The organism is Pseudomonas sp. ICMP 10191 (assembly GCF_001467335.1).
GTDB lineage: Bacteria > Pseudomonadota > Gammaproteobacteria > Pseudomonadales > Pseudomonadaceae > Aquipseudomonas > Aquipseudomonas cerasi.
In genome coordinates, this window is sequence record NZ_LKGW01000121.1 from 1 (window position 1) to 43,456 (window position 43,456).

The following is a 43,456-nucleotide window of genomic DNA, read 5'->3' on the forward strand; positions in this document are numbered from 1 at the left end:
CGCTGTGTCAAACTTTAATAGATTGTGTCAAACTTTAATAGGTTGTGTCAATCTTTATTCTGAACAGCCAGCCGGCCAGCAGCGCCAGACCGCCTGCGCCGGTGACCATCAGCGCCATGTACGCGCCGCGTCGGGCATCGGCCCGATGGTGCCAGTAGCCGATCAGCAGGAACGAGAACAGGCTGGTCAGCTCCCAGAAAAACACGATCTGAATCAGATTGCCGGACATCACCAGTCCGAGCATGGCGCCCATGAAAGCCAGGAAAAACGCGAAGAAACGCGGCACCGGATCGTCCGGCGACATGTAATAGCGGGCGTACAGCGAGACCAGCGCACCGATGCCCAGCACCAGCATCGAGAACAGCCAGGCGAAGCCGTCGATGCGCAGCACGAAGTTCATGCCCAGGCTTGGCAGCCAGAAATACTCTTCACGAATCACGCCGCCGTCGGCGATCTGCGGGAACCACAAGGCCATCTGCACAGCGCCGATGAGGGCGATCAGACCGGCCAGAAACGATTCCGCGTTACGCGCGTTGTGCGGCAAAAAGGCCGCCAGACAGCTGCCGATGAAAGGCAGAAGCAGTAGAACTATCAGGGACATAGGCTTCTAATCTGCAGGGGAATGTCAAGCATCATACGTGCCAGACACTCCGATACCAAAGAGACGGTTTCCGAAATTTCCTACAAAAAGTGTCTGCTTTTTTAATTCGGTAAATAATTGCTTCTGATGCGGTGATATGTCGTTGGAACAGTTTCGAAGAAACAAGGTGGTTGACGGCCTGCAATTAAGCACGGTTCATTCAGCTTCGCGCACGCCTCGCTGCTGTTGCTCTTCGTCGACTACGTTCTGTTCGGCGCGCGGAGAACGCCGCTTCATTTCGCTGACGATCACCCCGGCCACAATCAATGCCGCGCCCAGCAGGGCTATGCCCGGCAAACGTTCGCCGGCGAGTCTTCCGACAATCCCGGCCCAGACCGGTTCACCGGCATAAATCACGGTGGCGCGGGTAGGCGAAACACTTTTCTGTGCCCAGTTCATGGCAATCTGGATCGCCGCACTCATGGTCCCAAGTCCCACGGCACTGAGCACCAGCAACCAGGAAAAATCCGGCAAGTGTTCCTCGGTTGGAACGATCATCAGAAATGCCAGCGCTGAAGCGGTGGCCAGTTGCACCACCGTGACTCGACGCACATCGACCTCACCGGCATAGGCGCTGATCATGATGATCTCGGCGGCAATGGCCACCGTGCTGATCAGCGTCACGATTTCGCCGGAACTGAGTTGCAGGGATGCGCCTTGCGGCCCCGCTACCAGCATCAGCCCGGTGAAAGCCAGGATGATGCCCAGTGTCGGCATCAATCCTGGTCGTCGACCGAGTACCAGCCATTGCAACAAAGGCACGCAGGGCACGTAGAGTGCCGTGATGAACGCGGACTGGCTGCTGGGGATAGTCTGCAGTCCGATCGTCTGCAAACCGTAACCGAGCATGATCGCGGTGCCGATGAAGACGCCCGCCTTGAGTTCGAGGAAGGTAAGACCGCGCAGCACCTTTATTGAAAACAGCGCTACGATAAGCGCTGCGGCGGCAAAGCGCAGGCCGACGAAGAACATCGGCCCGCTAACGGTCATCGCATGCTGGACCAGCAGAAAGGTGCCTCCCCAGAGCATGGTGATCAGAATCAGTACGGCTTCTGCCTTGCTGATGCGGGGTATGCGGCTGATAGACTTCATGTCAGCTCCTGGTTCCTGTTAATTGCCATGCGCGCGGTGAGAGGCGGAACAACCTGACAGTGTCCCTGGGTTGGGCAGTATAATGCGCAACGGTTTGATGTGAGCACCTGCATGCACAAAGAAAATTCCCAGCGCCCTCCGGTGCTGCAGCACGTCAGCCAGAACGTCCGGCGTCTGCGTAACAGTGCGGACCTCAGCCAGACGGCTCTGGCGGAAAAGTCCGGAGTCAGCCGACGCATGCTGGTCGCTATCGAGGCCGGCGAAAAAAACGTCAGCCTGGCGACACTGGACCGCGTGGCCGAAGCCTTGGAAGTGGCGTTCAGCGACCTGATCCAGGCACCTGAAAATCGTGATTACAGCCGCATCAACGAGCTGGCATGGGCCGGTACGATCGTCGGCAGCAAGGCGGTACTGCTGGCCAGGGCCGTTGCCCGGCGCGAGGTGGAGCTGTGGGAATTCTGTCTGCAGCCTGGGGACGCCTATGTCTCGGAGGCCGATCCCGATGGCTGGAGTGAACAGGTCTACGTCGTCGAAGGGCATCTGACGTTGCGCTTTGCCGACCCTGCGGCCGTGCAGCAGGTCGGGGCGGGCGAGTTCTTCATGTTTCCCAGCAACCAGCCGCACCGCTACTGCAATGACGCCGATGTGCCCCTGCGCTTCGTGCGTAATGTCGTGCTCTGACCTTTCCGATTCTTTATCGCAACTCGACCGAGGCGCTGTTCGATGACCGAAGATTCCCACCAGACGGCTGACATTCTGATCATCGGCGGCGGTCTGAGCGGCACCATGCTGGCGGCGCAACTGCTGCGCAGACCGGGCCAGCGCCGAATCCTGATTATCGAAACCCGCAGCGAACTCGGCAGGGGCGAGGCCTACAGTGCGACGGAGCCGGGCCATACACTCAATGGCAACGCTGCGCGGATGAGCGTCGATCCGGATAATCCGGATGACCTCACCCAGTGGCTGACTGACTATCTGGCCGCCGGGGGCTGGCCTGAAGCTTATGAGCAGAGGGTCCCGGTCGCCGAACTGTTTCCGCCACGCGGTGTGTTCGGGCTTTATGTTCAGCAGCGACTGCGTGAAGCCCGAAGCGCTGCTGAAGCCTTTGGCTCGACCGCCGTGCATGTGCCCGGCGAGGCAGTCGACCTGCAGGTCCATGAAGGTGGGGTCAGTGTCTCGCTGGCTGACGGCCGTAAGTTGCGCGGTAGCCGTGCCGTGCTGGCGACCGGCATGTACGCGGCTTCACGCACCCCGCGACGCGATTCGAACGAGCTGAACACGGCAGCGCTGGACCCTTGGGATGTGGCGGTGATGAAAAAGCTTGATCCGCAGTCAAAGGTGCTGATCATCGGTTCGGGGCTGACCATGGTCGATGCGCTGGTCTCGCTGGAAACGGCGGGGCACCGCGGGCCCATTCAGATTTTTTCCCGGCACGGCCTGCTGCCGCACGTTCGGCGTCAGCCGCCGGAATGGTCTGATTTTCTTGCTCAGGACCCGAGTATCCGCAGCACTCGGCAACTGGTGCGCAAAGTGCGTGAACAGTGCGAACTGGCCATCGAGAGCGGCATTGACTGGCAGGCCCCGCTGGACACCGTGCGGGCCAACGTCGGCAGGCTGTGGAATCAGGCCAGCGACCAGCAGCGCCGCCAGTTCGTCCGTCATGTAAGGCCTTGGTGGGAGAGTCACCACCATCGCTCCCCGCCGCCGAGCGCTGCGCTACTGGCGCGGCTGATCAGGCAAGGGCGGTTGAGTATTGATGCGGCCTCGCTGCAGGGCGTGGCCAGCCTGCCGTCAGGTCAGGTACAGATCAGCGTTCGTCGACGCGGGGAGAGTCAGCCGACGCAGATCACCGGCGATGCGTTGATCAACTCCACCGGTATCGAATACGACTGGCGGCGCGTGGACCGCCCGTTGCCCCGGCAGCTGCTGGCACGCGGGCTGATCCAGCCCGGTCCGCTGGCACTCGGCATCGCCGCCGACGCCACTGGCGCAGTGCTCGACGCACACGGTCAGTATTCGGCACGTCTGTTCGCCATGGGCCCGCCATTGCGCGGCATGTGGTGGGAAAGCACTGCGGTGACCGACGTGGCAATTCAGGCCAAGGCGCTGGCGATGCGCTTGTCGTAAAGCGCCGCCTGCTCAGAAGAGGACGCAGAGCGTCCGGAACGGGCATGCCCACGCGGAGCATGGGCACGATAGTGTTTTGCCAGTGATCGTTCCTCACGCTCCAGCGTGGGAATGCCGTTCGTGACGCTCCGCGTCAGCTCTTGGCGCCGCACCGCCTAGCATGGACACGATGGTGTTCTGCCGGACAGTGATCGTTCCTCACGCTCCAGCGTGGGAATGCCTTTCATGACGCTCTGCGTCATCGGTCTTGACCTTCACACCGACAGGTGCAGCATCCGGTCGCCCTGGACATTTTCACCCGGTCTGCGTTTGTTGACCGCCAGCTCGCCAATCTTGATCAAACGCGTACGCGTGACGTTGCGGGTCAGGCCCAGCAGGCTGGCTGTGTGCACCTGGTTGTGGTGGCAGAAGCGATAGGCCGTTCTGAGCAGCGTATCTTCGACCTTCTCGTGCAAGGCTCCGGCCTGTTCTTCAAACAGCTTTTGAAACGCCCGGTTGAGCAGTTGCTCGGCTGATTCGTCAGACGGGTTCTGGTCATCCTGACGCTCGATTCTAAGGTTCGACAGGCGCAGGTCATCACGCTGAATAACGCCTTCACGGCAGACCAGCAGGGTGTGATGGATGACGTTTTCCAGCTCGCGAATGTTCCCCGGCCAGCTGTAAGTCTTGAGCTTGTGCTCGGCTTCGGGGCTGATCCGCACCGGACCATGCCGCAGCCGCTGGCCGTAGACCTCTATGAAGTGCCGGGCCAGGGGCAGGATGTCGCCCGGCCGGTCGCGCAGCGGGCTCAATTCCAGATTGACCACATCGAGCCGGTAATAAAGGTCTTCGCGAAAATGCCCGGCGTTGATGGCCTTTTCCAGCTGCACGTTGGTCGCCGCCAGGACGCGCACGTCAATCGGCACACTCTTGCGCGAGCCCAGACGCACCACTTCACGTTCCTGAAGCACGCGCAGCAATTTGACCTGCAGCGACATGGGCAGGTCGCCGATCTCATCGAGAAACAGCGTGCCGCCGTTGGCCTCTTCGAACCAGCCAGCCTTGGCGCTGATCGCTCCGGTGAACGCCCCTTTTTCGTGGCCGAACAGTTCGGCCTCGATCAGGTTTTCGGAGAAAGCGCCGCAGTTGACCGCCACGAACGGCTTGTCGCGGCGGGCGCTCAGTTCGTGGACGTGGCGAGCAACCAGTTCCTTGCCGGTGCCGGTCTCGCCGATGATCAGCACGCTGGCATCGCTGGGCGCAACCTGCCGCACGTGAGCGAGCAGGGCCCGGGATCTGGGGTCTTCGAACACCTGCGCGGTGGCCCTGATCGAGGTGGCCAGCGCAGGCGAGTGGGGTAGGGTCAGCAGTTGTCCGGACATCACTTGGCCTGCGGGGGCAGATCGTTGGCGATCATTTCGCCGAACGGGCCCGTCAGGTTGGTGATGCCACGCCCGGCGAGGCTGGCGTAAGGCTCGGGCAGCAGCGGGAAGACCAGTTCGGCGAAGCGGTAGGCTTCTTCAAGATGCGGGTAACCCGAGAAAATGAAGCTCTCGATGCCCAGGTCGGCGTATTCCTTGATGCGTGCCGCGACTTCTTCGGGATTGCCGACCAGCGCCGTGCCTGCACCACCACGCACCAGGCCGACACCGGCCCACAGGTTGGGCGCGATCTCCAGGTTGTCGCGGCGCCCGTCATGCAGTGCTGCCATGCGCCGCTGACCTTCGGAATCAAAGCGTGAAAAGGACTTCTGCGCTGCAGCAATGGTGTCATCGCTGATGTGTTCGATCAGCGTGCTGGCCGCTTTCCAGGCTTCTTCGCTGGTCTCGCGCACGATGACGTGCAGGCGAATGCCGAACTTCACGGTACGTCCCTTGCGCGCTGCCCGTTCACGTACATCGGCGAGTTTCTGCGCCACGGCTGCCGGAGGCTCGCCCCAGGTCAGGTACACGTCCACCTGATCGGCCGCAAGGTCATGCGCCGCGTCGGAGGAACCACCGAAGTACAGCGGCGGGTAGGGTTTTTGAATCGGCGGGTAAAGCGCCTTGGCATTCTGTACGCGCAAGTGCTTGCCTTCGAAGTCGACCGCCTCACCTTGCAGGACGCGACGCCAGATTTTCAGAAATTCGTCAGTGACTTCATAACGCTCACTGTGGTCGAGGAAGCTGCCATCGCCACGGTTTTCGTCCGGGTCGCCGCCGGTCACCACGTTGATCAGCAACCGGCCGCCGGAAAGACGATCCAGCGTGGCTGCCATGCGTGCCGAGACGGTCGGCGAGATGATGCCCGGGCGGATCGCCACCAGGTACTTCAAACGCTCGGTCAACGGCACCAGCGCCGAGGCGATGACCCACGAGTCCTCGCAGGAGCGACCGGTAGGGATCAATACGCCGTAATAGCCCAGGTCATCGGCGGCCTGCGCCACCTGTTTCAAATAGTTGAGGGTGACGGGACGTGCGCCCTTTGTCGTGCCCAGATAATGGCCATCGCCGTGAGTCGGAAGAAACCAGAAAACGTTCATGACAAATCCTTGGAAGTAATCAGCCAGGTGAGAGCTGACGGGACCCGCTGTCGGTTGGCAGACACCTCACCAACAGCGTTCGGGGGTGGGGCCATTTATAGAACGTCTTTTTTATTCCGCAAAAGAACGTTAAACCATATTTTTAGATCCTAAGTGCATATGCGGAGTAAGCAACTCCGCAGAGTCCTGCGCAAACCCTTGCCATACGAGGCTTCGACGGTAATGCGACCCCGATCCCCATCCCGGCTATCAGAAGCCAAAACGTTGATAGTTGGTTCTTCACGATAAAAAACTCGCCCGGCTCAGCAGGTTTCCCGGCGCTCGTCAGCCTGTCGAAACTTTTCTCCGGCCGGCCCTGTCACTTTTCCAGGATCAACAGGAGTCAGACCATGGCAAGGGCAATCTGGAAGGGTGCAATCAGCTTCGGGCTGGTGCATATACCCGTCGCGCTGGTCTCGGCGACAACGTCGACCAGTGTCGACTTCGACTGGCTCGATAAACGCAGCATGGACCCGGTCGGCTACAAGCGGATCAACAAGGTCACCGGCAAGGAAGTCACCAGCGAAAACATCGTCAAGGGCGTGGCGTACGAGAAGGATCGCTATGTGGTGCTCAGCGAGGAGGAAATTCGTTCCGCGCACCCCAAATCGACGCAGACCATCGACATATTCGCTTTCGTCGACAGTCAGCAGATCCCCCTGCAGAACATCGACACGCCTTATTTTCTGACCCCCGACAAGCGCGGCGAGAAAGTCTATGCGTTGTTGCGCGAAACCCTGGTCGATACCAAAAAGGTCGCCTTGGCCAATGTGGTGCTGCATACCCGCGAACACTTGGCGGCGGTCATGCCGCTGGAATCGGCGCTGGTCATGGTAATCCTGCGCTGGCCTGCCGACGTGCGTGAGCTGGACGCACTGGAACTGAGCGATGCGGTGACCGACGCCAAGTTGAACAAGAGCGAACGTGACATGGCCAAGCGTCTGGTCAAGGACATGAGCGCCGACTGGCAGCCTGAGCTGTATCGCGACACCTTTCAGGACAAGATCATGCACTTGGTCAAGACCAAGGCAGACGAAGGCGAGATCGAAGATGTCGAGTCCGATCCGGCCGAAGAAGAACGCAAGAGTGCCGATGTCATCGACCTCACCGACTTGCTGCGGCGCAGTCTGGCGGGCAAGGGTGGTGCCAGTAAAGGCAAGGCGAGCAAGCCTGCGACGAAGGAAAAACCGGCCGACAAGGACGGTGCCAGACCCAAGCGGCCCGCCGCGCGCAAGAAAACCAGCAAAGCCTCTTGAGCCCTACGGAGTGACCGGTGATGGCCAAGCCCGCCAGTGAATACACCCGCAAGCGCAACTTCGCCATCACCTCCGAGCCTGCCGAAAGCAAGCGCAAGGGCAAAGGCAAATCGCAGCCCGGTGCGCTCGGTTTCGTGATCCAGAAGCATGACGCACGGAACCTGCACTATGACTTTCGACTGGAGCTCGAGGGCACGCTCAAGAGCTGGGCCGTGCCCAAAGGCCCGAGCCTGGACCCCACGCAAAAACGCCTGGCAGTGCATGTCGAAGACCATCCGCTGGACTATGCCGGCTTCGAGGGCAGTATCCCGCAGGGTCAATACGGTGGCGGTGATGTGATCGTCTGGGACCGGGGTGTCTGGCAACCGCACGGCGATCCGCAAAAGACCTATGCGGAGGGCAAACTCAAGTTCACCCTGGTCGGCGAGAAGCTCAGCGGTGACTGGGCGCTGGTGCGTACCCGGCTCAAGGGCAGCGGCAGCAAGGAACAGTGGCTGCTGATCAAGGAAAAGGATGACATCGCGCGACCTGCTGCCGAGTACGACATTACCCAGGAGCAGCCGCAAAGCGTGATCAGTGGTGCTCATGTGGGCGAAGAGCGCAGTACTCCGAAAAAGTCCGCGGCCAGTGCTGCAAACGGAAAAGCCAAGGCCTCCACATCAAAATCAAAAGCGCCAAAGCCAGCGGCAAAACCGACGCGCAGGAAAGCGAAATCGGCTTTCCCGGACACGCTTTCGCCGCAACTGGCGACGCTGGTGGAGGCGCCGCCAGCCGGTGACTGGCTGTACGAAATCAAATTCGACGGTTACCGCATGCTGACCCGCATTGAGGGCGCTGACGTGCGTCTGTTCACGCGCAACGGGCATGACTGGACCGAGCGGCTGCCGGAGCTGGTCAAGGCGCTCAAGGGCATGAAGCTGCGCGACAGTTGGTTCGACGGCGAAGTGGTGGTTCTCGACGAGCAAGGGCTGCCTGATTTCCAGGGCCTGCAGAATGCTTTTGACGCGGGGAACAGCAAGGACATTCTGTATTACCTGTTCGACATGCCGTTTTTGAGCGCGGAGGACCTGCGCGAAGTGCCGCTTGAGCAGCGTCGTGACGCCTTGAAACACGTTGTCGACGCACAGAAAAGTCGCTTGTTGCGTTATTCGGATGCCTTTCAGGCGGGTCATCAGGATATTGTCGCGAGTGCTGCGGCAATGGGCCTGGAAGGGGTGATCGGCAAGCGTGCCGGCAGTGCGTACGTCAGCAAACGCAATGCCGACTGGATCAAGCTCAAATGTCGCTTGCGGCAGGAATTCGTGGTCGTCGGCTACACGGCACCGCAGGGTAGCCGATCGGCGTTCGGTGCCTTGTTGCTGGCGGTCAATGCCGGTGAGGACGGGCTGGTCTACGCCGGGCGGGTCGGCACCGGGTTCACTGAAGTGAGCCTTGAGCAACTGCATAAACAACTGAAGAAGTTGCAGCGCAAGGATTCACCGCTGGCCAAAAAACTCTCCGCGTCCCAGGCACGTGGCGTGCAGTGGGTGGAGCCGAAACTGGTCTGCGAAACCGAGTTCGCCCAGTGGACCCGCGAAGGCATTGTCCGCCAGGCTGCCTTTGTCGGGCTGCGTAACGACAAGCCGGCCAAGGACGTGGTGCGTGAAGATGCTCAGCCTGCCAAAGTAGCCAGCCAGACCCCAACCAAAACGGCAGCGCCACAGGCGCGCAAAAAGGCCGCGCAGGGAAAAGTTGATGTGGCGGGCACCGGGGTCAGTCATCCGGACCGCATCATCGATAGCAAGACCGGCACCAGCAAGATCGAACTTGCACAGTTTTACGAGTCCATCGCCGACTGGATTCTGCCGTACCTGAACAAGCGTCCCGTGGCACTGCTGCGTTGTCCGGAGGGTATCGACGGTGAGCAGTTTTTCCAGAAGCATGCCGAGCATCTGGCGATCCCGCACATCAGACAACTGGATCGTGCGCTGGACCCCGGGCATGCCGCGCTGATGGAAATAGATTCGTTGCCGGCACTGATCGGTGCTGCGCAAATGGGCGCCATCGAGCTGCATACCTGGGGGGCGACGCGTGACAGGATCGAAACGCCGGACCATTTCGTGCTGGACCTTGATCCCGATCCGGCCCTGCCCTGGCGCAGCATGATCGAAGCCACGCAAATGGTGCTCGCCGTACTGGAGGAGCTGGGCCTGGAGGCTTTCCTCAAGACCAGCGGCGGCAAGGGTATGCACATCATCGTGCCGCTGGCGCGCCAAGCCGACTGGGACACCGTGAAGGCGTTCGCCAAGGCCATCGCCGAGTTTGCCAGCCGTCAGTTGCCGGAGCGCTTCACCGCCACCATGGGGCCGAAAAACCGCGTCGGAAAAATCTTCATCGATTACCTGCGCAACAGCCGCGGCGGCAGTACCGTGACTGCCTATTCAGTCCGCGCCCGTCCAGGGTTGCCGGTCTCGGTGCCGATCGCGCTGGATGAGCTGGCGGGTCTGAAGTCCTCGGCGCAGTGGGACATCACCAACCTTGAGCAGCGTTTGAAGCGCCTCAAGGACGACCCGTGGGCCGGTTACAGTAACCGGCGCAAGATCACGCAGAAGATGTGGAAACAACTGGGTGCCAAACGGCCTTGAGGCAAGGCCACTGTTCGGCGTTTGCCAAGGGATACGTGGCGCCGGCACGCCTGACCATGGCTGGCATGCCGGCCGCACGTTGAAGGCTCAGAGAATACGGTACAACAGTCGCTCGACCCGCACGCGGCTGACACGCTTGAGAAACTTGCGTACGCCTTCGGGGTAGTTGGCGAGGGTGTCGAGTTCGTCATACTGGTTGACGCGCTGCGTGTTGCGCATCAAATGGGCGATTTCCGCTTCCCGTGGTTCGCTCCATCGGCCCTTTGGATCGTCGATCAGCAAGGCGTTTTCCAGGTCCAGGTTGAAGGCGCGAGGGTTCAGGTTGTTGCCGGTCAGCAGGGTATAGCGCTGGTCGACCCAGATGCCTTTGAGGTGGAAGGTGTTATCGCCGTGTTTCCACAGGTGCACATTGAGGCGGTGCTGGGCGATTGCCTTCTGATGCTTGTGGGCAAAGCGCCGCAGGCTGATTTCATACAGATAGGGCAGGGCCGAGATCACCTTGAACGGCTCATCCGGATCGATGAAGAAGTCGTTGGCGGTCTTGTCGCCAATGATGATGTCGACCTGCACGCCGCGCTTGAGCGCCCGGTTGATCTCGCGGGTGACGGCCACCGGCAGGTTGAAGTATGGCGTGCAGATGGTCAGCTGGATCTTGCTCGATGCGATCAGATCGCAGATGGCGCGGTTGAGATTGTTGCGCGGGCCGACGCCGAGCAGCGGAATCACCCGCATGTCGCCGTTTTCCTTTTCGCCCGCCGAGGTGTCGTAGGCGGCGCGTTTCAGGTCGCCACGAAACGCTCGGATCTCGCTGCGCAAACTGCGTGAGCTGGGTGGCGATTGCAGATCGAGGCGGTGCACGGCCGGCGAAGAGAGTATTTCCCGCTGCACCAGATTCTGGAAAGCGTCGGCCAGTGCCGCGTTTTCGATCAGGTGATAACGGTCCAGACGGTATTTGTCGAGCTTGTGCAGGTAGACGTTGTTGATGCTCGCGCCGCTGTAGATCACGCAGTCGTCGATCACACTGCCCTTGAGGTGCAGCACCCCGAACAGTTCGCGGGTCTGCACCGGCACGCCGTAGATCGGCACTTCTTCATCGTATTCGAGGTTCTGCGCCTGATACCAGGTCGAGTTGCCGGGCTGGCGTCCGGCGCCGATCAGGCCGCGTTGTGCACGGAACCAGTCGACCAGCACCACCACATCCAGCTCCGGCCTCGCGGTTTTGGCGGCGTACAGCGCGTCGAGAATCTCCTGGCCGGCTTCATCCTGTTGCAGGTACAGCGCGATGATATAGATGCGTCGGGTGGCCGAAGCGATCCTTTCCAGCAGGCAGCGTCGATAGTCGGCGGCAGAAGGAACAATGGAGATTGCATCGCTCTGCAAGGCAAAACCACGAAGTGCTGCCAGGGTCGAGCGTCGGAAAGTGGACTGCATAGGCCTCTCGATGGGAAAACCAATAGCCTGTGAGCTTACACGACAGTCGCCCTCCTGTGGCTGTCGCCAACCTGTTTCAAAGCATTGCGCAACGCCACGGAAGCTCATGCGTGCCGGGGGCCTGACACTCCGGCGCAGTAACGCTTGTGTGGCGCCGCTCGATTATCACTTTTCACGTTTAAACAAATGATAAGCATTACCAGTAACATCTGATATCATTTCGCATCCACCCGATCGGCGATGTCCAGGACGGTTGCTTCCGATCTCATTCAACCTGTCTTCAGGACCTATTGATGAACTCACCATCGTTGCCGATGCGCCTTACGTTGCTCGCGTTTTGCTGTTCCATTGGATCTCCGGCCTGGGCCGCTGCAGAGGCTGCCACTCGGCAGGACGGCCCTGTGGTGCTGGGGGAGACCGATATCAGTGCCGACAAGTCCGACCCTCACGCGCTTGCGCCGGTTTATGCCGGCGGGCAGGTGGCGCGCGGCGGGCAACTGGGTGTTCTGGGCAATGCCGACATCATGGACGTGCCGTTCACCATGAGCAGCTACACCGAACAGTTGATCGAGGATCAGCAGGCCGAAACCGTAGGCGACGTACTGCTCAATGATGCATCGGTGCGTCAGTCGAGTGGCTATGCCAACGCTTCGAGTATCTTCGTCATTCGCGGCTTCAAGCTGACCACCGATGATATTTCCTATAACGGCCTTTACGGCGTACTGCCGCGCCAGATCATATCGGCCGATGCGCTGGAACGCGTTGAAGTGTTCAAGGGCCCCAATGCCTTCATCAACGGCGTGACCCCCACCGGTTCCGGGATTGGCGGCGGCGTGAACCTGCAGCCCAAGCGCGCGCAGGATACGCCGACGCGTCGTTTCACCACCGACATCAGCAACGACGGCCGGATCGGCGAGCATCTCGATCTGGGGCAGCGCTTCGGCGAAGGCAATCGCTTCGGCGCGCGTCTCAACCTGTCGCAGCGCGAAGGCGAGACCGGTGTCGAGGACGAAGAGCATCGCAGCAAGCTGTTCGCGCTGGGGCTTGATTACCGAGGTGACAACTTCCGTCTTTCCGGTGATTTTGCCTACCAGAAGCAGCGCATCAACCAGAGCCGCAACACGGTGTTTGTCGACAGCGCTCTGACCAGCGTGCCGCATGCTCCGGACTCGGATACCAATTACGCGCCGAACTGGACCTGGACCGAAACCGAAGACACCTTCGGCATGAGCCGTGCCGAGTACGATCTCAACGAGGACTGGACGCTGTACGCCGCAGCGGGCGCGAAGCACACCCGCGAGGTCGGCGTATATGGCTCGCCAACTGTCCACGATGCCGCGGGCAACACCACGGCCGCACCGTCTTTCATCCCGCACGACGAAGACAACAAGACCGCCATGGCCGGCATCAACGGCAAGCTGCAGACCGGTGCGGTCAGCCACAAGGTCAACTTCGGGCTCTCCGGCATCTGGACCGAGCAGCGCAGTGCGTATCTGTTCGGCGGCACCTCCAGCAACAACCTTTACGACCCTGTCTCCCAGGAGCGCCCGGCACTCGACAGTTTCACCGCAGGCGATCTGAATGATCCCGGCATTGTCGGCAAGAGCCGCATGCGCAGCGTCGCGCTCTCCGACACATTGGGTTTCTTCGATGATCGACTGCTGCTGACCGCAGGCCTGCGCCGCCAGCAATTGCGTGTCCAGGGGTATGAATACGGCAGCGGCCCGCGCAATGCGCTGTACGACGAAGCGATCACCACGCCGGTCTACGGGGTGGTATTCAAGCCCTGGCAATATGTGTCGTTCTACGCCAACCGCATCGAAGGTCTGGCGCAAGGTCCGACGGCTCCGAATACAGTCACCATCAACCCTGGCGAAGTTTTTGCGCCGTCGCGTTCGAAACAGGTGGAAGCGGGCGTCAAGCTGGACATGGGTACATTCGGCGCGAGCCTGGGCGTGTACCGCATCGAGCAACCGGCTGACGGCTACCAGGTTCTGGAAGGCACCGGGTCGCGTTATGTCCGTGACGGTCAGCAGCGCAACCGCGGCGTGGAGATGAACGTGTTTGGCCAGCCTGTCAGCGGCTTGCGTCTGCTGGCCGGTCTGACCCTGATGGACACCGAGGTGAGCGGTACGGACGGTGGCAGCAACGACGGCAATCGGGCCGTAGGTGTGCCGACCTTCCAGTTCAACGCGGGTGCCGATTGGGATATTCCGGGAATCGAAGGCGCGGCCATCAATGCGCGCATGCTGCGCACCGGTGGGCAATATGTCGATGCTGCCAACAACCTGAGCATCCCGACCTGGAACCGCTTCGACCTGGGCGCACGCTATACCTTCAACGTTGCACAAAAGGACGTGACCCTGCGCGCCAATGTCGAAAACCTGATGAACAAGGATTACTGGGAGTCCGCCTATGGCGGTTATCTGACTCAGGGCGAGCCTCGTACCCTCAAGCTGTCGGGCACTATCGACTTCTGATTGACTGGCCGCATCGCCGGATGCGGCCAGCCGCTGGATCAGTAGCCGTTACGCTTCAGAATCGTTTCAATGCTTTCTTTCGCTGGCCGTCCGTAGAACTTCAACAGTTCGGCGGTGCGGTTGGTGAAGAAGCCGTCCGCGCCATCATGGCTGATCCGCTTGAAGTCCTCTGCGTCGTCCACCGTGTACGGGTGGATCACCATGCCTTTCTCGTGGGTCAGGTTGTTCATCCAGGGTTTGACCAGGTCCATATAGCTCTGGTCGCCACCCTTGGCCAGTTGCGACGAAGGGCCGGTGCCGATGGCGCCGTGGGCCTTGGCCCAGTCAATCCACTGCTCGAACTCCTGCGGTGATTTGACTTCCTGGGTCGCGTAATAGCTGGCCTTGTCCTTGGCCCCGGAGTCCTTGAACGCGACGCTGGATTTGGGCTCTATCGAGCCTTCGCCAATCCACAGCAGCATGACCTTGGGCACTTTCGGCATTTCTTTCTGCAGCAGTTCCAGGCTTTGCTTCTCGAACGTCTGCAGGACCACGCGTCCTGGCATGTGCGCGACATTGACATGGCCGGGCGCTGCCGCAGGGCGCTGTTCGAGCCAGCCGCGTTTGGCCAGCAGTTTCTTCAGGTCGGCTTCGACACCGGGAAACTTGTTCGGCACCTTGGTCTCGATGTACAGCCCCGGCTTGTTGGCGCCGCCCTCGGCGATGTCGATGACCTCATCCAGCGTCAGGATCTGCAACCCGTTGTAACTGTCGCGAGCCCTTTCCGGGTAGGCCTTGTTGAACCACGAGCCGGCATCCAGTTGCTTGAGCTCCGCCAGAGTGAACGTGCTGACCGGGTCTTTTACCCGGGTCGGGAACACGTCAGCGATGTTGGTGGTGCGTTCCAGCACGTCATCGTGCAGCGCTATCAGCACGCCGTCCTTTGTTCGCTGGATGTCCATTTCCAGGTAGTCCGCGCCCAGATCGCGCGCCAGGGTGTAGGCCGGGATGGTTTCTTCCGGTGCGTCGAACGAAGCACCGCGATGGGCGATCACCGCTGGCCAGGGCAGGCCGTATTTCTCGCTCAGCACCTTGCCTGGGGCGTCCGCCGCCGCTGCCATGCCTGACGACAGCATCAGGCCCGACATGACAGCCGCAGCCAAAAGGGTCTTTTTCAACAGGGTGGTGGGAAATCCTTGCATGGGCGGGTGTTTCCTTGTTTTTGAGAAAGCCTGTTTTTATGAGCAGCCTGCGCGCCAGACCGTAGAGCCACTGGTCGCGTCACTGCACGCAACCATAACGCACTCTGCTGATTGCCAAGTCTGCTTGCGCATTAGTCTGTCCGGCAAATGCGTCCACTTTATGAATGCTCGGCGTGTTCGGGAAGGCTTTTTTCAGTTCCGGCGTCAGCGGCTCTGCACAAGCGCGTCGAGTCGCGTTAAGGTCAACGTTTTGCTGATCGAGCGGGAGCGCGCATGACAACGGTATTGGTGCTGGTCGAAAACCTGGACACGTATTTGCCGATTCTTGAAAGCAGCGGCTTTCAGTTGATTCGCGCCCCGACGGCCGAACTGCGCGCCGAGGCGATTGCCATGCACGGGCCGAGCATCAGCGCAGTGGTGACACGCGGGCCGCTGGGATTTTTCGCCGAGGAAATGGATGCACTGCCGCAGCTGCGCATCATTTGCGTAAGCGGCGCCGGTTACGAGAAGGTCGATCTGCCTGCCGCGCAGGCGCGGGGCATCGTCGTGACCAATGGTGCAGGCGTCAACGCCGCCACGGTGGCCGATCATACGCTGGCGTTGCTGCTGTCTTTGGTACGCGACATTCCGCAGGCCGATGCCTCGGTGCGCCGCAGTGAATGGCGCAAGGTGGTGCGCCCGTCGCTGGCAGGCAAGCGCCTGGGTATCGTCGGACTGGGGGCGGTAGGGCTGGCGATTGCCAAGCGGGCAGCCGCCTTCGATATCGCCATCGGTTACCACAATCGCAAGCCGCGCACTGACTGCGATTACACCTGGCATGCGACAGCGCAGGCGCTGGCGGCCGCATCGGATTTTCTGGTCATCGCCACGCCCGGTGGCAGTGGTACGCAGCACCTGATCGACGCCCGAGTGCTTGAGGCGCTGGGCACTGACGGGTTTCTGGTCAACATTGCCCGCGCCAGCGTGGTGGATACCCAGGCGTTGGTCAGTGCACTGCAGAATGAGCAGATTGCCGGGGCTGCGCTGGACGTGTTCGACGATGAGCCGACAGTGCCGGACGTGCTCAAGACGCTGGATAATGTTGTGCTGACACCGCACGTGGCAGGCCTGTCTCCCGAGGCGTCGAGAGACAGTGTGCAGATGGTCAACGATAACCTGCTGGCGTTTTTCGCCGGGCAACCGGTGCTGACGCCTGTGACTGAATGAGCAACCGTGCACGCTTGCACGCGAGGCATTGCTGTAACGCCCATTCTGCTGGTTTTGCTGCCTGTTTATAGTCCGCCCGGGCTGTACGACATCAAACAGGGAGCAGGGCATGGGCAAAGCAGACAACACAGGCGACGGGATACGGATCGGTCTGATAGGCGACTTCAGTGCGGATGTCCCTGCGCATCAGGCCATTCCATTGGCCTTGCAGAGAGCTGCGGATGCCGCGCAGGTGCCGGTCGGTTTCGAATGGTTGCCGACGCCGCGGATCGGCAGCGGTGCGCAACTCGCCGAATTCGATGGGCTGTGGTGCGTTCCGGCCAGCCCGTATCGGGACATGCAGGGCGCGTTGACGGCCATTCGTTTCGCTCGCGAGCATCGGGTGCCGTTTCTGGGTACGTGCGGAGGCTTTCAGCACGCGTTGCTCGAGTATGCCCGCCACCAGCTGGGCTGGGCAGACGCCGAACATGGCGAAACGGCGCCGGACGCGGCAAACGTGATCATCGAGCCACTCAGTTGCTCGCTGGTTGAATCGGTGGCAGCGATCCAGTTGCAACCCGACACGCTGATTGCCCAAGCCTATGGCAGGCTCGACATCGAAGAGCGCTATCACTGCCGCTACGGCCTGCGCCGCGAGCTGGAGTCGGCGCTGTTTGGCGAGCACCTGAAAGTCAGTGGGCGCGGTCTTGAGGGCGAAGTGCGCTGCATGGAGTTGCAGGGGCACCCGTTTTATGTCGCCACACTGTTCCAGCCCGAGCGAGCTGCGTTGCAGGGTCAGACGCCTCCTGTGGTGGCCGCGTTCGTCCGCGCCTGCCTGAGCAACCCGGCATGATGGCCACGCGGGTTGCCACGCCTTACTTCGCCGTGGTGTTCACCTCGTTGCGTACGCCTGACGATGATCAGGCGTACGCCGAGGCGGCGCAGCGCATGGTCAGCCTGGCCCGACAACAGCCCGGCTTTCTGGGCGTGGAGTCGGCGCGCGGTGATGACGGCCTGGGCATCACCGTGTCCTACTGGCGCGATGAAGCCGCGATTCTGGCCTGGAAACAGCAGGCCGATCATGCCCAGGTCCGCGAGCAGGGACGTTCGCGCTGGTATCAGGCGTTTACCACGCGAATCTGCCGGGTCGAACGTGACTACGCGTTCGACGCTTAACCATTCAGGGCATTACCGGTGGCACATAAGCCAGCGTGGTGCCCAGTGCCCAGAGCAGAAACAGCACCAGCGGCGTGTGGACCAGCAGCTGTACGAACGAGAAGCCGATCAGGTCACGCGCCTTCAAACCCAGTACGCCCAGCAGTGGCAGCATGTAGAACGGGTTTATCAGGTTGGGCAGGGCTTCGGCTGCGTTATAGATCTGTACTGCCCAGCCGAGGTGATACTGCAGGTCGTTGGCGACTTGCATCACGTAGGGCGCTTCGATGATCCACTTGCCGCCGCCTGACGGAATGAAAAAGCCCAATATGGCCGAGTAGACCCCCATCAGAATTGCGTAAGTGTCGTGCGAGGCAATGCTGGTGAAGAACGTCGAGATGTAATGCGCCAGGGTTTGCGCATCGCCGCCTTTGACCGTGGTCAGCAGCGCTGCGATCGAACCGTACAGAGGGAATTGAATCAGCACACCGGTGGTGGTGGGCACCGCCCGCGCGACGGCGTCGAGAAAACTGCGCGGCCGCCAGTGCAGCAGAGCACCGAGCATGATGAACAGAAAGTTGTAGGTGTTGAGTCCGGAAATCGCCGTGATCGCCGGTTTGCTCGAAAACTCGTTGAACAGCCAGCCAACGCCCAGCACCACCATCAGGATGATCAGCAGCGGGCTGTATTCCAGCCATTCCCCAGGCCGTGTACGAGGCGGCAGTGGCGGCAGGTTGAAGGCCGGGTCGACACCGCAGGCCTTGGCGTCGCGGGCGCTGTTCGGGCCGGGCGCGGTGGCGTAGGCAACGATCAGTGAGATGACCACCAGCGCGGCGAGCATGACCCCGGATTGCCAGAGAAAGATGGTTTGTGTGAACGGGATCACGCCGGTAATCGCCAGGATCGACGGCGGCAGACTGGCCGGGTTGGCCTGCAATTGCGCGGCCGAAGACGATAACCCCAATGCCCAGACCGCACCCAGGCCCAGATAGGCGGCGGCGCCGGCTGCGCGGTAATCCATGCGCAGGTCAGTGCGGCGGGCGAGGGCACGTACCAGCAGGCCGCCGAACACCAGTGAAAGGCCCCAGTTGAGCAGCGAAGCGAGCATGGAAATCAGCGCCACCCAGGCCACGGCCGAACGACCGTTGCGTGGCACCCGGGCCAGGCGGTCGATCAGGCGTACCGCAGGCGGTGAGCTGGCGACCACGTAACCGCCGATGACCACGAAGGCCATCTGCATGGTGAATGGGATCAGGCTCCAGAACCCGTCACCGAACGCCTTGGCAGCCTCGGCCGGGCGTGCGCCGATGGCCAGCGTCGCCAGCGTGACGATGACCACCGCCAATGCGGCAAATACCCATGAATCAGGAAACCAGCGTTCAGCCCACGCGGCGCAGCGCAAGGCAAATCGGGCGGAGCGGCTTTCTTCTATGTTGGCGGCCATCTGGGGCACCTCTTTTTGTAATTATTATCGGGGAGTGACTTAAGCAGCCGACTATTGCGGACGCAGAGCGTCCAGAACGGCGTTCCCAGGCCGGAGCTTGGGAACGAGTATCGTGCCAATTCTCCGCGTTGGCATGCATTTCGTGACGCTCTGCGTCATACCTTTGCGCAGGCCACACGGGCGTGTGGCAACGAGAGGCGCATCAAAGACGCCTGACTCAGAAACTCATCTCGATCACGTCATCCGGCACGATCAGCTTGCCTGCGGTTTTGGCCACGATTTCTTCCACGCTGACCCCCGGTGCGCGTTCGCGGAGGATGAAAGCGCCGTTTTCGATTTCGAGGTAGGCCAGATCAGTCAGCACCTTGCGGATGCAGCCTGCGCCGGTCAATGGCAGGCTGCAACGGGTGAGCAGTTTGGATTCGCCGTCCTTCGACGCGTGGGTCATGGTGACGATGATGTTGTCGGCACCCGCCACCAGGTCCATCGCGCCACCCATGCCCTTGACCAACTTGCCGGGGATCATCCACGAAGCAATGTTGCCCTCGATATCCACCTCGAAAGCGCCGAGCACCGTCAGGTCGACATGGCCGCCACGGATCATGGCAAAGGATTCGGCCGACGAGAAAATGGAAGCGCCGATGCGCGCGGTGACCGTCTGCTTGCCGGCATTGATCATGTCCGCGTCGATGGTGTCTTCGGTGGGGAAGGCGCCCATGCCCAGCAGGCCGTTTTCCGACTGGAGCATGACGTCGATGTCATCGGGCACGTAGTTGGCCACCAGGGTCGGAATACCGATGCCAAGGTTCACGTAATAGCCGTCCTTGAGTTCACGGGCGACACGTTGAGCCATTTGTTCGCGGGAAAGTGCCATCGTCTGAAGCCTCTTTATTGTTGTACGGCCAAGGCTGCGCTATCAGGATTTTCTGACGGTGCGCTGTTCGATGCGTTTTTCGAAAGTGCCCTGAATGACCCGGTCGACGTAGATGCCGGGGGTGTGGATCTGGGTCGGCAGCAGCACGCCGGGCTCGACGATTTCCTCGACCTCGACCACGGTGATCCGTCCGGCGGTGGCCACCACCGGGTTGAAGTTCTGTGCGGTATGACGATAGATAACGTTGCCGAAGTGGTCGGCTTTCCAGCCCTTGATCAGGGCGAAGTCACCGGTAATGGCCTCTTCCAGAATCACGTTGCGGCCGTTGAACTGGCGGGTTTCCTTGCCTTCGGCGACCGGCGTTCCGTAACCGGTTGCGGTATAGAACGCCGGAATGCCCGCGCCACCGGCACGCAGTTTTTCCGCCAGGGTGCCTTGTGGCGTGAGTTCGACTTCCAGCTCGCCGCTGAGCAGCTGTTTTTCGAACAAGGCATTCTCGCCGACGTAGGACGAAATCATTTTGCGGATCTGCCGGTCTTCCAGCAGGATGCCGAGTCCGAAGCCGTCAACGCCGCAGTTGTTGGAAACCACGGTCAGGCCCTTGATGCCCATGCGCTTGATCTGCGCGATCAGGTTTTCCGGAATGCCGCACAGGCCGAAGCCGCCGCAGAGTACCGTCATGTCGTCGGTCAGCCCGGCAAGAGCTTCTTCGTAGGTCGCTACTCGTTTATCGAGTCCAGCCATGATGATCCGCCTTTTGTAGTTGTTGACCGACAGTCGCACTGCCGGAGGATCGGGTGATCTGCATCTTCTCTCGGCAGGACTGATTTGTTAATTTTGTTTTTCTGATCAATTCATAAGAAAAGCAAATATATGAACGTCAAGCAGCTTCGCGCTTTTCTGGCCGTCGCGCAGTACCTGAGCTTCGCTCAGGCCGGCGAGCGACTCAACGTGTCGCAGCCGGCCTTGAGCCTGACGATCAAGAGCCTCGAGGAGGACCTTGGCGGGCAGCTGTTGACGCGCACCACGCGCAACGTCGGTCTGACGCCCGAAGGCGAAACCCTGTTGCCGCTGGCGCGCCAGTTGCTGGCCGACTGGGACAACACCGAAGAACTGCTGCGTCAGCGTTTTACCCTGCAAACGGGCCGGGTATCGGTGGCCGCCATGCCGTCGTTTGCCGGCAACCTGCTGCCAGCGGCCTTGAAGGTGTTTCGCGGGCGCTACCCGCGCGTCAATGTGGCGGTGCATGACGTGATCAATGAGCAAGTGCTGGAAATGGTCCGCCATCGCCGTGTCGAACTGGGTATCGGCTTTGAGCCCGAGTCGAACAGTGCCCTGTCGTTCACCCCGTTCTATATGGATCGCTTCGTCGCCGTGGTGCCACGGGAGTCGTCGCTGTCCGAGCGGTGTGAGGTCACCTGGGAAGAACTGCTGCGTGAAGACTTCATCGCCCTGCAACGCCCGTCGGCGGTGCGTTTGCTGCTGGAGCAGGCTATCGAGCCGCGCCACGGCAAGCTGGCGGTCGCGTTCGAGAGTCATCAGTTGTCGACCATCGGGCGCATGGTTGCCAATGGTCTGGGCGTCAGCGCGGTGCCGTCACTGTGCATCGGGCAGATGCAGGAACTGGGGGCCTGCTGCGTAGCGCTGGTGGAGCCGCTGATCGAGCGGCGCATCGGGCTGATGATGCTCGCCGATCACAAGCTTTCAGCGGCGGCTCAGGCGTTGCGCGAGGTGTTGATCGAGAATGCTCGCAACAGTCGATAGCGACTATCACGGCGGATGATTTTTGCTGCGTCAGGGGCAGGCGTAACCTTGCTTCATTCCTGAAATGAAGCCGACCGGAGGCCCCTGATGAACCGTATGCTTGCCCTTGCGCTTGTCCTGACATTCACTGTTGCGCTGGTTTCCGGCTGCTCCACTCACCACGCTGTCGAGCAGCGCGCGTTCAGTGCTGAAGAAAGCCATCAACTGGCCCTTGAAGATCTCAACCGTCGCGGCCTGTCATTTGATGAGTATCAGGCACGCAAGGCGCAATTGATGGCGGATCCGCAGCTCCAGCAGGCGCGGGACTTCGATGAAAAAGGCGAAACCAGCGTTGACCTGGGGGTCATGGGGCAGCAGCCACAAGGTTAACAGTCTGCCTGAAAAGGGTTTTACGTAAAAACTGTACTGCTGCAATTGGCCTTTAACTGTCCGTGTGTTTCCTGCAACGCCTTCGATAGGGTGAGTACCTGACTCACTGATCCGGACAGGCAGCATGTTTCTCTCTTTCGATTTGCTTCTGGCGTTCACGCTCTTCGCGTTCGTCACCTCCATTACTCCCGGCCCCAACAACATGATGCTGCTGGCCTCGGGCGTGAATTTCGGTTTCAGTCGCACCCTGCCGCACATGCTGGGTATCAGTGTCGGTTTTTTCGTTCTGGTGCTGGCCGTCGGCTTCGGTCTGGGCAGTGTGTTCAAGGCCTGGCCGGTTCTCTACACCATCCTGCGCTACGTGGGCGCTGCCTACCTTCTGTACCTGGCCTGGAAAATCGCCACGTCGGGGCCCGCGTCCGATAAGGTCGACAGCCAGGGCAAGCCGCTGAGTTTCATGAGCGCCGCGCTCTTTCAATGGGTCAATCCCAAGGCCTGGATCATGGCGATCGGCGCGATCAGCACCTACACCCCCATGCAGGGCTACTTCTACAATGTGCTGGTGATTTCGGCAGTGTTTGCGCTGATCAACCTGCCCAGCGTGGGCGTCTGGGCAGGCTTTGGCAGTTTGCTGCGCAACGTTCTGCGTGATCCGCTCGGGTTACGTATTTTCAACGGCGTGATGGCAGCGCTGTTGGTGGCCTCGTTGTATCCGCTGTTTATCGAGCATTGATGCCGAGGCTATTCCGCGGATCTACAACGCCAGTTGCAAATGCCCGCCAGCCTGCTTGTGACGCGCCTGCAAGCGGCGTTGCAGGCCGTGGTGGAAATGTTCCAGCCCTTCATGCAGGCGCTCGGTGAGAACTTCGTCCAGCGTACCGCCTTGTTCGTTGTCGTCGTAGCTGACCTGGGTATCGATGGCGAAGATGCCGTGCAGCACTTCCTGCGACTTGAGCGCCGACAGCACCGGTTTGAGCGCGTAATCCACGGCCAGCATGTGCGCGATACTGCCGCCGGTGGCCAGCGGCAAGACCACTTTGCCATGCAGCGCGCGCTCGGGCAGCAAGTCGAGCAGGGTTTTCAGTGCGCCGGAAAATGACGCCTTGTACACCGGCGTACCGATCAGCAGGCCATCGGCCTGGCTGACCGCTTCGATCAATTCCAGCACCTGCGGGCTGTCGAAACGGGCGAAAAGCAGGTCCTCTGCATTGACGTCGCGTATGCGCAATGTGGTGACTTCAACGCCGTGGCTCTGCAGCCAGCGGCTGGCGTGGGCCAGCACAACGCCGGAACGGGATTTTGGGGAGGGGCTGCCTGAAAGTGAAACGACGCGCATGTGGGATGTCCTTGCGATAAGCGTAAACCTGCAAAGCAGCTTATGTGCCAGCCTCTTTGTGTGGCTGGCTATGGCCCGCAGCTATTGGGTCTGCGTGTATTGCATGCAGGGGGAGAGAGTTCGCCGCGCTGATGCAAAAGCCGTCAACTGTCGAACAGCTGTTGCTCTGGCAACAGTCTGACGCGGTGTGACAGGCAAAAAAATCCCTGCACAACCGCGTGCAGGGAGATGGGTGAACGGCCGTCCGGGTCAGTTGCGAAAGGCCGCACCGGTCTGTATCACACTGGCCGAGCCGAGCAACTGGCTGATGAAGCGGCTCCAGCGGGTGATATCGGCAGGGCCGACGAACACCACATCCTGCGCCTTGAGCTCGAACTGCCCCGCCAGCAGGTAGGCAGTGGGCTTTTTCGCATTGAGGTGGTAGACGGTGGAAGGCGCCTGGGCAAAGTTTTCCGCACCGCGTATGACGTACACCGCATCGCCGTCTGCGCTGTCCGGGCTGAGGCCGCCGGAGTTTCCCAGCGCTTCGAGCAGGGTCAGGCGGGTGGTGCCGAACGAGATCACCTGAGGGTTACGGACCTCGCCCAGCACGTAGATCTTGTTTCGCGAGTTGCTGTTCAGGTGCAGGTAATCGCCGTCCTTGAGGAAGATCCGGCTCAGTTGCGAGTCCCGGCGGTTCAGCGAGTCGATGTCGATCAGGTAATCCTTGCCCTCCCGGCGCAGGGTCAGCCCGGCCAGGTTGGCGTCGGTCAGGTCGACGCCGGCGACACTCACCGCCTGCACCAGGCTCAACGGAATATTGGTAATCGGTTGCGGGCCTGGGACCTTGAAAGAACCGGACAACAGTATTCGCTGGCTGTTGTAGCGCAGCACTTTGACGTCGACCTTGACCTCGGTGTATTGCGGCGCCAGGCCCATGCGCAACTGCTCACGAACCTCGCTGACCGTTCTGCCACTCGCGCGGATTCTGCCTACATAGGGGAAGTAGAGCGTGCCGTCGTTGAGCACTTCCCGGGTGTTGGCATCCAGTTGGTCCTGTGAGCCCGGCGCGGTCAGTTCGGGGTGTTCGAACACGGTGACCAGCAAGGTATCGCCAGCACCGATCACGTATTCCGGAGTTCTGTAGTCCAGCAGCGCCTGCGGCAGGGCCTTGGCCTCTGCGGTGGCGCGCAGTTGCTGTTGCTGCAGGGTTTTCGGGGTCACCTCGATCAACTGTGCCCGGGGCTCGTCAGGTTTGTCGAGGGTGACGTCATCCGGCGTCATATGTTGCCCCGGCGCGAATGCACAGCCTTGCAGCGCCAGACTGACCAGCAGTAACGCAGTAACGCTTCGATTCATGACGTTTTTCCTTTCATGGGATTGCTCCGTTCGTGTTGCGTACCGAGGGTGTTGGGTGTGTGCTCGGGGCAGCGCCGGCATCAGAAGGCGTTCTTGTTGACGAACCCCTTGAGCAGCGTCAGCAGAATGATTTTCAGGTCCAGCCAGATCGACCAGTGCTCGATGTAGTCCAGGTCGAATTCGACGCGCATGCGCATCTTGTCCAGCGTGTCGGTTTCGCCGCGCCAGCCGTTGATCTGCGCCCAGCCGGTGATGCCGGGCTTGACCTTGTGGCGCAACATGTAGCCGCTGACCTGCCCGCGGTACTGCTCGTTGTGGGCAATGGCATGGGGGCGAGGGCCGACGATGGACATGTCGCCGTGCAGCACATTGAAGAACTGCGGCAGTTCATCCAGCGACGTGCGTCGCAAAAAACGGCCCAGCGGCGTTACCCGCGCGTCGTTGCGCGTCGCCTGAAGCACCCCGTCGGTGTTCTCCTGGACGCGCATGCTGCGAAATTTCCAGACCATGATCGAGCGGCCGTCCAGCCCGTAGCGGCGCTGGCGGAACAGCACCGGGCCGGTCGAGGTGAGCTTGATGGCTGCCGCGATGGTCAGCAGCGGCACAGCGATCAGCAACAGAATCAGGCTCGACAGCACGATGTCTTCGGCACGTTTGGCCAGGCTCCAGGCACCGTCCATGGGCGAGTCGAAAATGCTGATGCTGGCCAGGCCGTTGATGCTTTCACTGCGCGCATGCAGCAGGTCGAACATGAACACATCCGGAATCAGGTACACCGAGGCGGTGGTGTCGCTCAGGCCGGTAATCAACTCGCGCAGTTGCGGTTCGGCGCTGAAGGCGAGGGTGATGTACACCTTGTCGATCCGGCCTGCGCGGGCATCGTCGATCAACTGCTGCAGATCACCCAATACTGGCGGGCGGCGCTTGTGCGCCTGCAGATTCATCTGCTGCGGGTGCGTGTCGTAAAAGCCCAGCAGGATCAGGCCCATCCAGGGCGCCAGGGCGATGGACCGGGCCAGCCGCTCGCCGACCTGCCCGGTGCCGACGATCGCCACCCGACGCGTGTTGAAGCCACGCCGACGCAACGTGTGCAGGGCTAGACGAATCAGCAGCCGGTAGCCGCACAGCACGGCGAGTGCCAGCGCAAACCAGCTCATCTGGCCGTTATCGGGCAATTGCGTCTGGTTGAGCAGCAGGCTGTTCAGCGACAGCAGGGTGATGAAGGTCATCGCCCAGTAACTGAAGACCTTGGTCAGCTCGCGCAGAATGCGCTCGCCGCGCCATGAGCCATACAACTGGTGGTACTCGCTGACCCAGTGAAAGACCAGCACCGCGAGGAAAATGTGCGACCAGGCCTCTGTGCTGTCGGTGACCGTCAGCCCGGTTTGCCAGTAACCGATCAGCACGATGACGGTCAGGTCCAGCAAGCGATGGGCGAGTGAAAGCGCTGACTGGTGGGCACGCAGAATGCCGCGGACTGAAGTACGCATGGGAAGGGCTCGCTCAGACGGTTTTCAGGGAGACAACACGGCCCGGCAGTTCGCTGCCCAGGCCAGGCGATGCCTGGGCGACCCATGGCGACTGAGGCAGGCGCGCCAGATGGATCCCGCTTGAGGCGGTCAGACGGTCCTCGACGAAGGCCTTGATCTCTTGCTCGAAGCGCGCGACCGAAAACCGCTCGGCATTGGCCCGGCAGGCCTCGGGAGAGATGCGTGATTGCGCCGCTTCGAATTCGCCGATGGCGGCGATCAGTGATGCGACCGTTTGCTGTCGGTAGAACACGCCGGTCGGTTGCGGGTGATCCAGGCCGTGCACGGTCTCCATGACGCCGCCCTTGGCGAAGGCGATGACCGGCGTGCCGCAGGCCTGGGCCTCGACCGGGCTGATGCCGAAATCCTCCTCGGCGGCAAAGACAAACGCTTTGGCGCTGCGCATGTGCTCAAGCAGCACGTTACCTGGCTGAAAACCCAGCAGCGTCACGTTGCTCACCTGGCTGGCAATGGCCTGCGCCTTGGCCAGGTCCGGTCCGTCGCCGATCATGATCAGGCGTTTGTCAGGCATCGCGGCGAAGGCTTCGACGATCATCGGCATGCGTTTGTAAGGCACCATCCGTGAGGCGCAGAAGTAGAAGTCCCCGCGCGCGCCTTGGGCAGTGAAGCCGAGCGTGTCCACGGGCGGGTAGATGACGGTGGAGTCGCGTCGATAGGCCTTGCTGATGCGCGCACCGATAAACCCGGAATTGGCGATGAAGGCATCCACACCGGTCGACGTGCGCTGGTCCCACAGGCGAATGTAATGCAGGATCAGACGTGCCAGACCACCCTTGATGCCCTTGTTCATCCCTGACTCCTGAAGATACTGGTGCTGCAAGTCCCAGGCATAGCGGATCGGCGAGTGCACATAACTGATGTGCAATTGGTCCGGGCCGCACAGCACGCCCTTGGCCACTGCGTGGCTGCTGCTGATGATCAGGTCATAACCGGACAGATCCAGTTGCTCGATGGCCAGCGGCATCAGCGGCAGGTAGCGCGCATAGTGTTTGCGGGCGCCGGGCAGCTTCTGGATAAACGTCGTTCTGGCGACCTTGCCGTGCAGGTGCGCGCGGTCCTGATCGCTGAGGAAGTCGATGACGGCAAACAGGTCCGCAGCGGGCCAGACGTTGATCAGTGATGCAAGCACGCGCTCGGCACCGGCGTAACTCACCAGCCAGTCGTGGACGATAGCGATTTTCATGGGCGTTCCTTGCTGTAATGGCCCGCGCTACTGCGGATGCGACGGCGCGCATCCTGGCGTTGCTGTTGTGGAGTCAGGGTTTGCCGGTGGACGATTCGGCGGTGACGTCCAGTCTGCTTTGCTGCGCGGGGTCGGACGCCAGCAACGTGTCGATGCGCTGGGAAAGGCGCTGCGCGGAAAGCTCCCAGGAAAAGCGCTGCACGTTTTGCAGGCCTTGTACACGCAGCGCGTTGCGCAACGGCGCATCCAGCAGAATGCGCTGCATGGCTGCGGCCATGTGGCTGACGTCCAGCGGGTCGAAATACAGCGCACTGGCCTGCAGAACCTCGGGGATCGATGCGGCATTGGCCGCCAGCACCGGGCAGCCGCAGGCCTGGGCTTCGAGCGGCGGGATGCCGAAGCCCTCGTAAAGCGAAGGGAACACGAACGCGGTCGCGCCCTGATATTGCTCGATCAATTCGGCATCACTGAGGCGCCCCAGAAAACGGATGCGCGGGTCACGGCAGGCGAGGTGCTGCAGGTTCGGGTCGGCGAACAGCGCGCTGGCTGCGCCGACAATGTGCAGTTGCAGATCCGTGTGGCCACGCAGGCTGAGAAAGGCCTGAATCATCCGCCTGAAATTCTTGTGCACGGCCGGCGAGGACACGGCCAGCAGGTATTTCGGATGATTCACCGCGGTCGGCCCCGGGATGAAATCGTCGCTGACCGCAGCCGGTACGACGAGTATCTTGTCTTCTGCGTAGCCATAGAACGAGGATATTTCTTTGCACGAGAAGTGGCTGCCGGTGATCAGCGTTTTGGCGCGCGACAGCAGGATCGGGGTGATGGTCCGATAGGCCAGCCGGAACAGCCGGGTGTAACTTTGCGGGTAGCGCACATAGTTGATGTCGTGGTGAGTCGCAATCTGGTTGCCATACAGCATGGGCCCGGTGTTGCTGATCGAGATCAGCAGCGGACTGCCCCGACGTTTCAGGTACAGCGGCAGGTCGATCTGCTCCCACGCATGCCCGGTGGAGCGCCCGATGCAGTGCGCCTCCAATGCTCTGGCGCAGTCATGCCGTCTGATGTTGTGCGGGGTAACGAATAGCAGATCGTCGCGCAGTCGCTTCAGCGCTCGGCACATCTGCTCTGCGTAGCGCTGTACACCACTGATGTCCTGGGTAAGAAACCGTGCATTGATGAAAATCATCTTGAGCATCCTGCTGATGAAGGTGAGCTGATGGGTGCCACACCGTGTCCGTGATGTCGTCAAATGGGGCGATTGCGCCCGTTCGCCGTGCTACGTGCTGCGGTCCTGCAAGGTCTGGGCAAAAATGCTTTCGTACTGGTCCAGCATCAGGTCCAGATTCATCAACGACGCGACGCTGCTGCGTGCCTGGCTGCCAAGGCGTGCCAGCAGTTCGGGCTGCTGATGCAGCCTGAGCATCGCCAGCCCCAGTGAGTCAGGATCATCGGGGCTGCACAGCAAGCCGTTGAGCGGTTCCTGAATGATTTCCGTGAGCCCGCCCATGCGGCTGGCGATGACCGGCAGCGAGTGCGCGCATGCCTCGACCGCGACCATGCCGAACGGCTCATTCCACAGGGAAGGCACAATCGCCACATCGATCTGGCGATAGAAGTTCTCGGATCTCTGAAAACCGACGAAACTGATGTCGGGGGACGTGACCATGGCTTTGAAGCGCTTTTCGTCAGTCGACTGTCCGCGCCCGGCAATCTGCAGGGTGGCTTTGAACGGCAGGCGCTGGAACTGCTCGATCAGCCACTCCAGCCCCTTGTTGGTCGACAGGGTGCCCAGGTAACCGAAACGCAACGGTGCGTTATCGACAAGTGCCTTGGGCTGCTCGCGAAGCGCTGGCGTAAACGGGCTGGCGTTATGCACCACATAGCCTCTGGCATGCTTGAAATAATCCTGCTCCCGCAGCGTGTCGAGCATGAAGCGGCTGACACCGACCACCGCGCTGACCTGTTCCGACTGTTGTGCATGCTGGCTGCGCAACCGTGTGCACGTCGTGCAGCGGCGCTGACAGCTTTTGCCCTTTCTGAACATCGTGCTTGCCGGGCACAGCAAGTAAAAGTCGTGCAGCACCTGCACGATCGGGCAATTGGCCTGGGTGATCTGGTCCCATGCCGAGACCGACCAGCCCGTCAGGTTATGGCACACCACCAGTTCTGGCTGCTCCAGCTCCATCACGCGCTCCACGTACTCACGCATGCCTGCGTTGTAGCGATCGCGCCAGTGCCAGGCAAAGCGCGCCAGACGGCCCGGACGCTGGGCGATGAAGTGCCAGTAACGGTTAAGCAGGCCGGCTCGATAGACCTTGACCCGGTTGACCTCCGCCAGTTGCAAGCCAGGTCGGTCAGTGGTGGCCAATACCGCGACGCTGTGCCCGCGCTGCTGCAAGCCCTCGACGGTACGTTGCAGAATGATTTCTGCGCCGCCGCCGATATCGGGCGCGTAGAGGCTGTTGATGAAAAGGATTTTCATAGCGGGTAGGCCCTGTTCAGGCCCAGCCTGCCGGCTTCGCCCTCGCGAATGGCGTCGTTGAGCAGGTCCAGACGCTGCACTGCGCCACAGCGCCAGGCATACAGGTTCAGCAGGCAGAGAAAAACCCAGCGATTGAGCCGATAGCTGATTGGGGAGGCCGCCCAGACATGTTTGTCGAACCAGGCCTGATTGCGCGCTGCGTAGTAGGCGCGCAGATCCGATCCGCCCAGCAGGTAGCTTTCATAGACATTGCGGGTACGTGCCTTGATGTTCCAGGAGTCTTCCAGATCGTCCAGCCGCGCATCGGGCACCAGAAACAGCTTTCCGCCACCGTCGGTGATGCGCCAGGTGTATTCGCTGTCATCGCTGTACAGCTTGAGAGCATCCAGCGGCAGGCCGATCTTTTGGTAAAGGCTGCGATGGGCAAGCAGCCCGCCGTAAGTGGCAAAGGGCAGTTGCACGCGTTCCGGCATCAGCCGGGTGGCATCGGGCTTTCCCCACGGCAGGCGTCGCCAGATCTTGTACGGCAACTGTGCGATGTGAAAGCCGAAGAAGCTTGAGCGCCGCTGGATCGCATATTGCAGCGGCACACCTGCGGCGATGTCGGCTTGATGCGTGGGGCGAAAGCCGAGCACCGCGCAGTTGTCCTGGCCGTCGATGAGTTGCCGTTCACGCAAGGATCGATGCAATGCCTCGATGGCATGCGCGGTCGGTGCGTTATCGTCGTCCATCAGCCAGATGCAGTCGTCTCCGGTTTGCAGCGCGGCGTTAATGCCCACCGAGTAGCCATTGGCCGAGCCGGTGTTGTGCGGCAGCCAGATCACCTGAACCCGATCGGGCCACTCATCGCACAGCGCTTGCAGTGGCGCGGTGGAAGCATTGCTGACAACGATCACACGGCCGATCAGCGGGCTTTCCAGCGAGCGGCTGATCAGGGTGTGCAAATAGCTGAAACGGTCACCATAGGTGAGCGTCACCAGGGTGGTCTGGCGCGGCATGGTGCGATTCCGAGGCTGGTGAAACAGGCGTGCGACGCATGCTTTCAGTACACGTCGTGCGGCAGGTTGCGGCGGGTTCGAGCGCTAGGCGCTCGCCTCGATTCGCGACAGGCTGCTGATCGGCAACACCACTTTTTGCTGACGTTGCAGCATATTGAGCAGGATCACCGCGCGCTGCGTGCCATCTTCACTCAGAAAGATGGCCTCGACGTCACCCCAGCTGGCATGGGTGATCAGCACCGCGTCCCCCTGGGTAAACTGTGTTTTCGGCGCGGGTGTGGCGAGTCGTTGGCGGATCTGCTCGATCAGATGATCCCGAACCGGGACCGGATGACCACCGAAAGTCACGATGCGCGAGACGCCGCGGGTGGAGCGAATCGGGTACCAGTTGTCCTGCACCTGATCCATGTGAATGAACAGATAACCGGGGAACAAGGCCTCGCCGGCCTGAACCCTGGTGCCGGGTTTTTTTGCATCGGCCTGTAACGGTCGATAGCACTCGAACTGCTGACGCCGCAAATGTTCTTCGGCGCGGGCTTCCTGCCGTGGTTTGGTCTGGATCAGGTACCAGCGGACATCCTGGTCGGAGTGGGACATGGTTAATTCCTTTTAAATGAAACAGCTCGGTCAGCGGCAAGCAGCGCCCCGGCTATCGGGGCGCGGGGTGGTAGTTGTAGCCGTAGGCGGCGCAGTCGTAGTCGGAGGTCGTGGCCTTGCGCACCACCGCGTTGAAAATGGCGCCCTTGATCAGAATTCCGTTCTGACCCAGACGGCGTTTGCTGGCTTCGATTTCCTGGACGGTGGTCATGCCAAAGCGCGCCACCAGCAGGCAAGTGCCCGCCTGACGGCCCACCAGCGTCGCATCGGTCACGGCCAGGATGGGCGGGGTGTCGATCAGAATCAGGTCATACAGCGGCGACAGTTCGGCAAGTATCTTGTGGAAGTTGTCATGCATCAGCAGCTCCGAGGGGTTGGGCGCGGCGAAACCACAGGAGATGAAATCCAGATGCCGGACACGGGTGCTGTTGATGACCTCGGTACAGCGCAGACGCGCCGCCAGTGTGTCGGACAGCCCGTGTTTGGGTTGCAGACCGAAGAGGCGATGCAGGTAGCCTTTGCGCATGTCGGCATCGATCAGCAGGACCCGTTTGCCGGTCTGGGCAATGATGGTCGCCAGATTGCTCGACACAAAAGACTTGCCGGCACCCGGTGTCGGGCTGGATATCATCAGCACGTTGTTGCGCGCTTCAAGCATGGCGAAGTGCAGGCTTGTGCGCAGGCTGCGCAATGACTCGATCGCCAGCTCGGCGGGCGCGGCAATGCTCAGCAACTTCGACTCCTGGCCGGCATGGTCGCGCTTGTCCAGATGCTCCTGTTGGCGCGAGTGCGGCAGCGACGCGTAGACCGGCATGCCCAGATTTTCAATGATCTCGGCGCTTTCGATGCCGCGATAGAACGCCTGGCGCACGAAAACCATGGTCATCGCGACCAGCGCGCCGAGCAGCGTGGCAATCAGCACGATCAGTGTTTTCATCGGTTTGACGGGTCTTTCGACATTGGTGTCGGCGTTATCGATGACCCGTACGTTGCCGATGTTGCCGGCGCGCAGAATGTCCTGCTCCTGGCTTTTGTTGAGCATCAGTGTGTAGGTCTGGCTGATGACCTGCATATCACGGGTCAGGCGCAACAACTCCTGCTGGGTCATGGGCAGCGCGTCGATTTTTTTCAGCAGGCCCTGGCGCTGTTGTTCCAGCTGGTTCATCTGGCTCATCAGGCTGCGATAGGTCGGGTGCTCGCGGGTATACAGCCGTTCCAGTTCGACGCGTTTGAGTTTCAGTTCCGACAGCATTGAGTCGAGACTGACCACTTGGTCAAGCACCCCCTTGGTTTCGATACTCAGGTCCACCGACCGGGCGCTGGTCTGGAAGGTATTCAGTGCGGTTTCCGATTCTTCGAGCTGCTTGCGTACGGCGGGTAACTGCGAGCGCAAAAACTGCAGTCGCTGGGCGGCTTCGGCAGAACTGCGCTCGACGTTCTGGCGTACATACAGATGGCTGACTTCATCAAGAATCCGGTTGGCCCGTTGCGCATCCTGGTCCTCGATCGACAGGTAGATGATCCCCGAATCCCTGCCGGCCTCGGCGATCTTCAGGCGGTTCTGATAGATCAGCGCGGTGCTGAGTGTGCGCTGTCTGGAGACAGTGAAATCGGTACCGGGCCGGGCCTGCAACGTAGCGACCTGAATCTTGATTCCTTGGCCTTCGACCACGCGATTGATCGCCCCGCCGAGCAGCAGATTGTGTTCGCTATCGTAGAGCGAGAACTGGCCGGGTTTGCCTGCGGTCAGGGTGAGTTTTTCACCCAGCAGGTGCTCTGGCACTTCCAGTTGGAACACCTCTATTTTTTCGCCGCCCCACGCATATTGGGTCAGGCCAAATAAAGGCTGCGCCAGTTCACCGTCACGTGCGGGCTTGAAGGTGCGATACAGATAAGGACCGATCACAGGAAACAAATCAGGTGTCTGGAGCCTATTGAGCTTCAGATCGTCGACGACCTTGCCCAGCAGCGCGCGGGACTTGATCAACTCGATCTCGGTGGTCGCCTGCGACACCGAGAGTGGCTTGGCACTGACTTCCGGCGTACCCTCGATGCCGATTTTTCGGGGTTCTATCTGAATCATGGCGGTGGCCTGATACACCGGCGTGGCCAGAATGGCGTAGCCCAGGCCGAGCAGAAAAAACAGGCCGACAATCCACAGGATCAGGGTTTTGTGATCGAACAGCATCCGCAGGACCGTTGCCAGATCAATCCGGGAGTCCGCTTGGAAATTCAGGGAAGGATGGTTCATGACGGTCATTTATCCTGGTGCTCCTGACTGAAAATGGGGAAGCCAGTCGTCGATGCAGCGTGAGAGCTGCGCGTAGGTCTGTTCGAAGGCTGACGCGGGCCGCCGGTAAGGGTCGGTGATGTCGAGCGGGTCCTGCCATTTACCGATCAGAAACGCTTTGCCGCGCACTTCGGGGGCCAGTTCGAGGACGTTGGAAAAATGCGCCTGCTCCATCAGCAGGATCAGGTCGGCCTCGCGCAGCAGCTCGCGATTCACCTGGCGAGCGGCATGCCGCCGAGGCTGCACCCGGTGCGACTGCAGCACCGCATGTGCCGTCGGGTCGATCGACGAACCCGATAGCGCGGCGATGCCTGCCGACTGGATACGCACCTGAGTGGCCTTCAGGCGTTCATGCAGCATCGCGACCGCCATCGGGCTGCGGCAAACGTTGCCGACGCACAACACCAGCACACTACTGAACATGAGCGTTGCCAGTGTCCGGCAACAGGCGCCTGCGCAGATTGCCGATCACGTTGCCTGCCACCTTCCACACCGTCTGCAGCTTGTGGCGGGGGGCGAGTGCGGCCAGCGACAGGCACACCGTCTGCATCAGGAAATACTGGTACAGCGGCTGATTGCCCAGGCGGTTGTAATAGTTGGCCAGGCTTGAGCAGGTCTGCAGGTTCATGTGCAACTTGCGTTTGTCACTGCGCATCGAGAACACCCCGCCAGGGTGCATGCGATAGGCGGCCGGCTTGATCCCGGCCATGAACTTGCCCTTGCCGTAGGCCCCCAGCAACGACCACCAGCACATATCGTTCAACGGCGCGCTGCACAGGCTCAATTCGGGCGGCATCTGGCTGAACACATTGCGAAAACAGACAGTCAGGGTCGAGAGGCGTCTCGCTTTTTGCAACTCCAGCGCCGAGGCATCGGCGCGCAGATGACCTTGCAACTGCACGCCATACTGCCCGTGTTCATCGAAGACGAACGCGTCGTGATAAGTGATGACGTAATCCGGATGAGCTTCGAGAAAGTCCACTTGCAGCTGCAGTTTTTGCGGATCGGTCCAGTAGTCATCGGCTTCGCAGTAGGCGATGTAGCGACCGCGTGCTTCGCCAAACAGGCCCGGGACGCACGCGCTGCCCTGACTGTACTGATTGACCTGTTGATAGAAGGTCCGAATGATCGTCGGATACCGCTCGGCGTAGTGCGCAATGATGCGCGCGGTGCCGTCGGTGGAGGCGTCGTCGTTGATCAGGATTTCGTACCTGAAATCGGTCTGCTGTGCCAAAAGCCCGTCCAGCGTCTGAGCGATGAAGCCCTCTTGATTGTAGGCGGGGCATACGATGCTCAGCAGCGGCGGCGCCAGGCAGGTTTCGTCGGTATTCTTTACAGTGTCGTCCATGGCTCAAGTACTCGGTTTACTGAACAGAACATAGAGTTTCGATGCCAGCGGCCGGTGACTCGTCGCCACCAGTGTCAGGGTGACAAGCCCGCTGAGCGCGAGTGCCAGAAGCACGCTGATTCGGCTTTCACCGGCAATCAGATTGAAGACGGGGGCGCTGACCACCAGGCCTGCAGCGCTCATCGCGCTGATCCGCAGAATGTCGCTCAACCACTGGCGATGAAGACCGGGGGCCAGGTGTCGATGCACGATGACTGGCCATATCGCGAAGGACGTCGCCCGCAGAAAAAACCACGCCAACGCCGCGCCGTACACGCCCTGGTAATGGATCGCCAGAACCATCACCGGCACGCTGACCAGCGTCGATATCAGGCTGTACCACAGGTGCAAATGCATCCGGCCATAGGCGTATTGCAAATAGAACTGAAAGGCACTGGCGGCCATGATGGCGCTGCCCAGCGCGTACCAGCCCAGCACCGGACGACTCCAGCGCGCGGCAACCGGATCGCCGGTCCAGGCGAGGATCAACGGCTCTGCGTACAGGGCAATGACCGCAGCCAGCGGGAATAAAAAGGTACAGGCGAGGCGATTGGCGGCCAGAAACAGGGCGTGCATATCGTCGCGTCGCCCTTCGGCCATCAACACGGTCAGGCGCGGCAGCAGCGTCTGGACCAGCGGGTTGGTCAGCATCACGATGCCGGTAGTGATCAACGCCACCAATGAGAAATAGCCGTACTGGTCCAGCGGCAGCAGATTCGACAAAAGAGCCTTGTCCACCTGAGTCAGCACGATCCACAGCACAGCACTCAGCGACAGGCTGGCGGCGAACGGCAGGATCGGCTTGATCAATGGCCAGTCCAGACCGGTCAGCCAATGCGGCGCAGGCATTTGCCCACGTGCCTTGCCGGCAAACAGCAGGGCTTCGATCAGCCCCACCGCGAGTTGAAATTCAAAGAAGTCCCGTGGGTCCCGGGAAAACTGACTGACCAGCACCAGGCCACCGACGTAGCGCAACGTCGCGATCGACACATTGGCGGCGTTGAGCCAGGCATGTTGTTCAAGACCCTGAATCGCGCTTTTGTACAGCGTCGAACACAGGCGCAGGGCAATGATGATGCCCATCAAGGTGATGCAATGGGTCAGCGTGTCGGGTTGTAGCGTGTTTGCGTTCAGCCAGTGCGCGGCGATCCAGGGGCTGAGGACACCGACAAGCAGGGCGCTGAACATTGCCAACGGCAGAAAGATCAGTTCGAACGAGCGCAGCAGACGGCCCAGGTGTTGTTTACGTGCTGGAGTGTCTCGCGCATGCGCCACCGCACGCACCAGGCTGGGCGACAGGCCGGCATCCAGCAATTGCAGCCAGGCCTGCAGCAGGGTGAAAAAACCGATCAGGCCGTACGCTTCGGCGCCCAGGTGGCCCAGATAGAACGGCATGATCAGAATTCCGATCAGCAGTACGTAAGCCTGCCCGCTGTAATTCAGGAGGGTGTTGCGAATGAGGGAGTGTTTGCTCGGCATGATCGTCAGCAGACCTGTGCAACGGTGCAAGCCCGATAGTCAGTCTCGCTGCAGGCTTCGATCAGGGTGCGGATGACCAGGTCCTGCTCGCTTCTCAGCAGACCGGGATAGATCGGCAGGCACAGCACTCGCTCGCTCAACGCTCTGGAGACTGGCTGGCCGGGTTGCGGCTGCAGGTATTCAAGGGTATCCAGTGAAGGGTAGAAGTAGCGGCGAGGGTTGATCTTGTGCTGGTTGAGTGCCGTGCGCACGCCCAGCAATTGTTGCTCGTCGCGCAGGGCCACGGGGTAATAGCTGTGATTCAGCTGGCTATCGGCCTGGGGTGTCTGCAGATCCAGATAATCTTGCAGCGACGAAGTGTAGTGGTCGGCTATCTCCGCGCGAGCTTCGAGAATGTTGCCGATGTTGTCGAGAATGCACAGCCCCATGGCGGCGGAGAACTCATTGAGCTTGGCGTTTATGCCGAGGCTATCGATCCGGTCGACGCCGGAAATGCCGAAGTTGCACATCAGATGGGCTTGTCTGGCCAGCTCGTCATCGTTGGTGATGATCGCGCCACCTTCAATGGTGTGAAACAGCTTGGTGGCATGGAAGCTCAAGGTGCTGATGTCGCCGTGATTGAGCACCGACTGGCCTGCGTGACGCACGGCGAATGCGTGTGCGCCGTCATAGACGACCTTGAGCTTGTGCTTGCGGGCTATTTGCTCGATGGCTTGCACGTCGCAAGGATTGCCGAACACGTGGGTGGCGACGATCGCCGTGGTGTCTTCGGTAATGCTGTTTTCGATGTGGTTGGGCGAGATGTTCCAGGTGTGCGCATCGATGTCGGCAAAGATGGGCCGGATGCCTTCCCATTGCAGCGAGCTGCTGGTCGCGACAAAACTGAATGGCGTAGTCACTGCGCTGCCGCTCAGCCCCAGCGCCCGATAGGCCACTTGCAGGGCCAGGGTGCCGTTGTTGGTCAGAATAATGTGTCTGACGCCCAGGTAGTCTTTGAGTCGGTCCGTCAGCTCCCTGGCCAGCGGCCCGTGATTGGTCAGCCAGCCACGTGCGTAGATGCCTTCGACATAGCGTTTGAACTGGTCGATATCACCCAGGTACGTCTTGGTCACGTTAATCATCGAAGCCTCCATGTTTCTATGAATCAGTGCGTTGCCAAGCGGGTGACCGGGCATCCGTTGCAGACGTACGTTGATTGCCGGGCACGCTACCGCCGAACCGGTCGATCCAGTCAGGGAGCCGTTTACCGAGCATCAACGCATAAGCGTCGAGTGGGTCGCATTGCAACAGGCAACGCTACCGCCACACCGAACGCATTCAGCATTTAAAAAAGGAATGGAGAGTCAACAGGCATCCGCCAGCGCCGGATAAGCGCCGTGGAAATAACTGACAGGGTGAGACGGGACAGCAGTCAACTTCGGCTGATTATTCCGACGCTATGCTCTGCGGCATTTGCGTAAAACCGGAGTGTGCCTGACGGTCCTATATATCGGTGGCGGCAGGGTATCTGTCAAATTATTTCGTCAGGTTTCTGTTAGATTTTTGATAAATGGTAGATTGGAGAATCTAAAATATTGATTTATAAGACTGTCAAAAAAATATCATCTTTCGATGTGTATTTAATGACACAGACTGCCGCCTCAGTCGGGCGTGCAGAGATCAACAGACTTTACGATGGCCAATTTCTTTATATTCTATTTATGTCTATATAAATATTAATTGATAATTTTTAGTTCTATTTGATTTCGTGCATGATCCTCTTCATGGTCTGTGAACGAGGAGCGCGCATGAACGAGCCAGTGCTGTATTTCGATTACGCCGCCACCACCCCTGTGGATGAGCGCGTTATCAGAGTGATGGTCGATTGCCTGGGGGTGTCAGGCAACTTCGGCAATCCGGCCTCCAGCTCCCATTCGTTCGGCCAGAAGGCCCGCCTTGCAGTGGAGCTTGCCCGTGAGCAGGTTGCGCACCTGCTGGGTGCAAAGGCCTCGCAGATCATCTGGACTTCTGGCGCGACCGAGTCCAGCAATCTGGCAATCAAGGGGGTGGCTCAGGAGCGTGCCAAGCGCCAGGCAGCCGTCGCCGGAGGCAAACCCGGTCATATCATCACCAGCCTGATCGAGCACAAGGCTACCCTCGACACCGCCCGTCAACTTGAGCAGGAGGGCGTCGAGGTCACCTGGCTGGCGCCGGACAGCGAGGGCCTGATCAGTGCCGATGCCGTCAGTGCAGCCTTGCGTGACGATACATTTCTGGTCTCGCTGATGCTGGTCAATAACGAACTGGGTACCGTTAACGACATCGCCGAAATCGGCAGACGCGTACGGGGGCACGGGGCGCTGTTGCATGTCGACGCTGCACAGGGCGCTGGCAAGCTGCCAATCGACCTCAGCCAGCTCGCGGTAGATTTGATGTCGCTCTCGGCACACAAAATCTACGGGCCCAAGGGCATCGGCGCTTTGTACGTCGGTCCGCGTGCGCAGCAGCGTGTTCTCGCCCAGATACATGGGGGAGGGCACGAATGTGGCTTACGCTCGGGGACACTGGCAACGCATCAGATTGCCGGAATGGGCGCGGCCTTTGCCTTGGCGGCAGAGGTGCTCGAAGGTGAGGTGGTTGAAATACAGCGGCTGAGCGATCTTCTTTGTAAACGCCTGGCCGGGATTCCCGGGGTGTGTATCAACGGCAGTCCCACACAGCGGATTGCCCACACACTCAGTTTTACGTTCACCCATAACGATCTGGACGTCGCCGCGCTGGGTGAGAGCCTCGCCTTTTCGTCCACTTCCGCCTGCAACTCGGCGAAAAACCTGCCGTCGCATGTGCTGCTGGCCCTTGGGCTGAGCCCGCAGGCCGCCAGCCAGACCATACGCCTGAGTCTGGGGCGCTTCACTCGCGAGCAGGACATCGCGCGCGCGGCTGACTCGATTCGCGCCTCTCTGATTCAGCCAGCGTTCTGGGCGGTTGCTCAGGCTCGATGAGTGCTCCATTATCTGAACCGGTGAAAGCAGTCAATTTCCGGGTCAGCAGGAGAGTCAATGAGTACGCAATCCAATGCCAGTTCAGACGTGGCAGAACGTTTGGCGCAAACCCGCGCCTTGATGAGCAGGGAGCGCATCGATGCCTATCTGGTGCCGTCAGCGGATCCGCACCTCTCCGAATACCTGCCCGGCTATTGGCAGGGGCGCCAGTGGCTGTCGGGTTTTCACGGCTCGGTCGGTACGCTGATCATCACCCAGGATTTCGCCGGCATATGGGCTGACAGCCGCTATTGGGAACAGGCCACCAAAGAGCTGGCTGGCAGCGGCATCGAATTGGTGAAGCTGATGCCCGGCCAGCAAGGCCCGCTCGAATGGCTGGCAGATGAAGCCAAGGCAGAGAGCGTGGTTGCCGTTGATGGGGCGGTTCTGGCCGTTGCCTCTTCGCGGACATTGGCAAGCAAGCTCTACGAACGTGGTGCGCGGCTGCGAACCGATATCGACCTGCTCACCGAGCTGTGGCAGGACCGCCCCGCGTTGCCGTCTCACCCGATTTACGAGCATTTGCCTCCCCAGGCGTCACTGGACCGTAACGAAAAACTCGCGCGGGTTCGTCAGATTATCGTCGAGCGAAAAGCTGACTGGCATTTCATCGCCACACTGGACGACATCGCCTGGCTGTTCAATCTGCGTGGCGCAGACGTTTCCTACAATCCGGTGTTCATCGCATTTGCCTTGATCGGTCCGCAAAGCGTCACGCTGTTCGTGGACTCGAAGAAAGTACCGGACTCGGTACGTGCGCGCCTGGAGCGCGACGGTATCAACCTCATGGAATACACGCAGATTGGCGCCGCCTTGCGCGAACTGCCTAAGGACGCGCGACTGCTGGTCGATCCGGCGCGGCTTACCTGCGGGCTGCTCGATTACCTGGACAGCGAGGTCACGCTGGTTGAAGGGCTCAACCCCAGCACGTTGCTGAAATCGCAAAAAACCGAGACCGATACGGCCCACATCCGTCAGGCCATGGAGCAGGACGGCGCCGCGCTCTGCGAGTTCTTCGCCTGGCTGGACAGTGCGCTGGGGCGAGAGCCTGTCAGCGAACTGACCATTGATGAAAAGCTCACTCAGGCACGCGAGCGACGTCCGGGTTATGTCTCGCCCAGCTTTGCCACCATTGCGGGATTCAACGCCAATGGCGCGATGCCGCATTACCGCGCGACCGAGGCGGAGCATGCGCGGATAGAAGGCGACGGTTTGCTGCTGATCGATTCGGGCGGGCAGTACCTTGGTGGTACCACCGACATCACGCGCATGGTGGCGATCGGAACACCGAGCGCTGAACAGAAACAGGACTGTACTCGCGTGCTCAAGGGTGTGATCGCGCTATCGCGTGCGCACTTTCCCAAGGGTATTCAGTCGCCGCTGCTGGACGCAATTGCCCGAGCGCCTATCTGGAGTGAGGGTGTCAATTACGGCCATGGCACCGGGCACGGTGTGGGGTATTTCCTGAATGTGCACGAGGGGCCGCAGGTCATTGCCTATCAGGCACCTGCAACACCGCAGACGGCCATGCTGCCGGGCATGATCACGTCCATCGAGCCGGGTACTTACCGGCCTGGGCGCTGGGGAGTGCGTATCGAAAACCTGGTGATCAACCAGGAAGCCGGTAAAACCGAGTTCGGCGAGTTTCTGCGCTTCGAAACGCTGACGCTGTGTCCTATCGACACCCGTTGCCTTGAGGTGTCGATGTTGAACGCAGAAGAACGCACTTGGCTGAATGACTACCATGTGCAGGTTCTGACGCGCTTGAGCCCATTGCTGCAGGGCACTGCGCTGCTGTGGCTGCAGGCCAGGACGATTCCTGTCTGATCAAGCTTTCGCGTTGCCGCAGGCTCAGTCCTGCGGTAACGGTTCAGCCAGTGGTGCTGCTTTCCTGCAGACGATGATCATGCTGCGGCTGGTGTAACCCGCCGGGTTCAGGCCGAACGGATAGTCTTCGGGCTCCTCGGTGGCATCGCCGGACTTGGCGATCACCTTGAATGTTCTCGACGCGCAGGAGTTGGTAGCCAGTTCGTAGCATTTTGCCCAGGACGAGGTGAGGCCTGAGCAGTTGATGTGGATGCCTCGCTTGCTTTGCGTGACGGGTTTGGACGTGGCTGCACAACCTGCCACAGCCAAGATGGCCAATACGACAAAAATGTATTTCATTCCTTTCCTTAGCGGGCCATTGCTGATCGCGATCCATCCGATTGACTGGACCATGAGTCTTTTGAACTGTAACGCATAGCCACCGAAGATAAATCGGTCAGGTACAAACATGGCGCATGCGCGTAACAAATGCTAGTGCCATATGGCTTCTTGATGCGTGGTAAGTTCAGTCGGCCGGTACCAATTGAGGTTTGCTGTTTGCAGAGCCAAGGGTTGCGCCGATGGACGCGAAGATGATTGCGCCGATCGCCAGCCATTGAGTCAGTGAAAGGCTTTCATGGAGAAACACCAGGCCTGAAAGCGCGGCGAAGACGGGTTCCAGGCTTGCCAGCGTGCCGAATGTACGCGCTGACATCCGCGTTAGGGCAATCATCTCCAGGCTATAGGGCAGGGCAGTCGAGAGGATGGCGACACCCAGTGCTGCGGGTATCAGTGAAATATCCAGTAACGCAGAGCCTGCGTGTATTACGCCTATTGGCCCTATGAACAGCGCGGCAATCACAACGCCAAGCGCTGCTGTCTGCACACCATTGTCGGCGCCGGCCTTGTGACCGAACACGATGTATGCGGCCCAGCACACGCCTGCGCCCAAAGCATAGCCGGCACCGAGCAGATCAATTGCGGCAGCTGAGGTCCCCAGCGGGATCAACAACAGCAGGCCGATGACTGCCAGAGTCACCCAGAGAAAATCAATGGGCTTGCGGGAAGACAGCAAAGCCACAGCCAGCGGACCGGTGAATTCCAGCGCTACTGCAATCCCCAGGGGCACTGTCTGCAACGACATATAGAAGAGAAGGTTCATGCAACCCAGCGCAATGCCGTAGATCACGACGGTGCGTAACGACTTAGCTGTCAGATTCGCCCGCCACGGTCGCAGGACGGCAACCAGAATAAGGCTGGCAAATACCAGTCTCAGGGTCGTGGTGCCTTGCGCGCCCACGACAGGGAAAAGACTCTTTGCCAGCGATGCGCCGCTTTGAATGGAGATCATGGCGATCATCAGCAGCCCCAGAGGGAACAGGGCAGAGGCTATGTTGCGGGATTTCTCAGACATTTCAGATGTACATCCTGGGTGTGATCCGGGCAAAGGTAATGATGCATGATGCGGAATAATCAAACATTGGGCAATATATTGCGCAAGGCGCGCGTGCTCTTCTATATAGGTAATCACGAAATGGTCAATTTCGGCGATTTTGAAATTAACGGTTGACGCCCTCTGTGAGGTGTCTATAATTCGCCCCACTTCCGGCGCAGACGGAAACGAAAAAGCCTTGTAGATCAATAGTTTGCAAGGTTTTGGTAGGAAGTAGGTCGGGTCTGAATTGATCGGCAGCGGTGAGAAAAAAGAGTTTGACACGCGGTTGTAACGCTGTAGAATTCGCCTCCCGCTGATGAGCAACTCCAGAGTTGATCGCAGCGCAAGTGGTTGAAGTTGCAAAGGAAACTTTGAAAACTTCTTGAAATAA

At 60.4% G+C, this 43,456-nt stretch carries 36 protein-coding genes and 1 pseudogene; 13 read left to right on the forward strand and 24 right to left on the reverse strand.

Annotation, left to right across the window (positions count from 1 at the left end):
* Positions 1-70: 70 nt before the first annotated feature.
* Positions 71-601, reverse strand: a pseudogene (locus tag AO388_RS17800) (proton-conducting transporter transmembrane domain-containing protein); the annotation flags it as partial.
* 195 nt (positions 602-796) lie between these two features.
* Positions 797-1,732: a DMT family transporter gene (locus AO388_RS17805; protein ID WP_044308566.1), complete on the reverse strand. Its 936-nt coding sequence runs from the start codon at positions 1,730-1,732 to the stop codon at positions 797-799.
* Between the two features lie 111 nt (positions 1,733-1,843).
* Here AO388_RS17805 and AO388_RS17810 point away from each other — a divergent pair, with 111 nt between their 5' ends.
* Together AO388_RS17810 and AO388_RS17815 are read left to right on the forward strand one after the other, a co-directional pair.
* Positions 1,844-2,413, forward strand: coding sequence for a helix-turn-helix domain-containing protein (locus tag AO388_RS17810; RefSeq protein WP_002554065.1), 570 nt, complete (start codon positions 1,844-1,846; stop codon positions 2,411-2,413).
* Between the two features lie 42 nt (positions 2,414-2,455).
* Positions 2,456-3,859 carry an FAD/NAD(P)-binding protein gene (locus tag AO388_RS17815; protein ID WP_054081630.1) on the forward strand — a complete coding sequence of 468 codons (1,404 nt, stop codon included), beginning with the start codon at positions 2,456-2,458 and terminating at the stop codon, positions 3,857-3,859.
* Between the two features lie 254 nt (positions 3,860-4,113).
* On the opposite strand, the gene AO388_RS17820 is transcribed toward AO388_RS17815, so the two are convergent.
* Both AO388_RS17820 and ssuD read right to left on the reverse strand, forming a co-directional pair.
* Entirely contained in the window at positions 4,114-5,220 is a 1,107-nt protein-coding gene (locus AO388_RS17820) for a sigma-54 interaction domain-containing protein (protein ID WP_054081631.1), read from the reverse strand.
* Positions 5,220-6,359: an FMNH2-dependent alkanesulfonate monooxygenase gene (ssuD, locus tag AO388_RS17825; protein ID WP_003436407.1), complete on the reverse strand. Its 1,140-nt coding sequence runs from the start codon at positions 6,357-6,359 to the stop codon at positions 5,220-5,222. Before ssuD ends, AO388_RS17820 begins: the two co-directional genes overlap by 1 nt.
* Positions 6,360-6,748: 389 nt before the next feature.
* On the opposite strand from ssuD, the gene ku reads away from it, so the two are divergent.
* Both ku and ligD read left to right on the forward strand, forming a co-directional pair.
* The gene (gene ku, locus AO388_RS17830; protein WP_003370557.1) at positions 6,749-7,654 is read left to right on the forward strand and encodes a non-homologous end joining protein Ku; all 906 of its coding nucleotides are present in this window, start codon (positions 6,749-6,751) and stop codon (positions 7,652-7,654) included.
* 20 nt (positions 7,655-7,674) lie between these two features.
* Positions 7,675-10,278 (forward strand): DNA ligase D, encoded by a 2,604-nt coding sequence (gene ligD, locus AO388_RS17835; protein WP_046719226.1) that lies wholly within the window; start codon positions 7,675-7,677, stop codon positions 10,276-10,278.
* Between the two features lie 87 nt (positions 10,279-10,365).
* Here ligD and pssA read toward each other — a convergent pair whose 3' ends face one another.
* On the reverse strand, positions 10,366-11,709 hold the full coding sequence (gene pssA, locus AO388_RS17840; RefSeq protein WP_003436422.1) for a CDP-diacylglycerol--serine O-phosphatidyltransferase: 1,344 nt from the start codon (positions 11,707-11,709) through the stop codon (positions 10,366-10,368).
* Between the two features lie 293 nt (positions 11,710-12,002).
* Between pssA and AO388_RS17845 the strand changes: the two genes are divergently transcribed.
* Positions 12,003-14,189, forward strand: a complete 2,187-nt coding sequence (locus AO388_RS17845) for a TonB-dependent receptor (RefSeq protein WP_058397928.1) — start codon at positions 12,003-12,005, stop codon at positions 14,187-14,189.
* A 38-nt stretch (positions 14,190-14,227) separates the two neighbouring features.
* Here AO388_RS17845 and AO388_RS17850 read toward each other — a convergent pair whose 3' ends face one another.
* On the reverse strand, positions 14,228-15,370 hold the full coding sequence (locus AO388_RS17850) for a glycerophosphodiester phosphodiesterase (protein ID WP_046719228.1): 1,143 nt from the start codon (positions 15,368-15,370) through the stop codon (positions 14,228-14,230).
* A gap of 273 nt (positions 15,371-15,643) precedes the next feature.
* Here AO388_RS17850 and AO388_RS17855 point away from each other — a divergent pair, with 273 nt between their 5' ends.
* The 3 genes from AO388_RS17855 to AO388_RS17865 all read left to right on the forward strand — a co-directional run bounded on the left by AO388_RS17855 (position 15,644) and on the right by AO388_RS17865 (position 17,731).
* Entirely contained in the window at positions 15,644-16,576 is a 933-nt protein-coding gene (locus AO388_RS17855; protein WP_044308573.1) for a 2-hydroxyacid dehydrogenase, read from the forward strand.
* Positions 16,577-16,685: 109 nt separating this feature from the next.
* Positions 16,686-17,408 (forward strand): CTP synthase C-terminal region-related (seleno)protein, encoded by a 723-nt coding sequence (locus tag AO388_RS17860; protein ID WP_054081633.1) that lies wholly within the window; start codon positions 16,686-16,688, stop codon positions 17,406-17,408.
* A complete protein-coding gene (locus tag AO388_RS17865; RefSeq protein WP_042930865.1) occupies positions 17,405-17,731 on the forward strand; it encodes an antibiotic biosynthesis monooxygenase family protein in 327 nt (108 codons plus the stop codon). The genes AO388_RS17860 and AO388_RS17865 overlap by 4 nt, the downstream gene beginning before the upstream one ends.
* A 4-nt stretch (positions 17,732-17,735) precedes the next feature.
* Here AO388_RS17865 and AO388_RS17870 read toward each other — a convergent pair whose 3' ends face one another.
* The 3 genes from AO388_RS17870 to AO388_RS17880 form a co-directional block, all read right to left on the reverse strand.
* On the reverse strand, positions 17,736-19,154 hold the full coding sequence (locus tag AO388_RS17870) for a short-chain fatty acid transporter (RefSeq protein WP_003436434.1): 1,419 nt from the start codon (positions 19,152-19,154) through the stop codon (positions 17,736-17,738).
* A 217-nt stretch (positions 19,155-19,371) separates the two neighbouring features.
* On the reverse strand, positions 19,372-20,028 hold the full coding sequence (locus AO388_RS17875) for a CoA transferase subunit B (RefSeq protein WP_003370578.1): 657 nt from the start codon (positions 20,026-20,028) through the stop codon (positions 19,372-19,374).
* A 42-nt stretch (positions 20,029-20,070) separates the two neighbouring features.
* Positions 20,071-20,772: a CoA transferase subunit A gene (locus tag AO388_RS17880; protein ID WP_003391701.1), complete on the reverse strand. Its 702-nt coding sequence runs from the start codon at positions 20,770-20,772 to the stop codon at positions 20,071-20,073.
* A 129-nt stretch (positions 20,773-20,901) separates the two neighbouring features.
* Between AO388_RS17880 and AO388_RS17885 the strand changes: the two genes are divergently transcribed.
* The 3 genes from AO388_RS17885 (at position 20,902) to AO388_RS17895 (ending at position 22,894) form a co-directional block, all read left to right on the forward strand.
* Positions 20,902-21,792, forward strand: a complete 891-nt coding sequence (locus AO388_RS17885; protein WP_003436436.1) for a LysR family transcriptional regulator — start codon at positions 20,902-20,904, stop codon at positions 21,790-21,792.
* An 87-nt stretch (positions 21,793-21,879) separates the two neighbouring features.
* Positions 21,880-22,161 carry a hypothetical protein gene (locus AO388_RS17890; protein WP_054081634.1) on the forward strand — a complete coding sequence of 94 codons (282 nt, stop codon included), beginning with the start codon at positions 21,880-21,882 and terminating at the stop codon, positions 22,159-22,161.
* 124 nt (positions 22,162-22,285) lie between these two features.
* Positions 22,286-22,894: a LysE family translocator gene (locus tag AO388_RS17895; protein WP_003370588.1), complete on the forward strand. Its 609-nt coding sequence runs from the start codon at positions 22,286-22,288 to the stop codon at positions 22,892-22,894.
* 21 nt (positions 22,895-22,915) lie between these two features.
* Here the strand turns inward: AO388_RS17895 and ssuE are convergent, their stop codons facing one another.
* From ssuE to AO388_RS17960, 13 genes are all read right to left on the reverse strand, one after another.
* Positions 22,916-23,497, reverse strand: coding sequence for an NADPH-dependent FMN reductase (ssuE, locus tag AO388_RS17900; protein WP_058416860.1), 582 nt, complete (start codon positions 23,495-23,497; stop codon positions 22,916-22,918).
* A gap of 249 nt (positions 23,498-23,746) precedes the next feature.
* The gene (locus AO388_RS17905) at positions 23,747-24,835 is read right to left on the reverse strand and encodes a polysaccharide biosynthesis/export family protein (protein ID WP_054081636.1); all 1,089 of its coding nucleotides are present in this window, start codon (positions 24,833-24,835) and stop codon (positions 23,747-23,749) included.
* Positions 24,836-24,915: 80 nt separating this feature from the next.
* A complete protein-coding gene (locus AO388_RS17910; protein ID WP_003370595.1) occupies positions 24,916-26,325 on the reverse strand; it encodes an undecaprenyl-phosphate glucose phosphotransferase in 1,410 nt (469 codons plus the stop codon).
* A 13-nt stretch (positions 26,326-26,338) separates the two neighbouring features.
* Positions 26,339-27,568, reverse strand: a complete 1,230-nt coding sequence (locus AO388_RS17915; protein ID WP_058416861.1) for a glycosyltransferase family 4 protein — start codon at positions 27,566-27,568, stop codon at positions 26,339-26,341.
* Positions 27,569-27,641: 73 nt separating this feature from the next.
* Positions 27,642-28,757: a glycosyltransferase family 4 protein gene (locus AO388_RS17920; RefSeq protein ID WP_058416862.1), complete on the reverse strand. Its 1,116-nt coding sequence runs from the start codon at positions 28,755-28,757 to the stop codon at positions 27,642-27,644.
* A gap of 90 nt (positions 28,758-28,847) precedes the next feature.
* The gene (locus tag AO388_RS17925; RefSeq protein ID WP_058416863.1) at positions 28,848-30,053 is read right to left on the reverse strand and encodes a glycosyltransferase family 4 protein; all 1,206 of its coding nucleotides are present in this window, start codon (positions 30,051-30,053) and stop codon (positions 28,848-28,850) included.
* The gene (locus tag AO388_RS17930; protein WP_058416864.1) at positions 30,050-31,051 is read right to left on the reverse strand and encodes a glycosyltransferase; all 1,002 of its coding nucleotides are present in this window, start codon (positions 31,049-31,051) and stop codon (positions 30,050-30,052) included. The genes AO388_RS17925 and AO388_RS17930 overlap by 4 nt, the downstream gene beginning before the upstream one ends.
* An 84-nt stretch (positions 31,052-31,135) precedes the next feature.
* A complete protein-coding gene (gene rfaH / locus AO388_RS17935) occupies positions 31,136-31,648 on the reverse strand; it encodes a transcription/translation regulatory transformer protein RfaH (protein ID WP_003436454.1) in 513 nt (170 codons plus the stop codon).
* Between the two features lie 52 nt (positions 31,649-31,700).
* Positions 31,701-33,908 (reverse strand): polysaccharide biosynthesis tyrosine autokinase, encoded by a 2,208-nt coding sequence (locus tag AO388_RS17940; protein ID WP_058416865.1) that lies wholly within the window; start codon positions 33,906-33,908, stop codon positions 31,701-31,703.
* Positions 33,909-34,361, reverse strand: a complete 453-nt coding sequence (locus AO388_RS17945) for a low molecular weight protein-tyrosine-phosphatase (RefSeq protein WP_003370610.1) — start codon at positions 34,359-34,361, stop codon at positions 33,909-33,911.
* The gene (locus tag AO388_RS17950; RefSeq protein ID WP_003370612.1) at positions 34,351-35,286 is read right to left on the reverse strand and encodes a glycosyltransferase family 2 protein; all 936 of its coding nucleotides are present in this window, start codon (positions 35,284-35,286) and stop codon (positions 34,351-34,353) included. Before AO388_RS17950 ends, AO388_RS17945 begins: the two co-directional genes overlap by 11 nt.
* 3 nt (positions 35,287-35,289) lie before the next feature.
* Positions 35,290-36,804: a lipopolysaccharide biosynthesis protein gene (locus AO388_RS17955; RefSeq protein WP_058416868.1), complete on the reverse strand. Its 1,515-nt coding sequence runs from the start codon at positions 36,802-36,804 to the stop codon at positions 35,290-35,292.
* 5 nt (positions 36,805-36,809) lie between these two features.
* Positions 36,810-37,925: a DegT/DnrJ/EryC1/StrS family aminotransferase gene (locus tag AO388_RS17960; RefSeq protein ID WP_003436464.1), complete on the reverse strand. Its 1,116-nt coding sequence runs from the start codon at positions 37,923-37,925 to the stop codon at positions 36,810-36,812.
* A gap of 666 nt (positions 37,926-38,591) precedes the next feature.
* Between AO388_RS17960 and AO388_RS17965 the strand changes: the two genes are divergently transcribed.
* Positions 38,592-39,785: a cysteine desulfurase family protein gene (locus tag AO388_RS17965; protein ID WP_058416866.1), complete on the forward strand. Its 1,194-nt coding sequence runs from the start codon at positions 38,592-38,594 to the stop codon at positions 39,783-39,785.
* Between the two features lie 57 nt (positions 39,786-39,842).
* Positions 39,843-41,651: an aminopeptidase P family protein gene (locus tag AO388_RS17970; protein ID WP_058416867.1), complete on the forward strand. Its 1,809-nt coding sequence runs from the start codon at positions 39,843-39,845 to the stop codon at positions 41,649-41,651.
* A 24-nt stretch (positions 41,652-41,675) separates the two neighbouring features.
* Here AO388_RS17970 and AO388_RS17975 read toward each other — a convergent pair whose 3' ends face one another.
* Both AO388_RS17975 and rhtA read right to left on the reverse strand, forming a co-directional pair.
* Positions 41,676-41,990, reverse strand: coding sequence for a hypothetical protein (locus AO388_RS17975; RefSeq protein ID WP_003370625.1), 315 nt, complete (start codon positions 41,988-41,990; stop codon positions 41,676-41,678).
* Between the two features lie 166 nt (positions 41,991-42,156).
* Entirely contained in the window at positions 42,157-43,044 is an 888-nt protein-coding gene (gene rhtA / locus AO388_RS17980) for a threonine/homoserine exporter RhtA (protein ID WP_003370628.1), read from the reverse strand.
* Between the last annotated feature and the right edge of the window lie 412 nt (positions 43,045-43,456).

Excerpts from the sequence above, each read along its gene's own strand:
- AO388_RS17805 (WP_044308566.1), bottom strand. The coding sequence starts at position 1,732 with ATGAAGTCTATCAGCCGCATACCCCGCATCAGCAAGGCAGAAGCCGTA.
- AO388_RS17810 (WP_002554065.1), top strand. The coding sequence starts at position 1,844 with ATGCACAAAGAAAATTCCCAGCGCCCTCCGGTGCTGCAGCACGTCAGC.
- AO388_RS17815 (WP_054081630.1), top strand. The coding sequence starts at position 2,456 with ATGACCGAAGATTCCCACCAGACGGCTGACATTCTGATCATCGGCGGC.
- AO388_RS17820 (WP_054081631.1), bottom strand. The coding sequence starts at position 5,220 with ATGTCCGGACAACTGCTGACCCTACCCCACTCGCCTGCGCTGGCCACC.
- ssuD (WP_003436407.1), bottom strand. The coding sequence starts at position 6,359 with ATGAACGTTTTCTGGTTTCTTCCGACTCACGGCGATGGCCATTATCTG.
- ku (WP_003370557.1), top strand. The coding sequence starts at position 6,749 with ATGGCAAGGGCAATCTGGAAGGGTGCAATCAGCTTCGGGCTGGTGCAT.
- ligD (WP_046719226.1), top strand. The coding sequence starts at position 7,675 with ATGGCCAAGCCCGCCAGTGAATACACCCGCAAGCGCAACTTCGCCATC.
- pssA (WP_003436422.1), bottom strand. The coding sequence starts at position 11,709 with ATGCAGTCCACTTTCCGACGCTCGACCCTGGCAGCACTTCGTGGTTTT.
- AO388_RS17845 (WP_058397928.1), top strand. The coding sequence starts at position 12,003 with ATGAACTCACCATCGTTGCCGATGCGCCTTACGTTGCTCGCGTTTTGC.
- AO388_RS17850 (WP_046719228.1), bottom strand. The coding sequence starts at position 15,370 with ATGCAAGGATTTCCCACCACCCTGTTGAAAAAGACCCTTTTGGCTGCG.
- AO388_RS17855 (WP_044308573.1), top strand. The coding sequence starts at position 15,644 with ATGACAACGGTATTGGTGCTGGTCGAAAACCTGGACACGTATTTGCCG.
- AO388_RS17860 (WP_054081633.1), top strand. The coding sequence starts at position 16,686 with ATGGGCAAAGCAGACAACACAGGCGACGGGATACGGATCGGTCTGATA.
- AO388_RS17865 (WP_042930865.1), top strand. The coding sequence starts at position 17,405 with ATGATGGCCACGCGGGTTGCCACGCCTTACTTCGCCGTGGTGTTCACC.
- AO388_RS17870 (WP_003436434.1), bottom strand. The coding sequence starts at position 19,154 with ATGGCCGCCAACATAGAAGAAAGCCGCTCCGCCCGATTTGCCTTGCGC.
- AO388_RS17875 (WP_003370578.1), bottom strand. The coding sequence starts at position 20,028 with ATGGCACTTTCCCGCGAACAAATGGCTCAACGTGTCGCCCGTGAACTC.
- AO388_RS17880 (WP_003391701.1), bottom strand. The coding sequence starts at position 20,772 with ATGGCTGGACTCGATAAACGAGTAGCGACCTACGAAGAAGCTCTTGCC.
- AO388_RS17885 (WP_003436436.1), top strand. The coding sequence starts at position 20,902 with ATGAACGTCAAGCAGCTTCGCGCTTTTCTGGCCGTCGCGCAGTACCTG.
- AO388_RS17890 (WP_054081634.1), top strand. The coding sequence starts at position 21,880 with ATGAACCGTATGCTTGCCCTTGCGCTTGTCCTGACATTCACTGTTGCG.
- AO388_RS17895 (WP_003370588.1), top strand. The coding sequence starts at position 22,286 with ATGTTTCTCTCTTTCGATTTGCTTCTGGCGTTCACGCTCTTCGCGTTC.
- ssuE (WP_058416860.1), bottom strand. The coding sequence starts at position 23,497 with ATGCGCGTCGTTTCACTTTCAGGCAGCCCCTCCCCAAAATCCCGTTCC.
- AO388_RS17905 (WP_054081636.1), bottom strand. The coding sequence starts at position 24,835 with ATGAATCGAAGCGTTACTGCGTTACTGCTGGTCAGTCTGGCGCTGCAA.
- AO388_RS17910 (WP_003370595.1), bottom strand. The coding sequence starts at position 26,325 with ATGCGTACTTCAGTCCGCGGCATTCTGCGTGCCCACCAGTCAGCGCTT.
- AO388_RS17915 (WP_058416861.1), bottom strand. The coding sequence starts at position 27,568 with ATGAAAATCGCTATCGTCCACGACTGGCTGGTGAGTTACGCCGGTGCC.
- AO388_RS17920 (WP_058416862.1), bottom strand. The coding sequence starts at position 28,757 with ATGATTTTCATCAATGCACGGTTTCTTACCCAGGACATCAGTGGTGTA.
- AO388_RS17925 (WP_058416863.1), bottom strand. The coding sequence starts at position 30,053 with ATGAAAATCCTTTTCATCAACAGCCTCTACGCGCCCGATATCGGCGGC.
- AO388_RS17930 (WP_058416864.1), bottom strand. The coding sequence starts at position 31,051 with ATGCCGCGCCAGACCACCCTGGTGACGCTCACCTATGGTGACCGTTTC.
- rfaH (WP_003436454.1), bottom strand. The coding sequence starts at position 31,648 with ATGTCCCACTCCGACCAGGATGTCCGCTGGTACCTGATCCAGACCAAA.
- AO388_RS17940 (WP_058416865.1), bottom strand. The coding sequence starts at position 33,908 with ATGACCGTCATGAACCATCCTTCCCTGAATTTCCAAGCGGACTCCCGG.
- AO388_RS17945 (WP_003370610.1), bottom strand. The coding sequence starts at position 34,361 with ATGTTCAGTAGTGTGCTGGTGTTGTGCGTCGGCAACGTTTGCCGCAGC.
- AO388_RS17950 (WP_003370612.1), bottom strand. The coding sequence starts at position 35,286 with ATGGACGACACTGTAAAGAATACCGACGAAACCTGCCTGGCGCCGCCG.
- AO388_RS17955 (WP_058416868.1), bottom strand. The coding sequence starts at position 36,804 with ATGCCGAGCAAACACTCCCTCATTCGCAACACCCTCCTGAATTACAGC.
- AO388_RS17960 (WP_003436464.1), bottom strand. The coding sequence starts at position 37,925 with ATGATTAACGTGACCAAGACGTACCTGGGTGATATCGACCAGTTCAAA.
- AO388_RS17965 (WP_058416866.1), top strand. The coding sequence starts at position 38,592 with ATGAACGAGCCAGTGCTGTATTTCGATTACGCCGCCACCACCCCTGTG.
- AO388_RS17970 (WP_058416867.1), top strand. The coding sequence starts at position 39,843 with ATGAGTACGCAATCCAATGCCAGTTCAGACGTGGCAGAACGTTTGGCG.
- AO388_RS17975 (WP_003370625.1), bottom strand. The coding sequence starts at position 41,990 with ATGAAATACATTTTTGTCGTATTGGCCATCTTGGCTGTGGCAGGTTGT.
- rhtA (WP_003370628.1), bottom strand. The coding sequence starts at position 43,044 with ATGTCTGAGAAATCCCGCAACATAGCCTCTGCCCTGTTCCCTCTGGGG.